The sequence below is a fragment of the Streptomyces sp. CB01635 genome (genome assembly GCF_002803065.1).
In the GTDB taxonomy this organism is placed as follows: domain Bacteria; phylum Actinomycetota; class Actinomycetes; order Streptomycetales; family Streptomycetaceae; genus Streptomyces.
This window is the reverse complement of record NZ_NNBL01000028.1, coordinates 1-56,428: the sequence shown is the minus strand read 5'-3', so window position 1 is coordinate 56,428 and position 56,428 is coordinate 1. Positions and strand designations below refer to the sequence as shown.

Sequence of the window (56,428 nt, the reverse complement as noted above, 5' to 3'; positions counted from 1 at the left end):
TCAACCGCCGTCAGGAGGCGACCAGTTGACCGGCCGCGGCGTGCGCCTCCATGCGGCGCGCGGCGAGGATCGCGGCGGCCGTGTCGGCGCGGGACGCCGCTACGACCAGGGCGCGGCCCGCGAGGGCGTGCGCGCGCTGGTGCAGGGCGGCGATATGGGGCTCGTGGCCGGCGTCGGCCACGGATGCGCGGGCCGGCGGCAGGCCTCCACGCAGCCGGGCGACCTGGTGCGCGAGGTCGTCGGCCGCGGCGTCGAGATCCGGGCCGGGGGTGAGGGCGCGCAGCTCGTCCGTGAGGGCGAGCAGGGCGGCCAGGTGCCCCGCGAGCTGGATGTCGAGCTCCTCCTCGCGGGAGCGGTGCGGAAAGTCGCCGGGGTCGGCCATGGCATGGACCGACTTGGTGCGGATCGGCTCGTACATGGGATGGCCTCCAGGCGAGTAGCTTGAAGACCATCCTAGCTTAGATTCAGTCTAAAGTTGAGTCTTGTACCCCGAGAGGAGGACAGGTGGCCCTCAGGGTTGGCTGTAGCCGTCCAGGAAGCGGCCGATGCGGGTCACGGCCTCCGTGAGCTGGCCGACCGTCGGCAGCGTGACCACCCGGAAGTGATCCGGCTCCGGCCAGTTGAACCCCGTACCGTGCACGACCATGATCTTCTCGGCGCGCAGCAGGTCGAGGACCATCTGCCGGTCGTCCTTGACCTTGAACACCTTCGGGTCGAGCCGCGGGAAGAGGTACAGCGCGCCCTTCGGCTTCACGCACGTCACGCCCGGGATCTGCGTCAGCAGCTCGTACGCGGTGTCCCGCTGCTCCTTCAGGCGGCCGCCGGGGAGCACCAGGTCGTTGATCGTCTGGCGTCCGCTGAGCGCCGCGACGACGCCGTGCTGGCCCGGCATGTTCGCGCACAGGCGCATGTTCGCCAGGATCGTGAGGCCCTCGATGTACGAGTCGGCGTGCGCGCGCGGCCCGGAGATCGCCATCCAGCCCACGCGGTAGCCGGCCACCCGGTACGCCTTCGACATGCCGTTGAAAGTGAGGGTCAGCAGGTCCGGGGCGATGGCGGCGGTCGGCGTGTGCGTCGCGCCGTCGTAGAGGATCTTGTCGTAGATCTCGTCCGAGCAGACCAGGAGGTTGTGGCGGCGGGCGATGTCGGTGAGGCCGCGCAGCATGTCGTCGCTGTAGACGGCGCCCGTCGGGTTGTTCGGGTTGATGATCACGATCGCCTTGGTGCGGTCGGTGATCTTCCGCTCCACGTCGGCGAGATCGGGCATCCAGTCGGACTGCTCGTCGCAGCGGTAGTGCACGGCGGTGCCGCCGGAGAGGGAGACCGCGGCCGTCCACAGGGGGTAGTCCGGCGCCGGGACGAGGACCTCGTCCCCGTCGTCGAGGAGCCCCTGCATCGCCATCACGATCAGCTCGGAGACGCCGTTGCCGATGAAGACGTTCTCGACGTCCGTCTCCACGCCCAGGGTCTGGTAGTGCATCATCACCGCGCGGCGGGCCGCGAGCAGGCCCTTCGCGTCCCCGTAGCCGTGCGCGTCGCCGAGGTTGCGGAGCATGTCCTCGAGGATCTCGGGCGGGCACTCGAAGCCGAAGGCGGCCGGGTTGCCGGTGTTGAGCTTGAGGATGCGGTGGCCTGCTGTCTCCAGACGCATCGCCTCCTCGAGTACCGGGCCCCGGATCTCGTAACAGACATTGGCGAGCTTCGTCGACTGGATCACCTGCATGCCCGTGAGCTTACGGGCGGCCATCGCGGGGCGCTCCGTGTTTTCGGACACGTGGGGCGGCGCGGGCGGGCGTCGTCGCGGGTGGGCGCGGGGGCCCGCGCCCACCCAGACCGTCCGGGGCGGTTACGCCGTCCTGCGGACCGACCGCCCCGCGAGGGCATCCGTGCGGCGCCCGTCCTCCATCACGAACTTCCCGTCGATCAGGACGTGCGGGATGCCCACGGGGAGCGTGCGCGGGGCCTCGAAGGTGGAGCCCGCCGCGACCGTCTCCGGGTCGAAGAGGACCAGGTCGGCGCGGTAGCCCTCGCGGACCAGGCCGCGGTCGGCCAGGCGCAGGCGGGCCGCGGGGCGGGACGTGAGGTGGGCGACCGTCTCCTCCAGCGACATGATGCCGAGCTCGCGCGCGTACCGGCCGAGGTAGTGCGGAAACGTGCCGTACGCGCGCGGGTGCGGCTTGAAGCCCTGGAGGATGCCGTCGCTGCCGCCCGTGTGCACCGGGTGCTGCATGATCGCCCGCACGTTCTCCTCGTGGCCGACGTGCTGGAGGATCGTCGAGCCCAGCTTGTCGTCGATGAGCAGCCGGCGCGCGGTCACCCACGGCGCCTCGCCGCGCATGTCGGCCGACTCCTGGACCGTCCTGCCGACGCAGGACGCGAGCCCCGGGTCGGACACACCGGAGATCTCGATCGCGTCCCACTCGATGGGCACACCGTGGCAGCCGTCCGCCCCGATGACCTCCATGTGGTGACGGATCTTCTCCGCGGTCGCGTCGTCCTGGAGCCGCTTCATGATCTCGTCGGGGCCGCCCTCGCTGGCCCAGCTCGGCAGCATCGCGACGAGCGTCGTGCTGCCCGGCGTGTACGGGTACGTGTCGAGCGAGATGTCCGCGCCGTCGGCGAGCGCCGCGTCGAGCAGGGTGATCAGCTCGGGTGCCTTGCCCTTGTTCACGCCGAAGTTCATGGTGGCGTGCGCGAGATGGAGCGGGCAGCCCGCCTCCCGGGTGAGCTCCACCATCTCCCGGTACGCGTCGAGCGCCCCGGCGCCGTACGAGCGGTGGTGCGGGCAGTAGTAGCCGTCGTACGAGGCCACGACCCGGCACAGCTCGGTGAGTTCGGCGTCCTTCGCGTACATGCCGGGCGTGTAGGTGAGGCCGGACGACATGCCGACGGCGCCCTGCTCCATGCCCTCGGCGACGAGCTGCCGCATGCGGTCGAGCTCCTCGGGCGTCGCGTCCCGGTCGTCCCAGCCGACCGCGTACATCCGTACGGTGCCCTGGGGGATCAGGTATGCGGCGTTGACCGCGATGCCGCGGTCGAGGCGGTCCAGGTACTCGCCGACCGTGCGCCAGTCGAAGTCGATGTCGGAGCCGTCACCGTTCCAGCCGGTGATCGCGCGGCGGACCTCCGCGAGCGTGCGGTCGTCCACAGGCGCGTACGAGAGGCCGTCCTGGCCGAGGACTTCGAGCGTGACGCCCTGCGCGGCCTTCGCGCTGTGGTCGGGGTCGCGCAGCAGCGCCAGGTCGCTGTGGGCGTGCATGTCGATGAAGCCGGGGGACAGGGCGAGGCCCGACGCTTCCAGCGTTCTCCGGGCCGAGGGGCGGGGGCCTCCGGCCCGCTCCTGGTGGATGCTCTCGATGCGGCCGTCCGTGATCGCCACGTCGGCACGGTATTCCGGGGTGCCGGTGCCGTCGATGACACGGACGTCCTTGATGACCAGGTCGGTCATTCCTGGCTGCCTCTCTTGGGGGGTGTTCGGGTGCGGGGTGCGCTGTGGCCGGCCGCGCAGTTCCCCGCGCCCCTGAAGGCATGCGCTGCGCGCAGCCTTCCCCGATGAGATGCCGCACGAAGTGCGCATCTCAGGGGCGCGGGGAACTGCGCGACCAGCCCCCATCGGGGCCGCAGAAAACCGCGGACCGATGCCTAGAAGAACGTCCGGACGTAGTCCACAACCGTGCCGTCCGCCTCGACGAGAGGAATCAGCTGCCACTTGTCGAAGGACGTGCAGGGGTGCGACAGGCCCATGCCGAGCCAGTCGCCCACCGCCAGGTCCTCGCCCCCCTCCGTGCGCACCCAGCCGTGCTGGTCGGACAGCCCCGTCACCGTCACACCGGTGGCCTCGCGCACCTCGCCCGTACGGGCGTCCCGCACGACCTGCGCCTCGGGCAGGTCAAGGTCGTACGCCGCGTCGCGCTTGCCCGCGTTCGTGAACGCCTGCTCCGCCGTCGGGCGCGAGACGACCTGCGCCCACAGCCGGAACGCCGGGTGCAGGGCGCCCTCCTCGGGGACCCGGTTGAACGGCGTGAGGTGCTTGTAGTGGCCGTCGTCGTGCGACACGTACGCACCCGAGCGCAGCAACTTCAGGACAGGAGCGGAGAGTTCGGGCAGTTCGGCGAACGCCTCGGCCACCGCGTCGAACCAGGCGCTGCCGCCCGCGCTGACCACGATCTCGTCCAGGTCCGCGAAGCGGTTCGCCTTGTCGAACTCGACGAGCAGCGCGGTCAGGCGGCGCAGCCAGGCGCCCACGGTCTCGGGCGACGCGTCCGGCACCTCGCCCTCGTAACCGGCGATCCCGACCAGGCGCAGCGTGTCCGCCGCGGCGACGGCGTTCGCGATGTCGAAGCACTCGGCCTCGGTCCGCACACCCGTGCGCGCGCCCTCGCCCGCGCCCAGCTCCACGACCAGGTCGACCGGCCGCGTGGCCCCGGCCTCGGCGAGGGCGGCGTCCATCAGCTCGACGGCGCGCACCGAGTCGACGTAACAGATGAAGCGGAAGCCGGGGTCGCGGTCGAGTTCGCCCGCGAGCCAGCGCAGGGCCGCCGCGTCGACGAGCTCGTTCGCGAGGAAGATCCGCTGGATGCCGAAGGCGCGCGCGATCCGCACCTGGTGCGGGACGGCGAGGGTGATGCCCCAGGCGCCGTGCTCGATCTGGCGCTGGAAGAGCTGCGGCGCCATCGACGTCTTGCCGTGCGGCGCGAAGGCCAGGCCGTGGCGAGTGGCGTATGTCTCCATGAGCGCGAGGTTGTGCTCCAGGCGCTCGGCGGAGAGGGCGAGGACCGGGGTCGTGAAGCCGCCGGTGAAGAGGTTGCGGCGCTCGGCCGCGAGCTCGCCGACGGTCAGGCCCTCCGCGTCCGGCGGCAGCCCCTTGAAGCGGTGGTCGACCCGCTCGAGATCCAGATCCCTGAGCCGGGCTACGGCGTTGACGGCGCTGTCGGCGGCCATGGAGCCTCCTCGTAAGAAGGCCGTTGCAAATAATGCAACGGTCATTGCGTATGTCGCTTACTGCTGTCTAACATCCGAGCCAACGCCGGGTCAACGGAGCTGTTGATCCCTTCCGGGCGCGAGCCCAGATCCCACGAGGAGCCCGAACCACCGTGACCGCCACCGGACCTGCCGCCCCCGCGCACCACGCACCCGTGGATGTCGTCACGCTCGGCGAGTCCATGGTCACCTTCGTGCCGTCCGTACCCGGGCGCCTCGCCGACGTACCGTCCTTCGACCGCGGTATCGGCGGAGCCGAGTCCAACGTGGCGTGCGTGCTCGCCGCCGCCGGACACACCGTCCGCTGGGTCAGCCGCGTCGGCGCCGACGGCTTCGGCGACCACCTGGTCGACACGATCGGCGCGTACGGCGTCGACACCTCCGCCGTACGCCGCGACCCCGCCCGCCCCACCGGCATCTACTTCCGCACCGCGGGCGACCGCGCCACCGACGCCCACGAGGTCGCCTACTACCGCGCCGGATCCGCCGCCTCCGCGATGAGCAGCCAGAACATGGACCTGGCCGCGATCCGCTCCGGCCGCGTCCTGCACCTGTCCGGGATCACGCCCGCGCTCTCGCCGGGCTGCCTCGACCTCACCGCGGACCTCACCGCCCGCATCGCCGCCGGCCGGCCCCTCGTCTCCTTCGACGTCAACCACCGCCCCGGCCTGTGGCCCCGCCCCGACGACGCCCGCGTCCTGCTCGACCTGGCCCGCGGCGCCGACCTCGTCTTCGTCGGCGAGGACGAGGCCGAGGACGCCTGGGGCATCACCGGCGGCCCCGACGCCATCCGCGCCGCCCTCCCCGAACCCGCGACGCTCGTCGTCAAGCGCGGCGCCGACGGCGCGGTCGCCTACGACGAACACGGCGTACGCCACACCGAGCCCGCCCCCCGCGTGGACGTCGTCGCCGCAGTCGGCGCCGGCGACGCCTTCGCCGCCGGCTACCTCTCCGGCGCCCTGCGTGGCCTGCCCGTACCGGCCCGCCTGCGCCACGGCCACCTCATGGCCGCCGCCGCCCTCACCACCCCCGGCGACCTCGCCGCGCCCCCGAGCCGCGCCCACGCCGACCGCCTCGCCGACCTCGACGGCGCCTCCTGGGGCACACTGCACCTCGGCCCCGGCTGGACCGCCGACGGGGCCGTGGAGGAGGTACGTACGCCATGAGTCAGACAGTCGACCGAGCGCTGAGCATCCTGCCGCTGCTCGCCGAGGGCCCCGCCGACCTGGGCCAGGTCGCCGACCGGCTCGGCGTCCACAAGTCCACGGCCCTGCGCCTGCTGCGCACCCTCCACGAACACGGCCTGGTCTACCGCCAGTCCGACCAGCGCTACCGCCTCGGCGCGCGCCTGTTCGCCCTCGCCCAGGAAGCCGTCGAGAACCTCGACGTCCGCGAGATCGCCCATCCCCACCTGACCGCGCTCAACGAGAAGTGCGGCCACACGGTCCACCTCGCCGTGTACGAGGAGAACGAGGTCCTCTACATCGACAAGGTGGAGAGCCGCTACCCCGTCCGCATGTACTCGCGCATCGGGAAGCCGGTGGCCATCACGGTCGCCGCCGTCGCCAAGCTCCTCCTCGCCGACCTCCCCGAAACCGAGCGCCGCGCCATCGCCGAGAAGCTCGACTACCCCACGTACACGGCCCGTTCGACCCCGAACGCCGGCGCCTTCCTCAAGGAACTCGCCGTCGTCCGCGAACAGGGCTGGGCCACCGACCTCGGCGGCCACGAGGAGTCCATCAACTGCGTCGGAGCACCCATCCGGGGTGCGGACGGCCGAGTCGTCGCCGCCATGTCGGTCTCCGCACCGAACGTGGTCGTCACGGCCGAGGAACTCCTCACCCTGCTCCCGCTGGTCCGCCGCACGGCCGACGCGATCAGCCGGGAGTACTCCGGAGCCGTACCCGTCTCCAAAGAGGCCCCCACCAAGGCCGCCGGCAAAGAAGCCCCCACAAAGGAAGTCACTTCACGATGACCGAGAAGACCGCGCTCACCCCCGCCACGCACACGACCCCGCCCGCGAAGTTCTCGCACGGCGTCAAGAAGGGCAACATCCTTCAGGTCGCGGGCCAGGTCGGCTTCCTGCCGGCCGTGGAGGGCCAGGCCCCCACCCCCGCGGGCCCGACCCTGCGCGAGCAGACCCTCCAGACCTTCGCCAACGTCAAGGCGATCCTCGAAGAGGGCGGCGCCACCTGGGACGACGTCATGATGATGCGCGTCTACCTCACCGACGTCGACCACTTCGCCGAGATGAACGCGATCTACAACGCGTACTTCGAGGAGCAGGGCCTCAAGGCCCCGGCCTCCGCCCGCACCACCGTCTACGTCGGTCTCCCCAAGGGTCTCCTCATCGAGATCGACGCGCTCGCCGTCCTGAGCTGACGCCTCCGCAACACCCGTAACCCGTACGTCGTCACGGTGCGGCGCCCACCCCCGGGGCGCCGCACCGCGATCAACCCTGCCCTGATCCTGAAAGTTTCATGGAATTACGAGGTCCCCCCTCATGCCCCTCATACCGCTCGCCGCGACCGCCCCCGCCCCCGCGCCACCCCACACCGGTGGTCTCCTGACGATCATCGGTGGCACCGCGGGCCTGCTCACCTGCGCAGCGCTCGGCATCATCCTTCTGCTCTTCCTGATCATCAAGGTCAGGCTCCAGCCCTTCCTGGCCCTCCTGACGGTCTCCATAGCCGTCGGCCTCGCGGCCGGCCTCTCCGTCACCGAGCTGTTCGGCACCGTCCAGAAGTCCGACGCCGTCTCCCTCATCGAGTCCGGCATGGGCGGCACCCTCGGCCATGTGGCGATCATCATCGGACTCGGCACCATGCTCGGCGCGGTGCTCGAAGTCTCCGGCGGCGCCGAGGTGTTGGCGTCCCGCCTCCTGAACCTCTTCGGCGAGAAGCGCGCCCCTCTCGCCATGGGCCTCACCGGCCTCATCTTCGGTATCCCGGTCTTCTTCGACGTCGGCATCTTCGTCCTCGCGCCGATCGTCTACGCGGCCGCCAAGCGCGGCGGCAAGTCGATCGTCCTCTACGCCATGCCGCTGCTCGCCGGCCTGTCGATGACCCACGCGTTCCTGCCCCCGCACCCCGGCCCCGTCGCCGCCGCCGGACTGCTCCACGTGCAGCTCGGCTGGGTCATCCTCATGGGCATCATCTGCGGCATCCCCGCTGTGCTCGCCGCCTGGGCCTGGTCCGCGTGGATCGGCAAGCGCATCTTCGTGCCCGTCCCGCAGGACATGGTCGAGGCCGCCGACGAGGCGAAGGCCGCACTCGTCGAGGAGCAGCGCAAGGCCGGCGTGAAGCCGACCGAGAAGCCGGTCCCGCTCGGCACCGTCCTGGCGATCATCGGCACCCCGCTCGTCCTGATCCTCCTGGCCACGTTCTCCTCGATCGCCCTCGACCCCTCCACGGTCCGCTCGGTCATCGAGTTCTTCGGCCACCCCTTCGTCGCCCTGACGATCGCCCTGCTCCTGGCCTACTACCTGCTGGGCATCCGCCGCGGCTGGTCCCGCAAGTCCCTGGAGACGGTGTCCACGGCTTCCCTGAAGCCGGTCGCCAACATCCTCCTGGTGGTCGGCGCGGGCGGCATCTTCGGCGCGGTCCTCAAGGGCAGCGGCGTCGCCCAGGCCCTCTCCGACACGTTCAACGACGTGGGCCTGCCCGTCATCGTCCTCGCCTACCTGATCTCCCTGGTCCTGCGCGTCGCCCAGGGCTCGGCCACGGTCGCGATCGTCACGACGGCCGGCATCGTCCTGCCCCTCATCGAGGCGGGCCACTACTCCCAGCCCTTCACCGCCCTGGTCATCATGGCCATCTCGGCGGGCTCCATCTTCGCCTCGCACGTCAACGACGGCGGCTTCTGGATGGTCGCGAAGTACTTCGGCATCTCGGAACGCGACACGCTCAAGACGTGGACGGTTCTCGAATCGGTCCTGTCCGTCGCGGGATTCGCGGTGGCGGCGGTGATCAGCCTGTTCGTCTAGAACACGGGCTGTGCACTGACGGCTGAGGCGTCGGACCGACGGAGCAACGCTCCGCGGGCCCGACGCCTCACTGCGTGAGGCTTGCGATCCCGGAACAGTCGTAACCCCCCGAGGGTTCAGGCGCGTACACCCAGTAGAGCGCCACGAACTGCACGCACAGCAGCAACAGGGCAAGAACCGCGCACACGGTGACGGGCCAGGCACGCCCACGCCGGAACCCGTGCGCCACCAGCACGGCGGCACTGCAGAGGGGCCCAGCCCAAGCCGTGACATACATCCGCGTCGAAGGCCCCAGATACCGGCAGTGCTGGAACGTGTCCCCGTCGAAGGACACATGGGCGGCCAACAGGGCGGCCGACAGGACGGTCAGCAGGACAGCGCCGGCAAGAAGGCCATGGCGACGGCGGGACGTTGTGGTGAGGCTCATCGTTTCCATCACCACCAGCCAACTATCCATGTGTTCCACGCGCTTCGCTCGGGCACTTTCGGCGCCGAACTCACCGGCACACGGGTGACGGCGCGCAGTGACGTCGACGTTCCGCAGGGCTGAGGCTCCCGTCCCACAGGCTCGTCCGCCATACTTCGCTCCGTGGAGCAGAGCATAGACACTCAGAAGGTCACGCCCGTAGACGCCGCCGGCGCCGACCCGGCCTCCGTCCCCGGCCTCATGCCCCCGCGCCAGGCCTCGGAGGAGAACGGTCTCTCGCTGGGCAAGGCGGAACCGACGGAACCGACGGAACCGGCGGAACCGTCGGACGAGCCGGACACGGAGCCGGAGTCGGAGTCTGTCTCCGAGACCGAGGACGAGCCCGCCGCGGACCTGACCGACGCCCCGACCGATCCCCCCTCCGCTGACACGGCCGGCCCGGACTTCACCGCCTCCGACCGCCGCGGCTCGATCACCGCGGACGCGACGGGCGTACGCCTCCAACTCGATGACCAGGAGGCAGAGTTCCGCTGGGACGAGATCGGCGCGGTCGAGGTGGGCACGTCCCGGCGCCGCCTCACCGTCACGGTCCACACCCCGGACAGCCGCTGGTACCCGAACGACGTGGAGGCCCCGAACAAGGCGCGCGCCCAGGAGTGGGCGGACGAGCTCGACAAGGTCCTGGACGCGTACTTCGAGGACTGATCGGCACCAGTTCCCGCAAGCCTCCTTGCCCGCTGCCCCGCTTTACGCTTTCTTGACGGTATGGCGGACACCACGGGCACCACAGGAACGGGAACCGGCACCGCTCACCTCAACTCACAGCCCCGCAAATCGAGTTGGAAGTACATCGGCCCCGGCATCGTCGTCGCCGCGACGGGCGTCGGCGCCGGCGACCTGGTCGCCACGCTGATCGCGGGCAGCAACTTCGGCTACACCCTGCTGTGGGCGGCGGTGATCGGCTGCCTGGTCAAGATCAGCCTGGCGGAGGCGGCGGGCCGCTGGCACCTGTCGACGGGCCGCACCCTGTTCGACGGCTGGGCGAGCCTGGGCCGCTGGACGACGTACTTCTTCGTCGTCTACGTCGTCGTCTGGGGCTTCGTCTACGGCGCGGCGGCGATGTCGTCGAGCGCGCTGCCGCTCCAGGCCCTGTTCCCGGACGTGTTCCCGGCCGACTGGTCGATCAAGCCGTGGGCGATCATCTGCGGCCTGATCGGCCTCGTCTTCGTCTGGTTCAACAAGTACGCGGTCTTCGAAAAGGTCATGACGGTCCTCGTGGGCGTCATGTTCGTCGTCACGGTCTACCTGGCGATCCGGGTGACCCCGCACCTCGGCGACGCGTTCGCGGGCCTGCTCCCCGTACTCCCCGACGAGAAGGACTCGATCCTCAACACGCTCGGCCTGATCGGCGGTGTCGGCGGCACCATCACCCTGGCCGCGTACGGCTATTGGGTCAACGCGAAGGGCTGGACGAACGCGCGCTGGATGAAGGTCATGCGCCTGGACAACCGGGTCGCGTACATCACGACGGGCATCTTCGTCGTGGCGATGCTGTTCGTCGGCGCTGAACTCCTCCACGCCTCGCACACGTCGATCGCGTCGGGCGACAAGGGCCTGATCGACCTGACGGCGATCCTCCAGGCCCAGTACGGCACGGCAACGGCCAAGCTCTTCCTGATCGGCTTCTTCGCGACGTCCTTCACGTCCCTGATCGGGGTGTGGCACGGGGTGAGCCTGATGTTCGCGGACTTCGTGGAGCGCTACCGCCGGACGCGTGCCCGCGCGGACCGGGTGTCGGTGACGGGCGAGGACGTGGCAACGGGCCAACGAGAGAAGGGCTGGCCATTCCGCGCCTACCTCCTCTGGCTCACGTTCCCCCCGATCGTCCTCCTCTTCCAGGGCCAGCCGTTCCGCCTGATCATCCTGTACGGGGTCCTGGGCGCGGCCTTCATGCCTTTCCTGTCCCTGACCTTGATCTGGCTCCTCAACTCGTCCCGCACGCCCCGCGAATGGCGCAACAGCTGGCTGAGCAACGGGATGCTGGCGGTGGCGGGCCTGCTGTTCATCGTCCTGTGCGCGCAACAGATCTGGGACCAGCCGTGGTCGGAGTTCTTCTGACGAGCGGTCGCTAGGCTCCCGCGTCATGCCGAACATACGTGCATCGCGGCGTGACGCCGACCGGTTGTGGGGGGTCTTCGGGGTTGCCCTCGGGGCCACGTTCGTCGTGTGGATGGTGTCCTGGCTCGTCACCGGGATCTCCGAGCAGGACGAGCGGTGCGCCCAGGGAATCGTCGGCCCGGGTGGCCGCTTCCGCCTGGAGGAGAGCAGCTTCCCGCCCAACGTGAGCTGCGTGTACGAGGACGGCACGACCCTCTCCAGCGCGGGCACGCTCGTCTGGATCTTCTGGGCGGCGGTCGTGGTCCTGACCGTGTCGGGCCTGGGCGCGCTCGCCCTGGAACTCACCGGTGTCCGCGGAGCGAAGGCGGCGTCCCGCCTGAGCAGGCTGGCGATCACCGGGGCCGCCGCACTGGCCGCCGTCTACGCCCTCGCGTTCTTCACCACGGGCTCCCCGAAGAGCGACCCCCTCCAGACCTGCTCGGCCTTCACCACGGGCATCTACGAACGGGCACAGTCGGTCCACCGCACGCCCTTCCCCGCGCAGACGACGTGCGTCTACGCGGACGGCAAGACGTACGACCTGGTCCCGGGCTGGATGGGGACACTGGAATGGATGCTGCTGGCGGCGACGGTCGCGTGTGCGGCGGGGGCGGTACGGGCGGGCCGCTCCGCGGATGCGGGCGCGGACGCCACCCCGCGAGTGACGGAGCCGGATCAGAGCAGGTGATCCGCCTTGCCGGCCTTGATGTCCAGGATCATCGCGCGGAGCGCCTCGCGGGAGTCGGTGAGATACGTTTCTTCGCCCCCGGCGACGGTGATGTAGGCGTTGCCGTCGGGGTCGGTGCCTAGGCGGAAGCAGTTGGCGCCCTCGCCACAGAAGGGGTCTTCCCAGGTGATCGTCGGCACGGTGACTTCTCCTAGACGAGGTCGTCGGCGAGCGTTCGGATGAGATCACGGGACGCCTCGGGCGGCAAGGCCACCACCTCCAGCGCGCGGAACTGAGCACGGTACTTGTGCAACTGCATCGCGGAGTCGATGAATTCCGGCCCGTGGGTGGCATCGAGTTCCACGGTGTCGAGATCGGCCACCGGCCCCTCGGCGTATACGACCGACTGCCCCGCTCCGGGGAAGCCGCCGGCCTTGAACGGCACCACCCGTACGGATACTTCGGGGCGTTCGCCCACGCTCAGGATGTGCTCCAGCTGAAGCCTGGTGACGCCGGGGCCTCCGAACTGCACACGGAGTGCTGCCTCGTGCATGGTGAGTTCGAGCCGGGGCGGATCGGCTCTGTCCAGGACTTGCTGGCGCTCCATTCGGTGAGCAACCCGTACGTCGATGTCGTGCTCGGGCAAGGGTGGAATGACGTGCTCGAAGACGGCCCGCGCGTGCTCCTAGGTCTGGATCAGCCCCGGCAGGTGAACGGTGAGGGCGATGCGGAGCTTGCGTGCCACTCCAGCTCCGCGATATCCAGGAAACTAGCGGGGAGTTGGGGCCGGTAAGCCTCCCACCACCCTTTGACCCGCTCGCCGGCCATGTCCGCGAGTCCCCGGTCCGCGCAGCCGTAGTTGGCCGCGAGTGTGCGGACGCGCTCCGGGCTGATGCCTGACCGACCGGACTCCATGTTGGGCACGTTGGTGCGGGGGACGCCGAGAAGGCCGGCGGCGAACTCGGTCGTCATCCCGGCGGCGGTCCGCATTCCCGGCCTGCGAGGCCCGGCGCCGGGCGGCGTTGCGCCTGCTGGCCTGCGTCACCCGCACTTGTGGGGGCGACTGGGGATTCGGCCCGGCACGTGAACCGGGCGGTGGTACGCGTATGTGGGCGACGCTCCCGCGTACTGGTACGGCGCCGGCGTACGGCGGGCCGGGTGTGGTCAGTCCGCGGTGAACATCTGGGCGGCGTGCCAGGAGAGGACTCCCTGTACGCCATGGGTGGTGATGGTCAGGTCCATGCGCCCGTCCCACCGGCGCTCGCCCATGCGGCTTCCCTCAAGATGATTCAGGCTGACGGTCTCGATCTTCTTGGTGGGCGTGCAGTACATGTCCCGGCGCAGAGCCTTCGCACCGACGGCGTGGACGGTGAATTTGCCCGAACCGGCGCAGGCGAAGGTCAGTGAATACGTACGGCCCTCGAGCATCGTGGCTTTCTCGGGGGACTGGTCGAGATCGCGGATACGGATGGTGGCGTGGCCGCCCTTGCGCAGGCCGAGCTGGTGAGCGCCGGAGACTCCGTTGCCGTTGCGCTGGTTGAAGGTGGCGGTCCCGCCCTCACGCGCGACGGCGGCATGGGCCTCCGCGGCCCACAGCTTGAAGGCGGCCGGCGACGCGGCTCGGGCCTCCCGAGCGCCGCTCGGCCCAAGAACACCCCACAGCCCGGCCCCGACGGCAACGGCACCCAACACGACCCCGCCGACAACCTTCTTCACAATCAACCCCCACCCTCACACGCCTGCACGGCGCGCGGGCGTAACGCGATTCTGCCGGAACACCCGAATCACCCGCCCCACCAGGCGCTACGAGGTGAGGTCAGCGAGTGAACTGCTGCGGCACAACGACCCGGAACTCCCGAAACCCCTTGCCCTGTACGACGGACGAGGCCTTCGGCCGGGGGCTGATTCTGGTGCAGGCCCCGGCAGCGGACTGGGGCCGCTACCCGGTCACGGACCGGAAGGTGGTCTGGTTGGAACTGCCCACGGCCCGCGATGGCTGACTGCTGCGAACATTGGCAGATTCGGGCAGCCCCACAGGCCTCCGACCAGGCGTTCAAGGCGCTTCCACGCGCCCAAATCTGCCAATCCCGCGGAGCAGACGGCCGTGGTCAACTCCTGTCCACCCTCTGCCTTGGTCAGCACTTCGCAGGCGAGCTTGTCGTCGTCGGAGCTTTGTTCGGACACGTCACGCCGGGGGACGGCGACGGTCATCGAGTCGTTCTTCTCCATGCCGTCGAGCAGCCCCATCTTGGGGAAGAACGGGTTCTGCCGGTCCGAGTACGAACCGGTGTACATCAACTGCCCGGAACCGGATGCCGTGCCGTACATGCCAGCCTTGCTCTCGAGGGAACGAGCGTAGGAGTCGCCACCGTTCGCCGAGTTGTCGAAGCGGTCACTGAGATCCTGCCGGAGCCGGAAGGTTCCGCCGTCGATCGTCTTGGGCAGGGTGAGCCGGATTGCTGGGCGGATGGATCGCCCGCCGCACGATTGCCTGCCTGCACGGCGTGGATGCCGCCGTACAGGACGACCGCGCCGACAAGGCAGCCGGCGACGATGGCGATCGTCCTTCCGGTGTGCTTCTTCGGCGGTGGCGGTCCCCAAGCACCGGTCCGCCATAGGGTCCTTGCGGATAACCAGCCTGCGGCGGGAACCCCTGCGGCGGCGCTCCGTGGGCGGGCCACTGCGTTCCGGGCTGCGGATACGCCGACACGGGCGGAGCACCGAATCCGGACGGGGGAGGCTGGTGAGGCGTGGTCATACGAGGCCTGTTCGGTCGGGGGTGGCGCTATCACTGTACGGAGATCGCCTGGGATGGAGGGCGAGCGGTTCAGTGGTCCTGGCCGGGGATTCCGGGAAGCGGCCCAAATCTGGAGGGGCTGCGTGGGCTTCCTTCGTCTTCATGCCACTCGCAGTGAGTTGCGTAAACGTAATGCATTCCTTCATTCAGGATGAAAACGCGCCCTCGATTGAGTGGAGGGAGGCTGGGGATCAGCGTTGTTGCCTCCTCGAATGAGGCCTCACTGATAGTTAGACGGTCCAAATCCGGTGCGATATGCATCATCTCGACGTTGGAAAATAGAACGTCGACTCTGGTGCTGAATCCCTCGACGTTGACGCTCCGCAGGAGTAGTTGTGAGTAGCTCACTGTGTAATGCCAAACGCGAAAGGGGCGCTGCCAATCAGCGACACGCGGCAATGTGGTTCAACCTCCGAGGCTGACGGGGTGGGGGACGGGGACCTCTATGCCCTTATGGTAGAAGGTAATGCTGTCCCATGGGCGATTCCCCCACTTTACGGCGTCTCCTACGATTGCCATCTCCCGTTCCGTCGTATACCAGTTATCGCCCTTTCCTCTGCTGTATGCCGCTTCGAACAATTCTGCCGCGTTGTCAGTCATCTGCTCTTTGAGTCCCCTGAACCCGTCCATGACGACATGCAGTCGCACATGTGGTTGTTCGTGCGCGACATCACGGACCCGCGAGAGTGCCCCTTCGCGCGTGTCATCAAGGAAGTGAGTGAATTTGCGCGATTCTGCAAAATTTCGCAGGTCCCCTTCTTTTCTGATTCCGAGGGCAACGTTATTCGGGCATGCGTCTGGTGCCAGGCCGAGAGGGTCAACCCATGTGTGCGGGTTCTCTACATATGTAACGTTGTTGGGGTTGGGTTCGAGGCCGAGCGGGTCGGGGCCGAGATACCGAGCAGTCTCCGGGTCGTAATGACGGAAGTAGTTGTAATGCAGCCCCGTCTCCGGGTCGAAGTACTGGCCCGGGAAGCGGAGGGGCGTGTACGTCGTGCTGTCGGATGACCAGGCCGTCGTGCCCCACAACGTGCTTCGCGTGTGCCATGCGATCTCGCCCTGTTCGTCCACGAGTTCGTTCGGCGTGCCGACCAAGTCGGTGACGATCGCGAAGAAGCGGGAGTCGATTTCCGACTGGGGGGCGTCCGCGCCCGCCGCGCTGATGCGTTCGGTCTGGGCGATGGGGCGCAGGCCCTGGTGGTCCCAGGTGAGCGTGACCGGGTTCGGCAACTCCGCAGACGTCGTCGTCTGTTCGCAGAGCGTCGTGCCGTCCCAGGTGAAGTCCACCCGTTCGACGACCGTCTCGCCGTCGGCAGCCAGGCGGAGTTTCGCCGTGCGGCGGCCCAGCGGGTCGTATGTGTAGCGCCAGCACGTGCCGTCGGGAGTGACGGTCGTGGTGAGGCGGTCCTCCGCATCCCATTCGTAGCGCCATGTGTCCGGCTTGCGGGACAGGCGGGCCTTCTGGCGGAGCGTGACGCGGCCGAGCGCGTCGTGTTCGTAGCGGACCCTGCCGGCGCGGGTGATGCGAGTGCCGGTGTAGGTGCGTGGGCCTGTCGCTTCGTGACCGGGGTGGTCGCCCGGCCACGAAGCCGCCGTCTGATTGCCGGCCTCGTCGTAGGCGTACGCCTCCGTCCAGTTCGCCGCGTGCACCGCCGTGACCCGGCCCGCCTCGTTCACGTCGAAGCGGCGGGAGCCGGCGAGCTGGTCGTCGATGCCGATCAGATTTCCGTCGGCCCGGTAGGTGTAGCTGCGGGACTGGATGCGGCGGTGGCCGGTGGTGTCGGAGGCTGTGACCGACTGGGTGGTGAGGCGGCCCAGTTCGTCGAAGGCGTTCTCGACCGTGAGGGAATCACCTATGTGGCGCGCGAGTTCGCGTCCCGCCTGGTCGTACGCGAAGTCGATGGTGCGGCCCGACATCGTCATCTGGCTGCGGTTGCCGACCGCGTCGTACGTCCATGAGCTCGTTGCGCCCGTGGGCGTCGTGCGGCCGGTGCGGCGACCCAGCTCGTCGTACGCGTACGTGAGTACGCGGCCGTTGACCGTCTCCGATCTGAGCCGGCCATGACGGTCCCGGAGAAGCGTGAGCGTCGCGTCCGGGTCGGTGGCCTGTGCGAGCTGGTCCGTCAGGTCGTACGCGTACGTCGTGACCCGGCCGGCCGCATCCTTGCGCGTTGTCCGGCCCAGTTCGTTTCGCTCGAAGGTGATTCTCTCGCCGAGGGCATTTGTGCGGGAGGTGAGGCGGCCCGCCGTGTCATGTGCGTACGTGAGGATCCGGTCGTCGAAGTCCGTCTCCGATATGAGACGTCCGGCCGGGTCGTACGTGTAACCCCACGTCAGGCCCTGAGGGTTGGTGACCTGAGTGAGGCGAAGTTCGTGGTCGTGGGCGAATTCGTACCGCACGCCGTCCGGACCCGTCCGCGCCGTGAGCAGGTCGAAGTGCGTGTACTCGTACGACGAGAGCCCACCCATCGCGTCCGTGTGCGTCGTGCAGTTGCCCTCGCCGTCGTAGGTCCACGATTCGCTCGTGCCGTCAGGAGCCGTCTGGCGGGAGAGCCTGCCCTCTCCCGTCCACTCCAGGCGGGTCGTCACGCCGAGCGGGTCGGTGATGGAGACGGGTCTGCCGAAGGCGTCCCGTTCGTACCGTGTCATCGCACCCAGTGGGTCCGTGATCGAGACGGGGAGTCCGGCTCCGTCGCAGCGGACCGTCGTGAGGTGCCCGAGCGGGTCGGTGACCGCCGTGAGACGGCCCGCTTCGTCGTAGGTGAAACGCGTCGCCTGCCCCGTAGGGCCGGTCACCGACGTGCGGTTGCCGCACTCGTCGTACGTCTGGCGGTGAACCGTACCGTCGGGACCGGTCACCTTGATCGGCAGCCCGTGATCGTCGTACTCGGCCTTGATCTCGCGGCCGTCCGGCCTGACGGCCAGGATCAGGTTCCCCGCCTCGTCGTAGCGGAACGACGTCGTATGGCCGAGCGGGTCCGTCTGCGACAGCAGGCGGTTGTACCGGTCGCGCTCATAGCGGGTGGTCGCGCCGAGCGGATCCGTCTCGGCGATCACCTGCCAGGCGTCGTTGATCAGGAACCGGCGGGTGTGGCCCTCGCCGGTCGTCGTGGTGGTCAGCCGCAGGCCCGTTTCCGGGTCCGGCCCGGCGTACGCGAGCCGCAGGCTCATATGGCCCTCGGATCCGCCCTCGGCCACGCATCGGTCCTGGTCGTCGTACTCGTACGTGTACGACCGGTCGTTCGTGTCCGTCCAGGAAGTGACCCGGCCCTCGTCGTCGTACGTGAAACGCAGGGGCAGGCCGGAGGAGTTGGTGACCTCGGTCAGGTGGCCGTTCTCGCAGTAGCCGTAGCGGATCAGTTCCTCGTCCGAACCGTCCGCCCCTGCCCCTGCCAGGTGCAGCGATGTGACCCGGCCGCCCTCGGCCGTCACCTTCAGCTGGTAGCCGCCGCTGTGGACGATCCCGAGGGGCGTTCCTTCGGCGTCGTACTCGAAGGTCAGCCAGTTGCCGTTGCGGTCGTCGATCTGTTCCAGGACAGCCAGATCGGTGCCGCGGTCGGCGAAGTGCCAGACACGTCCCGTCACTGGGTCGGTGATCGTGTATCCGTCGTCCACGCGGTCCAGCGGATGGCGCGGGCCGTGAGTGGGCAGCGTGGGCAGGCCCGGTGCCGGGTGTGGGTAGGGGAGGAGCAGACCGTCGGCGGTGACGAAGACGACGCCCTCCGAGTCGATCTCCAGGCGCTGGTCGACCGTCGATGACCATGAGGGGCCGAACCAGCGGCCCAGGTGGTAGCCGGACTCCACGCGCCGGGTGAAGACGAGCGGCAGGGTGCCCGGCAGCGCGACATCGGTCTGGGGCAGGAACATCTTCCCGGTCGCGAGATCGACGGGGTCGGTGCCCTTATGCTCCACCGACTTCAGTTCGCGGGAATGCTCCGCGGGGTCCTCATCCAGCGTACGCCGTGCCGAACGCCGCGCCCCCGCCTCAGCGGCCTCCTTCATCCCGTGCTCGACCCCGGCCCGGAGCCCGCTCTTGGCGAGCCCGAGCCCCTTGCTGCCGAACACTTCCGGCAACATGCGGCCAAAGAACTCGGAAGGGTCTTTCTTGAGGCTCTGATACGCGTCCTTCGCCGCACGGTCGGGATGTGTGGCGGTGGACGCCAGACCGGCCAGGGTCAGGTTGATGTTCTGCTTGTACGCGGCCGGGTGCGTGATGTTGTACGGGTCCTCCGGGTTGAGGCCGCGGGCGAAATTGAGCAGGCCCGCAGTCCCCTTGAACACGCCGCCCACGACGTGGGTGAGCTCCGTACCGGTGGACTGGACGCCGTCCGTGACTTCGGACTTGAGGCGATCGAGCGGAGGAGGCTCGGCCGGTGCGTGGGCCAGGGCGGCCTTGATCGCGCGCGTCGCGGTCGCACCCGCCTCGTTGCGCTGGCGACGCGCTTCTCCGAGCTTCTCCCGCGCGTGCTTGACGTCGGCCGCGCCGGGGTCCTTGAACGGCTCAGGGCGCGGGCCGGGATCCTGGTCGGCCTTCAGCGCACTGTTGTAGGCGTCGACCCGCTTGTTGTACGCCTCCACCGCTTTGTCGGAGGCGCCCTTGCCTTTCTTGTACAGGTCGATGGCATCCTGCGCCTGGCCCTGGGCCCACTTGACCGTGTCCGCGTAGCTGTCCAGAGCCTTGCCTGCCTTGTCGCAGGCGTCCGCTGCGTGCAGCCACTTGGAGGGGTGCATGGCGAACTTCTTGCGGAAGGCGTCGGCCGCCCTGCCCTTCCAATGAGAGGAGTCCAGGGTGCGCATCCCCCCGCTGACCTTGTCGAAGGCCTTGTGGAAGTCCTTCAGATGGCTCGCACTCGCGCGGATGTCTCCGGGGTCGCCGTGGACGAGCTCGTCGGCCTGCTGGGCCTCGCCTAGCTGCTGTTCGTCGACCGCGGCGCCCAGATCGGAGGCGACGGAGTCGCCGAGATCCTCGACCTTGTCGGCGGCCCAGTCGGCGCCCACGTACTCGAGGCCGTCCCCGAGCTTGTGGGCACCCCACTCGACACCTTCACCGAGGGCCTTCTTGCCGTTGTCCCAGCCGTCTTCCAGGGCGCCCAGGCCCTTGTCGGCCCAGTCACCGATTCCCATCAGCCGGCGCCCCCGCCCTGCTTGGCGGCTGCTTCGGCGCGTTCCTCCGCGGAGGGCCCGAACTTGCTGTCGAGCCAGGCCTCGTACTCCTCAGGACTCATCCCGCTGGCCTGCTGAGGGCTCCACCCGGTCACGTTCGAGGTGGCCGCGTCGCGGGCAGCGTCCTTCCAGCCCTGCCTGATGATCGCGTCGGCCTCGTCGGAGGACTTCTTGCTGTAGTCGGGGTCGGCAAGCGCGTTGTGCTTGACCAGGTCGCCGTAGCTCATCTTCGAGACGTCTTCCTCGCTGGCGTACGGGTTGCCGATCACGGAGTTCACGCCGACCTTCAGCGCACCGTCGACGTACTGGTCCGTCTCGTGGAGCGTTCCGGCCGCGAGACCGACGCCCTCGGCGAAGTCGTTGCCCTCGTTGACGAGGGTGCGCACGCCCCACTCCCAGCGCTCGCAGAAGGACTCGAAGGCCGAGGTGAGATCGCTGTGTCCCAGCTTCATGCCGGACAGCGAGATCCCGTCGAATCCGCGCCCGGCACCCGCGGTGCCGATCGCGCCGGTCTCCTTCAGCTCGGCCAGCACGAGCGTTATGCCCTCGACGATCTTGCCAAGACCGCCGGCCTGGAGATCCTTCGCGTCCTCACTCATTGCTCGTTGCCCTCCCCGTACGCTCCCGCGTCCACCGCCACCGCGTCCGGTACGACCCCGGAGATAGGCGGCAGCAGCAGCTCATCGCCGGGGCTCGCGACGTCCACGGCCATTCCGCAGGGCACGCGGAGAGCCGGCGCCACGGCGTCCAGCAGCCGCGCGCCCAGAACCCGCTCGTACGCCCACTCCTGGTCGGCGGCACCCCTCGCAGCCGCGAACCGTGCCAAGGCCGCCTCGTCCGAGAAGGTGTAGAGCCAACGGACGCCGCCGAAGTCTCCGGCGAGAGGCAATCCGTCGTCGCTGAGTGGCAGCAGGACGGCTGTGCGCCGGAACTCGCCCAGGAGTGCGGTGAATTCGCGCCGAATGCCGACGGCGGTCGTGGCCTGCGTAGTGGTGGCGGAATTCGTCGGAGATTCAACCAATTCTGCGTAATCCTGAAGCCGTGACCTGGGTATGCCCCCGGTCGGCCCGCCGCCCCCGCCTTCAGTCATGACGGGCATCATCACATCCGTGTGTTGACGCATGCAATGTCGGGTCAATGTTCCGAAAGGCGCGGGGTCGTGCTGGGCACCCATCCGGCAGCACACCCCCGCCGCACCCGCGACACGCAGCAGCGCCGCCGGGGGAGCGGCGGCGCTGCGGATTGGAGGGGGGAAGGGGAGGGCTTACAGGCCGTGTACGTGCGGTCCCACCGACGAAGACCAGCCGTTGCCCGTCGACGCGTCCCAGTTCGTCGACCACGTCATCGCGCCGCGCAGGCCGGGGTACGTCTTCGACGGTTTGAACGAGCCGCAGTTCGTGCCCTTCGTCAGGCAGTCCAGGGCCGCGTTGGCCACGGACGGGGACACGTAGCCGCTGCCCGCCGCGCTGGTGGAGGCAGGGACTCCCAGGCCTACCTGGGACGGGGCCAGGCCACCCTCCAGCTGGATGCAGGCGAGCGCGGTCAGGAAGTCGACCGAGCCCTGGCTGTATACCTTGCCGTCGCAGCCGAGCATCGAACCGCTGTTGTAGTACTGCATGTTGACGACCGTCAGGATGTCTTTCACGGCGAGTGCGGTCTTGAAGTACTCGGCCGACGTCGACTGCATGTCTATCGTCTGCGGGGCCATCGTCAGGACGAAGTCAGAACCCGCCTTTGACGCAAGGGACTTCAGGGCCTGCGACATGTACGTCGAATTCAGGCCGTTCTCGAGGTCGATGTCGACGCCGTTGAATCCGTATTCCTGCATCAGTGAGTAGACCGAGTTCGCGAAGTTCGTCGCGGAATTCGAGTCGTTGATGGAGACGGTGCCGTTCTGGCCGCCGATCGATATGACGACCGACTTGCCGGCGGCCTGCTTCGCCTTGATGTCCGCCTTGAACGCGTCCTCCGTGTAGCCGCCGAGGCCCGCCGAGTCGAGCGTGAAGTCGACCGCGCCAGGCGTCGTCGTCGCGTCGGCGAACGCCACCGCGATGATGTCGTAGTCGCCCGGTACGTCGCTGATCTTCTGGACCGCCGCGCCGTTGTTGAAGTTCTGCCAGTAGCCGGTGACGGCGTGGGCCGGGGGCGCCGCGTCCGCCCCGGCGGGGTCCGCGGTGGCCGTCGCCGTGCCGGTGAGGGCCAGGGCCAGAGTGGTCAGTGCCGCCGCCAGGAATGAACGCTTCCGTGCCGGTTTTGTCGTCGCGCGTGCCATTGCTGCCTCCGGTTCAGATGTGGGGGGAGGGGCAGTTGCCGGTTCTACAAACTGGTCCAGACCATTTGGGTTGTCAAGACCTCTGGAATTTCTGGTTCCTGGCCCAGCCGAGTCGGCCGCCTGGGCAACCTCCCGGTGAACACCGGGAAGTTGGGTGTTGAGCGGGCAATGCGCGGATATGGTGCTGAGACAGGAGTGCACAGAGACCGGGGGGTGTACGAGCGTGCCGACCGCGATAGCCGTGACCAGCCCTGACCTGGTCCTCGCCGCGGCCGACCGGCATACGCCGTCCGCCGCCGTGCTCCACTCCGCCGAGGACGGGGGCGGCAGGGCGGAGCCGTACGACCTCGATCGCGCGATCGTCGAGATGCACACCCTGATCGAGCATCACGGCTATGTGATCGCCCTGTGTCCGGCTTCCGTGCCGGACCTGGTCGTCCACCGGCTGCACGCTGTGCGTTCCGTGCTGGAAAGTGACCGGATCGCCATCCTGCGGCCGGAGCTCCCGCCGCTCGGGCTCGCCGTACTCGCGCTCCAGCTGCGTCAGTTGACCATGTGCGACTTCAGCCCGGGGGTGCTCGGCTCCGCCGCGCGGCTCCTCGCCCACTACATCTACGCCGGTGCTGTGCTCGGCTCGGTCGCCCGCCTCGACCGCGTCCCCGTCAGTCTCACCTCGCACGCCAAGTCGTGGGTGCCGGGCGCCCAGTTCGCCGTACTCGCCACCCCGCAGCCCGAACTCGTACGGCTCACCGGACCCGAGCCGTCCCGGCTGAGCGGACCCGCCTTCGGCACCCGTATGTACTACGCCGCCGGGCAGCAGCCCACCGACTGGATCACCGGCACCCTCGCGCCCGCCTGGCAGGTGCAGGGCGCCGTCGAGACGCGGCTGCCCGCCGAGTCGGGGCGCTGGTGGGCCACCGGGAAGCCCGGAAACCCGGGAAAGCTCGCCGAGTTCGCGGCTGCCATCCCCGACATCTCCGTGCTCTACCAGCTCGTCTCGTCCGTCCGGCGCGAGGCGTGCCACTGGTGCGGCCTCGAACTCATCGGCGACCGCTGCGGCTTCTGCGCCGCGCCGCTCGCCGATCCGCCCGCCCCGGCCGCGAAGCCACCCGGCGGGCGCGGCCGCGGCAGTGCCCTCGCACCCGCCACCGGCCTCGCCGCCGCAACCGCCCTGGCCCCCGTCACCGGCCGGGCCCGCGCCGCCCTGCCACCCGCCGCCCGCCCTTGATCGCCAACGAGATCCACCACGCGCTCCCCATCGAGATCCCCGACGAGATCCCCACGAGGTAGTCCGGTCCATGAACTCACGTCAGCGTCGCGGCGTCATCCTGCTGGTCATCTCGGCCCTGTGCGCCGTCGGCGCCTTCGCCGGGGTGCTCTCGGTGATCCGTGACGTGAACTCGAAGGTGGGCCCGGAAGTCGCGGCGTACCGGCTGAAGGACGATGTCGCGCCGTACAAGGAGCTGACCGCCGACCGGTTCGAGAAGGTCGAGATGCCGGAGCGGTGGCTGTCGAAGACCGCGGTGACCAGTCTCAGCCAGATCCGCGGCAAGATCGCCGTCACGACGCTGAAGAAGGGGTCCCTGCTCCAGACCGACATGATCGTCGCCCGGCCCCAGCTCAGGGACGGACAGCAGGAGATCGCCATCATGATCGACGCCGAGACCGGGGTCGCCGGGAAGATCACACCCGGGTCGAAGGTCAACATCTACGCCACCTTCAAGGCCGCCAACGAGAAGGCCAAGGACCAGTCCAAGGTCATCGTCGAGAACGCGGAGGTCATGGACGTCGGCAAGCTCACGCCCATCGACGAACAGGGCGGCGACAACGGCCGGCGCCGGCAGGGCGAGGCCGTGCCGATCACCTTCGCCCTCGACCCCGCCGACGCGCAGCGCGTCGCGTACGCGGAGTCGTTCGCGACCCACGTCCGGCTCGCCCTCGTCGCCGCCGGCAGCGACGCGGCCGTCCCGCCGGGCGACCGCTCGTACACCCTCGACGAGGACAAGTAGCCCGGCAAAGCCGGCCAAGAGACCGCCGAGATCACCGAGATCACCGAGATCACCGAGACCACCGAGACCACCGAGATCACCGAGATCACCGAGAGAGGAGGCGAGCCGCACCGTGAGCATCCGTATTCTCCCCGCGGTGGGAGACCTGGACGCCGCCCGGTCCCTGGTCACGCTGCTCGGGCAGCTGCCCGACGCCGAGCCCGCGCCGCCCGTCGCCGACTCCACCGCCCTCCTCGACACCCTCGCCCGGCTCGCCGCCGAGTCGCTCGACGAACTGCCCGAGGTCGTCCTCGTCCACGAGCGGATCGGCCCCGTGCCCGCCCTCGAACTGATCCGGGACCTCGTCCTGCGCTTCCCGGCCGTCGGCGTCGTCCTCGCCACCGCCGACACCAGCCCCGCCCTGCTCACCGCCGCGATGGACTCGGGCGCGCGCGGCATCGTCGGGTTCCCTCTCGGGTACGACGCGCTCGCCGAGCGCGTACAGGCCGCCGCGTCCTGGTCCAGCGGCATGCGCAGGCACCTCGGCACCGGCGGCGAGCTGGCGATCACGGCCGGTACGTCCGGCGGCCGCGTCATCACCGTCGCCGGCGCGAAGGGCGGCGTCGGCACCACCGTCACCGCCGTCCAACTCGCCCTGGCCGCCCAGGCGTCGGGCCGCTCGGTCGCGCTCCTCGACCTCGACCTCCAGTCCGGTGACGTCGCCTCCTACCTCGACGTCCAGTTCCGCCGCTCCGTCGCCGACCTCGCCGCCATCCGCGACATCACCCCGCGCGTCCTCCAGGACGCCGTCTTCACCCACGAGACCGGCCTCGGCCTGCTGCTCGCGCCGTCCGACGGCGAGCGCGGCGAAGAGGTCACCGACCGCGTGGCACGCCAGGTCGTCCAGGCGCTGCGCAGCCGCTACGACCTCGTGGTCATCGACTGCGGTACGCAGATGGGGTCCGCGAACGCGGCGGCCGTCGAACTCGCCGACCAGGCGGTCCTGTTGGTCACCCCCGACGTCGTCGCCGTACGCGCCGCGAAGCGCATGATCCGTATGTGGGACCGCCTCCAGATCCGCAAGGCCGAGGAGACCGTCACCGTCATCAACCGTCACGCGCGCGGATCCGAGATCACCGCGTCGCTCGTGGAGCGCGTGACGGGCACCCGGGTCGCGCGTGCCAGCGTGCCCGCCGGGTTCAAGGAGCTCCAGGGCGCGGTCGACGCGGGCCGTATGCAGGACCTCGACAGCCGGTCGACGGTGAAGCAGGCGCTGTGGGGGCTCGCGGGCGAGCTCGGCCTGGTCGACGCCGCCGCACAGGAACCCGGCCGCCGCGCCCGCCGCCGCGGCGGCGACAAGGGCGCGGTCACCCTGGAGTTCGCGGGCATGTTCCCGCTGCTGCTCGTGGTGATGGGTCTGCTGTGGCAGTGCGTCCTGTACGGGTACACGTACTCGCTCGCCGGGAACGCGGCGGACGAGGCGGCCAGGGCCGCGACCTCCGCGGAGGCCGGGAGCGGCGACACGGCGGGCGCGTGCCAGACCGCGGGCGAGAGGAATCTGCCCGGAGCGTGGCAGGGCGCCGCCATCACCTGCGGACCCGACGGGTCGGTGATGAAGGCGACCGTGCGGCTCGAGGTGCCGGTGTTCTTCCCCGGGATCGACGCCGGGTGGACCGTCAAGGGCGAGGCGGGCGCCGCGAGGGAGGACGACCAGGGGGTCATGCCGTGAGGCGCCGGCTCCCGGGCGCAAAGGGCCGTCTCCGGCACGGGCACGGGCGGCGGGCTCGGGCGGGAACCGACGGCGCCCGGCACCCGCGGACGGGCATCGACGGCGCCCGGCACCCGCGGACGGGCATCGACGGCGCCCGGCGCCCGCGGACGGGAAACGGCCCTCGCCGCAGCCTGCGCTCCGACGACCGAGGCGTCTCCATCCTCGAGTTCGCCGGGTTCCTGCCCTTCCTCCTCCTCATCGGCATGGCCGCCATCCAGCTCGGCCTCGTCGGTTACTGCGCGAACCAGGCCGGTTCCGGTGCCAGGGCCGCCGCCCGTGTGCAGTCGCAGGGCGGCGACGGCACCGGCGCCGGGCAGGCCGCGATGAGCGGCTGGCTCGACGCGGACATCGACGCCGGAGGGGGAGGCGGCGACACGACCACCGCCACCGTCACCGTGCACGTCCCGGTCCTGGTCCCGTTCCTGGACGACCGGTGGGACGTACGGCGCACCGCCACCATGCCGAACGACCGTGACCCGGAAGGGGGTTGAGCCGGAACATGAGCCTGCGATCAAGGGTGACGGTCCGCGAGGAGCCCGGCCCTTCCCGCGACGACGGCCTCGTCGCCGTCTACCGCGCGAAGCTCCTGGAGGAGATCGACCTCGCCGAGATGTCGTCGCTCGCGGCGGCCGACCGGCGGATCCGTCTCGAACGCGTCCTCGGCCACATCATCAGCCGCGAGGGCCCGGTCCTCTCCTCCTCCGAACGCAGCCAGCTGGTCCGCCGCGTCGTCGACGAGGCGCTCGGCCTCGGCGTACTGGAACCTCTCCTCGCCGACGCGTCCATCACCGAGATCATGGTCAACGGCCCGGACGCGATCTTCGTGGAGCGCGCCGGGCGCGTGGAGCAGCTCCCGCTGCGCTTCGCCTCGCAGGAACAGCTCATGCAGACCATCGAGCGCATCGTCTCCACGGTGAACCGGCGCGTCGACGAGTCGAACCCGATGGTCGACGCCCGCCTGCCCACCGGCGAGCGCGTCAACGTGATCATCCCGCCGCTGTCCCTCACCGGCGCCACCCTCACGATCCGCCGCTTCCCCCGCGCCTACACCCTGCCCGAGCTGATCGGCCTGGGCTCGCTGGACGAGCAGATGCTGATGCTGCTGTCCGCGTTCGTCCGCGCCCGCTTCAACGTCATCGTGAGCGGCGGTACGGGCTCCGGGAAGACCACCCTCCTCAACGCGCTCTCCGGCCTCATCCCGCCCCACGAGCGCATCATCACCATCGAGGACTCGGCGGAACTCCAGCTCCAGCAGGACCATGTGATCCGCCTCGAATCGCGGCCCCCGAACGTCGAGGGCAAGGGCCAGATCACCATCCGCGACCTCGTCCGCAACTCCCTGCGCATGCGCCCCGACCGCATCATCGTCGGCGAGGTCCGAGGCGGCGAGACCCTCGACATGCTCCAGGCCATGTCGACCGGCCACGACGGCTCGCTCGCCACCGTCCACGCGAACGCCGCCGAGGACGCCCTCATGCGCCTGCAGACCCTCGGGTCCATGTCCGAGGTGCAGATCCCGTTCGAGGCGCTCAAGGACCAGATCAACTCGGCCGTCGACGTCCTCGTCCAGCTCACCCGGCACGCCGACGGCTCGCGCAAGGTCACCGAGATCGCCCTGCTGGTCTCGCACGGCCGCGAACAGTTCAGGATCTCGACGGTCTCCCGCTTCGTGCCGCACCCGCTCGGCCACGACCACCGCGTGCGCGGCACTTTCGAGCATCTGCCGCTGCCGCGCCGCGTGGCCGAGCGCTTGTACGTCGCGAACGAGCCGATCCCACCGGCGTTCGGCGTGCTGGACGGCATCGACGGACGCAATACGAGGGAGGCCATCGGATGAGGACCGAGCGACCCGCCGTCGAGGGCGGCGGATCATGAGCGACCCCGCCCTCATCGCCCTCGGCGCCACCATCCTGACCTGCGCACTCGCCGTCGCCGGCCTCCACGCGTACGCGTCAGGGCGCGCCCAGCGCCAGGCCCTCGTCGACCGGCTCGACGGCCTGTCGGGCGCCGGCCCGCACGGCGGTGCCGGTCGCGTACGCCGCTTCGCCACCGTCGACCGCAGGCTGCGCCGCACCCGGCTCGGCCGCGCCATCCATCTGCGCCTGTCCGCGACGGGGCTCGACCTGACCGCGGGGGAGTTCTTCACGTACGTACTCGCCGTGGTCGTCGCCCTCTGGCTGATCGCGTCGGCCGCCCTCGCGCCCTTCTTCGGGCCGATCGCCGGGCTCGTCGGCGTATGGAGCGCGGTGATCTTCCTCAACTGGCAGCGGCAGAAACGCATCGAGGCGTTCATCAACCAACTCCCGGACGTGGCCCGCCTCCTGGCCAACGCCACCGCCGCCGGACTCGCCCTGCGCACGTCCCTCGCGATGGCCGCGGAGGAGCTGGAGGCGCCCGCGGGCGAGGAGCTGTCCATGGTCGCCGACCAGCTCGCGCTCGGCCGCACCATCGACGACACCCTCGGTGAGCTCGCGGAACGCCTCCCGTCCCGCGAACTCGTCGTCCTGGTCACGACCCTCGTCCTCGCCAACAAGGCGGGCGGCTCGGTCGTGTCGTCCCTGCGGAACCTCACCCAGACCCTGGAGGACCGCAAGGAGACCCGGCGCGAGATCCGCACGATGCTCTCCGAGGTCAACGCGACCGCGTTCACCGTGCCGCTCCTCGGCCTCGGCTCGCTGCTCCTGATCAACTCGTCGAACGAGGGCGCGCTGGCCAGGGTGACCGGATCGCCGGTCGGCCAGGCGCTGATCCTCGTCTCGCTCGGCCTGTACGGGATCGGGTTCTTCGTGATCCGCCGGCTCGGGAAGATCGAGGTCTGACATGGGCGTCCGTCATCCGGCGCACGGCGAGCGAGGTAGGTCATGAGTACGGGTCTGATCGGGCTGCTGCTGGCCCTCGCGATGGGCCTCGCCGTCCTCGGGATCTTCCTGGGCATCCGCATGTACCGCGCCGAGGCCAAGCTCCCCGGCGATCTGGCCATCGCCCTCGAAGTCGGGGCCACACGCGTGTCCGCCGCCGGGTCCGCGGTCGACCGCCTGGGCATGCGCTTCGCCCCCCTCGTCCTGCGGGCCATGGGCCCCCGGCGCGTCACCTCGAAGCGCCGCAAGATCGACATGGCGGGGAACCCGGGCGGCCTCACCATCGACCGCTACGCCGCGCGTCGCGCGGTCTACGGCATCTTCGGCGTCGTCCTCGGCCTGGTCTTCCTCACCAACGGCCAGACCCTGTTCGCCGCCCTCACCCTCGCGTTCGGCCTCCTCGCCGCGGACGGCCTGATCTGGCAGGCCACACGCGAGCGCAAAGAGGTCATCGACCGCACGCTCCCCGACTTCCTCGACGTACTCGCCGTCGTCGTCAGCGCGGGCCTCGGCTTCCGGCAGGCGCTCGACCGGGTCGCCGAGAAGTACGAGGGGCCGTGGGCCGACGAGTTGCGCATTACGCTCCGGCAAATGGACATGGGCGTCAGCCGGCGCCAGGCGTTCGACGAGCTGCGCCGGCGCAACGCGTCCGAACAGGTCGCCCAGTTCGTCTCCGCGCTCCAGCAGGGCGAGGAACTCGGCTCGCCCATCGCCGAGACACTCATCCAGATCGCCACGGACATGCGGCGCACCGACGCCCAGAACTCCCGCCGCCGGGCCGCGAAGACGATCCCGAAGGCCACGATGGTCACCCTCGTCTTCATGCTCCCGGCCACGATGATCCTCATCGCGACGGGCATGTTCCTCGGCTCCGGGTCCAACTTCGGTTCGATTCTGGGACGTTGAAAGCCGAACGCCGAGGCCTCAGAACTGCTCGACGGTTTCGCCTTCAGGTACCTGATAGCAGCCGGAGATGGTGGTGATGCCCAGGCTTGGAGTTTCACGCTTGCCGTACGGGGTGATCCGGACACTGACTTTTTCGAGTCGTTGTCGGCGACGAGGTTGAGGTTCTTGTTCGGACTGTTGTCGTGGTAGAGATCCTTGCTCACCCATCCGCCGGTGTTCAGGTCGGCGCCCCCTCGCCCTTGTTTGAAGCAGCGATGGTGAACGGCTGCTGTGTGGCGCATCGACTGGCTACAGTGACCGGAGCGTTTAGTTGGCACTTGCGAATGGTGTACCGGTCTCCGGGGGGAGGTGACGACGTCGATGGGCGGCCTGACGATCGAGTGGACGAAGAGCGCGATGCGGGGAGTCCGCGTATCGCTCACTGCCGGGATCGGGCTTCTCGCACTCAGCGCCTGCGCCGGTCCGATGGCGCCGCAGCAACGCCAGGCGGAGAGCATGCCCACCCCGGGCAAGGTGCCCAAGGGGCCGCGGTTCGCGACGGCGGGCGATCTCGTAGCCGCGATGGAAAAGGCCGGCCTCGACTGCGAGACCGTGCGCAGCCGGGACTACGACGGCAGCTCCACGACGGACTGCGTCGCGACGGTCGACGGGGTGAAGGTCGAGAACGAGATCTCGGTCTTCGACCCCGACGTCGTGTCCAAGACGGAGATCGGTACGTCGATCGAGTCCCGGCGCACGGGCGCGTACGCGCAGACACTGGTCGCGGCCGGGAACTGGTACATCCGCGTCATGGACCCGCCGTCCGCCCCGGCGGTCGCGAAGGCGCTGCACGCGGTGGTCCTGGACGCGAAGGGTAAGGGAGCGGAGACCCCCAAGTACCCACTCCCACGCATCCCTTCCACTCCCACCTACAAGAAGGTGGACACCCTGGCGGACGACGTGGCCGCCTCCGTGGGCTGCTTCCAACGGGAGACGACGAGCACCGGGAGCATCAAGTGCGAGACCGGGAAGCCGGGTTCGGGCTCCACCGACTGCGCCGTCCTGACCCTGCACCCCACCCACGCCCGCCGCGATGCCGCCCTGCGCGAGGCGATCAAGTACCGCGGCGTCCCCGCCGAGCTGGTCACCGCGGGCAACTGGACCGTCAACCTCTGCGACACCACCCTCGGCGGGAAGGTCGCCCGCGATCTGGGTGGGGTCGTGGTGGCGTACGACGGGCGGTGAGGGGCATGACAGGAAGCGACCAACTTCCGGTCAAGCGTGCGCCGTTAATGTGCGAAACACGGCACAGAGGGTTGCAGTTCCCGTACGTTGCGTATGGTGCCCGGGAGGTTCAGGGCGGCGAAGTCGTGCGGGAACGAAGGGGAAACCGTGCTGAAGGAACGCGTACTCGGGGTGTGGGTGAAGTGGACCGTGACGGTGGGGGACCGCGTCCGCGGGAGAGAACGGGATTCCGGGGCGGGGTTCGTGGAGTATGCGGGGTTGATGATTTTGATTGCCGGGATCTTTACGTTGATCGACCAGTTGGGACTGGACGGGTTGATCTCCGGGGCGATCGGCGACGCGGTCGACCGGGTAATCGGCGGCGGCTGACCATCGCGCGGCTCTCCGGTGATCGCGGTCAGACCCTGCCCATCTATATCTGGCTTACGGCGATCCTGCTCTTCGCCGCCTTCGCGTTCTTCGCATTCGCCCAGGCAGCCTCCGCGCGCAATGGCGCCCAATCGGCTGCGGATGCCGCTGCTTTGGCGGCCGCCCAGGACTCGAGGGGCGAATTGATGACCGGACTGGGGAAGGCCATCGGCGCGGGGGACGACTGGCTGGACTGGCTCGCGGGTGACAAGTTCACCGGGGACGGGGCCCGCGGCGCGGCGGACAACCTGGCTGCCGGCAACGATGCCCGCGTCGTCGGATTCGGACCGTCCGAGGTGAACGGCTATCCGGGCTATTGGGCGAAAGTGCAGTCCAATGGCACGGTCGGCGATTCCGTCATTCCCGGCACGGAGTCGAAGCACGCAACGGCCGAGGCTACTGCTGTCATCGAACCGCGCTGCGACGTGGCTCCGTCCGCCGATCCGGCTAAGGTCGTGGAATTCGACTGCGACGGTGGTGATTCCTTCGATTTTGACCCGGATGACTTCGAGACACGTGATCTGCCCGATCCCTCCGTTCTCTTCTCCGTACACCTGGCCGACTGACACATCACGAGAGGGAAGCCGCGGCAATGAATCTTCGGCGCACCATGACGACCCGCCGGGCACTGGCTGCGGTGGCGATCACTTCAGGGCTGGTCCTTACGGTGGCCGGTTGCGGCGGCAGTGATGACAACGGTGGTCCCAAGGCCGAATCCTCGTCGTCCGCGCCCGCGGGAGAGGGGAGTGACGACAAGCAGGACGCGTCGCCGGCCCCGTCCACGGACAAGGTCCTGGCGGAGAGTAAGGACGGCGACGTCTCTGTCGCGATCAATTCCGCGACACGTGACCAAGGCGGGTTTGTGACTGTCTCGGGAACCGTGCGCAACGACGGATCCAGCTCATGGCTCGGAGCCGATTGGCAGAGCGACGAACGCGAACTCGCGGCCAATGGAGGTTCGTTGTCCGGCGCGAGCCTCGTGGACGAGCAGGGCAAGAAGAAGTACCTCGTCCTGCGGGACACCAACGGCCGCTGCCTCTGCACGAAATTCAGCCGGCTCAGGTCCGGGGAGAGCGCCACGTGGTTCGCCCAGTTCCCCGCGCCTCCGGAAGGCACTACAAAGGTGAGCTTCCAAGTCGGCGCCATGCCCCCCGCCCCCGTAGAAATCTCCGAGGGCGAGTAACCCCATGCCCCTCACCCGTCGCCTCGCCGCCCTCACCACCGTCGCCCTGATCGCCCTCAGCGCAAGCTTCAGCGGCAGCGCCTACGCCGATGATCCGGAGCCGTCAGGCGCTCCGCCGGGGAGTACCACCACCTCGCCGCCCCCGGACGTCGACGCCAACAGCCCCGGGCTGAAGCTCGCCGACGGCGCCACCCTCGCGCCGGCCAAGGTGCTCGACATCAAGTCCGTCGTCGAGGACCTGTCCGGCGACGAGCGGCGCGAGGACACCAACCAGGACGTGAAGTTCGCACTCCAGGCGGAGGTGCTGTTCCAGAAGGACAGTTCCAAGCTCAATCCGGACGCCAAGTCCCGGATCCAGGCCATCGCAGACGAGATCAAGGCGCAGCACGCCACGAACGTCCGCGTCTTCGGTTTCACGGACGACCTCGGGTCGTACGCGCACGGGCTGACGCTCTCGAAGAAGCGCGCGGAGGCCGTGCACGACGAGCTGGCGGCAGCTCTCGGTTCACAGGATCAGGACGTCACGTTCGCGGTGCGGGGCTACAGCGAGGACTACCCGATCGCCGACAACAACAGCGAAGAGGGCCGCAAGAAGAACCGCCGCGTGGAGGTGACGTTCCCGAAGGGGGCGGCCACGGACTCGGCCGACTCGACCGGCACGGAACAGTGATCCCCCGACGTCGCGCGCTCCGCTAGCCGAGCCGGACCGGCAGTGTGTCCACCCCGTACACGATCGACAGCTTGCGGAACTCCAGGTCGCGGGGCTCGACGGCGAGCTTCAACTCCGGGAAGCGGCGGACCAGTTGCGGGAAGGCCGCGCGGAGTTCCATCTTGCCGAGTTCGGCGCCGATGCAGCGGTGGATGCCGTAGCCGAACGCGAGGTGGGAGCCGGTGACCTGGCGGGACGGGTCGAAGCGGTCCATGTCCTCGCCGAGGCGCGCGTCGCGGTCCGCCGCGCTGAGGGAGACGAGGACTATGTCGCCGCCGGATATCGGGACCCCGCCGATCTCGACGTCCTCGCGTGCGAAGCGCGGGAACGCGGTCTGGACGACGGTCAGATGGCGCAGCAGCTCGTCGACGAAGGGCGCGGCGACGGCCTCCGGGTCCTCCGCGTCGCGCAGCGCGGCGAAGTGCTCGGGGTTCTGGAGCAGGATGAGGGTGCCGAGCGCCAGCATGCTCGCGGTGGTCTCCAGGCCGCCGGTGAGGACGCCGTCGGCGAGGCCCGTGAGCTCCTCGTCCGTGATGGAGTCGCCGTATTCGCGTACGAGCATGCCGAGGAGGCCGTCACCGGGGTTGCGGCGCTGCTCGGCGACGATCCCGCGCAGGTAGTCGAGTGACTGCGACACGGCGCTGAACGACGCGCCCGCGCCGCCGAACACGTCGAAGCGGGCCACGGAGAACTGCTGGAAGTCGTCCCGGTCCTCATAGGGGACGCCGAGCAGTTCGCAGATCACCAGCGCGGGCACCGGCATCGCGAAGTGCTCGACGAGGTCCACGGCGCCGTCGCCGTCCGCCGCCTTCGCGAGGTCGGCGAGGCGCTCCTCCACGATGGCGTGGATACGGGGCGTGAGCCGGGAGAGCCGGCGCATCGTGAACTCCGGCGTCAGCATCTTCCGCAGCCGGGTGTGGTCCGGCGGGTCGGTGAAGCCGAGCCCGCCCGGGTTCTGGTCGTCGGTGACGCCGGTGTTGCCGACCAGGTTCCGGAAGTCGTTGCTGAACGCGGACCCGTGGCCCAGTACGGCCTTCGCCTCGTCGTAGCCGGTGACCAGCCAGACCGTCATGCCGGGGATGGGCAGCCTGCTGACCGGCTCCCGGTCACGCAGCTCGCCGATCTCGGCCACCGGGTCGAGGCCGTCGCGGCGCAGCGGAAGGAGCGCGGCGTCGGGCAGCTTCGAGAGGACGGAGAGGTCGAGGCCGCCCTTCTTCCGGAGCCGGGCGAAGTAGAGGCGGGTGAGCCAGGCCGCTATCGAGGATCGTGCGGAACGGGCCGCTGTTGAGGATCGTGCGGAACGGGCCGCTATTGCCGAGCGTGCGGAACGAGCCGCTTCCGCTGGGCGTGCGGAACGGGCCGCTATCGCTGAACGGGCGGAACGAACGGAGCGAATGGAACGATCGGACATGTGCTCGCATTTCGGCGCGGGACGGACGGTGCCGTTACCTGTGTCGGGCAGCGGTGCCCGGAGCGGATCCGCCCAGGGTACGTGGAGAACCCCCGTAGGCCGAGGCAGGGGCGGGCGGTTACCGTCCCCCTCCCTACTACAGCGGATCGGTCTGGGAACCGTGCGGGAGTTCGGTGAGAGACAGGTGAGGAAGGCGAGACCGGAGCGATCACGCCCGCGACGTCCCCTGGTGGTCACCGGCCGCGCCGTCGATCAGTTCCCGCAGGATGTCGATGTGGCCCGCGTGCCGCGCCGTCTCCTCCAGCATGTGGATGAGCACCCACCGCATCGACACCTTCTTGCCGTCCCACGACGTGCCGGTCTCCTCGAGCCCGACCTCGGCGATCACGGCGTCGGACGCGGCCCGCGCCCGGCCGTAGAAAGCGGTGATGCGCTCCGTGGACTCCTCGGGGCCCACCCGCAGGTCCTCGTCCGTCTCCGGGTCGAACCACAGTGGCTCCACCGGCCGCCCGAACGTCTCGCAGAACCAGCCGTACTCGACCGACGCCAGATGCTTGACCAGGCCGAGGAGGCTGTTCCCCGAAGGCGCCATCGGCCGCCGCACCTGCTCCTCGTCGAGGCCCTGCAGCTTCCAGAGCACGACGTCGCGGTGCCGGTCGAGCGCTGCCAGCAGACTTTCCTTCTCGCCCCCGGTGTAGGGCACGTGGATTCCCATGCCGGGGAACGTAGCAGCGCCCGCCGACAACGCCCCCTCCCGTGAAGGATGGACGGCCCGGGCGGCACAAAACCACGTGCCGTCGCGGAAACGCCGCTGCGAACATGGCCCCATGAGTACACCCCCCACCCCCGCCGGCCGCCCCTTCGACGAGCTCGTCACGGAGGCGGCCGCCGCCCCCGTGGAGGGCTGGGACTTCTCCTGGTTCGAGGGCCGGGCCACCGAGGAGCGGCCCTCCTGGGGTTACGCGCGTGCCATGGGTGAGCGCATGGGCCGCGCGTCGGCCGGGCTCGACCTCCAGACCGGCGGAGGCGAGGTCCTCGCCTCCGCCCCGAAGCTGCCCCCGCTGATCGCCGCCAGCGAGGGCTGGCCGCCCAACGTCGCCAAGGCCTCGGCGCTGCTTGCCCCGCGTGGCGTCGTGGTCGTCGCCTCGCGGGAAGAGGCGCCGCTGCCGTTCGCCGACGGCACGTTCGATCTGGTGACCAGCCGCCACCCCGTGAAGGCACCGTTCGCCGAGATCGCCCGGGTGCTGATGCCCGGCGGTACGTACTTCGCGCAGCACGTCGGCCCGAGCAGCGTCTTCGAGGTCGTCGAGTACTTCCTCGGCCCGCAGCCGGAGGAGGTCAGGAACGGCCGCGACCCGGAGGGCGAGCGCGCCGAGGCCGAAGCGGCCGGCCTCGAAGTCGTCGACCTGCGCGCCGAGCGCCTGCGCATCGAGTTCTTCGACATCGGTGCCGTCGTGCACTTCCTGCGCAAGGTGATCTGGATGGTTCCGGGCTTCACCGTCGAGGCGTACCGGCCGCTCCTCCTTGAGCTGCATGAACGGCTCGAGAAGGAAGGGCCGTTCGTCGCCCACAGCACCCGCCACCTCATCGAGGCCCGCAAGCCGATCACCGGGTGATTCACGGCAATTGGCCCCCAAGCGGGAGGAGTTCGCCGGGTCTCTCGCGGAGGCTCACCCTCCAACCGATTCCGCATCGTTATCGACAAGGGCTCGCTACACGTGTCACCGTCACGTAGGTTCAGACCAAGGCAATTCGCGTGAGCAAAGCTGCGCGGCGGCACCGTGCAGTGGAGGGGGCTGCGCGGTGCCGCGTGCCTCCCCTCCTCGTCTACGACCACCGGGCCCTCGCGCGATACGCGATATGTGGCAAGCGGTACGTGGCAAGCGGTACGCGGTGCGCCGTCACCGCCCCAGCACCGTCACCCGCACCCCCCGCCGCACTCCCCACCGGGCCATAGCCCCCGCCTCCGACTCCAGGACACGCCGGGCGCGCAACCGGGGGAGTCCGATTCGGCCCGGCCGCATCGTCCGCACGGCGAGCACCGTGCCACGCCGGTCCAAATACGCCACATCTATGACGAAGCGCATCCCCAGGGTGTGCACGCTCGACGACGACGTCAGCAGGAGCGCGCCGTTCACCCCGTCCCGGCCGAGCAGCCCGCGTCGCCGCGCCCGCCCCGACTCCGCGATTTCCAGCGGCAGTTCGGCCTCGAGTCCCGGCACGGTGAAGGTCGCCATGGGTGCGCAGCCAACCTCCGGGCGGCTCGGGCGTCAAGCGCGCGTTCGTCGCACGACTAACCCTTCAGGGGGACGCCGCGCGCGGGCCGCAAGCCGGGAAAACCGTTGCGAAACCCCGCCTGAAGCGGCCGGAAACATACCTCCAGCCGTCGTCGGGCGACTTCGGAGAGTAGTTGTGGCACGCCGATGCACCCACCATCACTTACGAAGGGTTATGGTGGAAACCCCCCCTCGGGCCGGTCCGTCTCCCCCCCACGGACCGGCCCGTTTTTTTGTCTCCGGCCGGCCGCGCGCGTGCGCCCCCCGGGTCACGGCGCCGGATTAGAGTCCGCGGCATGCCGAACGACCATCCGCACCAGGCGCCGCCCACCGCTCACGACCCGTACGGCGGCCCGGGTCGGCACGGCGCTCCCGTCCCCTACATCCCCGGCCCCTACAACGCGTCCGGGCCGTACGGGGAGAACCCTCAGTTCGCCCCCGCGCCGCCCCTGAGCATGCCGTCCTCGCTCCGCGCCGCCCGGACGACCACGTTTGTGATGGTCGGCCTCGCCCTCCTCGCCTCCGTCGCCGTAGGCGTGACGGAGGGGGCGCGGGGCGCCGGCGCCGCGTTCGGCGGGAACATCCTCGGCGTCGCGCTGCTGGTCCTCGCCTGCTTCTACGGGAGGGCGGGACGTGGGCTGCGCGTCACGTCGATCGTCATCGCGAGCGTGCAGATCCTGCTCGGCCTGAGCGGAACGCTGCGCGGCAACATCGGTGGGCCCATCGCGCTGATCGGAGCGGTCGTCATGGTCGTCCTGCTCAGCCAGGCGAGCACGGGCGCATGGTTCCGCAGGCCGCGTACCCCCGGCGCCTAGGGCCTCTCGTTCGGATCGGGCAGCCGGATCCGAACGAAAGACCCTAGGGAGTGTCCTGGCGCGAGGGCCGTGGCCCTCGCGCGGAACGGACGGAACAGGAGGGGTCAGCTCCGCCCGGCCCAGATGTTCGTGCCCGGGGTCGACACCGCGAACGAGTCGATTTCGGACAGCTCTTCTTCGGTGAGCTTCGGGCCCGCCAGAGCCGCCACGTTCTCCTCCAGCTGCCGGACGCTGGAGGCGCCGATCAGGGCCGACGTCATCCGCTCGTCCCGCAGCACCCAGTTGAGCGCGAGCTGCGCGAGGGACTGGCCGCGGCGCTGGGCGATGTCGTTCAGCCCGTTCAGCCGGCGGATCACCTCGGAGTCGCCCGCGAGGCCCGGGTCGAGGGACTTGCCCTGCGTGGCGCGCGACCCCTCCGGGATGCCCTTCAGGTACTTGTCCGTGAGCAGGCCCTGCGCGAGCGGCACGAAGGAGATGCAGCCCATGCCGGCCGTCTCCAGCGTGTCCAGCAGGCCGTCGTCCTCGGTCCAGCGGTTGATCATCGAGTACGAGGGCTGGTGGATGAGCGCCGGGACGCCCATCTCCTTCAGCAGGCGCGCCGCCTCGGCGGTCTGCTCGCTGTTGTACGAGGACACACCCACGTACAGCGCCTTGCCCTGCTGCACGGCGGACGCGAGCGCGCCCATCGTCTCCTCGAGCGGGGTGTCCGGGTCGAAGCGGTGCGAGTAGAAGATGTCGACGTAGTCGAGGCCCATCCGGGACAGGGACGCGTCGAGGGACGACAGCAGGTACTTGCGGCTGCCCCACTCCCCGTACGGGCCCGGGTGCATGAGATAGCCCGCCTTGGTCGAAATGACCAGCTCGTCCCGATACGGGGCGAAGTCCTGGGCGAACATCTTGCCGAAGTTCAGCTCGGCGGAGCCGGGGGGCGGCCCGTAGTTGTTCGCCAGGTCGAAGTGGGTGACACCGATGTCAAAAGCGCGGCGGAGGATCTCCCGCTGCGAGTCCAGTGTGCGGTCGTCACCGAAGTTGTGCCACAGGCCGAGCGAGATCGCGGGCAGCTTGAGGCCACTGCGGCCGGTGCGCCGGTACTCCATCGAGTCGTAGCGGTCCGCGGCGGCGCGGTACGAAGACATGTCGTTCATGGGTACGAAGCTACGTCAGAGCACCGACAGCCCACAGCACCGGAGCACAGACAGCCCCACAGTGAGGACGGCGCCCAGCAGCGGTAGGCTTCGCCCTCGGGGACTGCCGTCTGCACGGAGGGGCTGAAAGACAGTGAACCTGCGCGACCTGGTGTACGGACTTTACGCACGCCGGGTGGAAGGCCGTCTCGACCACGATCAGGTGCCCAAACACATCGGGGTCATCCTCGACGGGAACAGGCGCTGGGCGAAGGCCTCCGGTGGCACTGCGGCGCAGGGCCACCAGGCCGGTGCGTACAAGATCGAGGAGTTCCTCGGCTGGTGTGCCGAGACGGACGTCGAGGTCGTCACCCTCTGGATGCTGTCGACGGACAACTTCGACCGTCCCGAGGAGGAGCTGAGGCCGCTCCTCGGCATCATCGAGGAGACCGTCCGCAGCCTCGCCGTCGACGGCCGCTGGCGCGTCCACCACGTCGGCACCCTCGACCTTCTCCCGGCCCGCACCCAGACCGTCCTCAAGGAGGCCGAGCAGGCCACCGCGGACAACGCGGGGATACTCGTGAACGTCGCGGTCGGCTACGGCGGCCGCCAGGAGATCGCCGACGCGGTGCGCTCCCTGCTGCTCGACCACGCGGACAAGGGCACCAGCCTCGAGGAGATCGCCGAGAGCGTCGACATCGACCAGATCTCGAAGCACCTCTACACCAGCGGGCAGCCCGACCCGGACCTCGTCATCCGCACGAGCGGCGAGCAGCGCCTGTCCGGATTCATGCTCTGGCAGTCGGCCCACTCCGAGTACTACTTCTGCGAAGTTTTCTGGCCCGCCTTCCGCAAGGTGGACTTCCTGCGCGCCCTGCGCGACTACGCCGCCCGCCACCGGCGTTACGGCGGCTGACCCCGGGGACGTACGTCACCAGGAGTTAACGCGCGCGCCGTCATATGCCGTGGCATGGCCGCGCGTGTTCGAGGGAATAAGCCTTCCAGGTCGATGTCCGATTCACGGACGTCGAGTCTCAGCGGACGGCACGGGGCTGTCCGCCCGGGAGGCCCTTTGCGCCAGGACGACCACGCGGGGAGCACATGCTCCGCTGGAGAAGCTGGGGGCCGGTCCACGGCCCACGCATCGCGGCCGTCGACCGGCGGGTACGACCCGCCCCGCCCGGCCCGGGATCCCTCTGTCGCTCCCCGACCTCATCCGAGGGGGTACGTCCTTCCGTGGTGACCAGCAACAAGCGCCAGCCCGACCGGCGCACTTATGTTCTCGACACCAGCGTCCTGCTGGCCGACCCGAACGCCCTGACCAGGTTCGACGAGCACGAAGTGGTGCTCCCGATCGTCGTGGTCACGGAACTGGAGGCCAAGCGGCACCATCCGGAGCTCGGATACTTCGCCCGGCAGGCCCTGCGCCTGCTCGACGACTTCCGTATCCGCCACGGACGCCTGGACGCCCCGATCCCCATCGGTGATCTGGGCGGGACCCTGCGCGTCGAGCTCAACCACTCGGATCCGGGCGTTCTCCCGGCGGGTTACCGCCTGGGGGACAACGACTCCCGCATCCTCGCCGTCGCCCGCAACCTCCAGGCCGAGGGGTACGACGTCACCGTCGTCTCCAAGGACCTGCCGCTGCGCATCAAGGCGTCGTCGGTCGGCCTGCTCGCCGAGGAGTACCGCGCCGAGCTCGCCATCACGGACTCCGGCTGGACCGGGATGTCCGAGCTGCGGCTCTCCGGTGAACAGGTGGACCTCCTCTTCGAGGAGGAGAGCCTGTACGTACCGGAGGCGGCGGAGCTGCCCGTCCACACCGGCCTCACCATCCAGTCCGAGCGCGGCAAGGCGCTCGGCAGGATCACGGCCGAGGGCAACGTCCGTCTGGTGCGCGGCGACCGCGAGGCGTTCGGCATCAAGGGACGCAGCGCCGAGCAGCGCATCGCGCTCGATCTGCTCCTCGACCCGGACATCGGGATCCTGTCGATGGGAGGCCGGGCCGGCACCGGCAAGTCGGCGCTCGCGCTGTGCGCGGGCCTGGAAGCGGTACTCGAACGGCGCCAGCACCAGAAGGTGATGGTCTTCCGTCCGCTGTACGCGGTGGGCGGCCAGGAGCTCGGCTATCTGCCCGGCACCGAGGCCGAGAAGATGGGCCCGTGGGCGCAGGCGGTCTTCGACACGCTCGGGTCGGTCGCCGGCAAGGCCGTCATCGAGGAGGTCACCGCGCGCGGCATGCTGGAGGTCCTGCCGCTCACCCACATCCGCGGCCGCTCCCTGCACGACGCGTTCGTGATCGTGGACGAGGCCCAATCCCTCGAACGGAACGTCCTTTTGACCGTTCTGTCGAGGATCGGGGCGAATTCGCGGGTTGTGCTCACGCACGACGTGGCGCAGCGCGACAACCTCCGGGTCGGCCGGTACGACGGAGTGGTCGCCGTCGTCGAAAAGCTGAAGGGACACCCGCTGTTCGCGCACGTCACGCTCACGCGGTCGGAGCGTTCGCAGATCGCGGCCCTGGTCACCGAGATGCTGGAGGACGGTCCCCTGTGAGGAGAGAGCGAGCGAAGCGCCCCATCTTGTAGGGGTTACGCGGTAGTTGGCGCCGCCCGGCGAAGCGCAGGAGCTTAGCCGGGCGGCGTTGTGCCGTGCGCTTGTTTCCGCGAAACCGCTGGGGCAAACGAGGTGTGAGCTTTCCCACTTGGATGAGAATTGCCTTGAGGCAACCGCGTCCGGCAGAGTCTCAGTCCTGTCAGGCCCCGCATACGACACTTGTGCATCCACAGCATTACGAGCACCACGGACACCAGAACTTCACAGAGGCCGTCGTATGCCGCCCGTGCACCACGCGGCTCTCCCTTAGCGGGAGTTGCCCACCGGGCCCGTGTCTCCCGTGACCCCGCAGTTGGGAGGCCAGCGCCAGGGGCACGATTGCGTCCGCGAGGGTCACCTACAGCGGGCGATGCTGGAAGGAAACCGTGTGAGCCGGATTTCGGTCCGGGGATTCGCAGTGGCTTCGGCCACCGCGGTCACCACAGTCGGCGCAGTCGTGGGTGTTGCCTCGGGCAGCACCGCTCAGCCCTCCAACAACGAGGCTGAGGCCACGGCGAGCGACGCGACCCTCCTCGCCGACATACCCGCGGGCCAGCAGGCCCAGGTGCAGACCGCCACTCTGACGCAGCAGGCGGAGACGCAGGCCATCGCCGCGGACAACGCCGCTCAGAAGTCGGCGGAGGAAGCAGCCCGTAAGAAGGCCGCCGAGGACGCCGTCGCCAAGCAGCAGGCGGCCGCCGACGCCAAGGAGAAGGCGGAGAAGGAAGCCAAGGAGCGTGAGGAGGCCAAGAAGGTCGCCAGCCGCTCGGCCACCCGCGACGCCTCCAGCTTCGCCACGCAGGCCTCGTACTCGACGTCGCAGATCCAGGCGATGGCGCGTCAGATGGTCCCCGCCGGGCAGTTCCAGTGCTTCAGCAACATCGTGGACCACGAGTCCAGCTGGAACTACCGGGCGACCAACGCCTCCTCCGGCGCCTACGGTCTCTTCCAGGCGCTTCCCGCGTCCAAGTACTCCACCGCGGGCGCCGACTGGCAGACCAACCCGGCCACCCAGATCAAGTGGGGCCTCAACTACATGGACAGCCGCTACGGCAGCCCGTGTGAGGCCTGGAGCTTCTGGCAGGCCAACCACTGGTACTAGAAGCCGGTACAGCTTCATGACGGGCCCGTGGCCCGTCAACCTTCCTGAGCCCCTTGCCGTCCTACGGTGAGGGGCTCAGGGCATGTACGGTCGGAGCCGACGACTCCCGGGGGAGTGGTGAGAGAGCACGGGGGAAGAGGACGGATCATGTCGCGAGTTCCAGGATGGCTCGGCCGGCTCGGCAGTGAGCTCAGCCGGATGGGGGAGCGGTTGGACGAGCGCCGCGCCGAGGCCGAGCGCGACGACCGCGGGGACGACCCCGTTCCGGATGCCGCCACCGGGTCCGCCCCTCAACCCGCCCGCGATGCCGCGCATGCGGCCGCCGAAGTGCCCCAAGTGCCCGTCACCCGGCCGGAGAACGGCGGCGGCGACCACGTACCCCCGCCGCCCGCGTACGCGCCCGCGATAGCGGCCAGGCCCGACCCCGTCGCGGCCGTGCCGTGGGGGATGCGCGTCGCGGCCGAGGCCGGCTGGCGGCTGCTCGTCCTGGCGGGCACCCTCTGGGTCCTGATGAGGGTCATCAGCGCGGTGCAGCTGGTGGTCTACGCGTTCGTCGCCGCGATGCTCATCACCGCGCTCCTCCAGCCGACCGTGGCCCGTCTGAGGAGGCACGGCGTGCCGCGGGGCCTGGCCACCGCACTCACCGCGATCCTCGGCTTCGTCATCATGGGACTTGTCGGCTGGTTCGTCGTCTGGCAGGTCCAGGAGAACATCGACAACCTCTCGGACCAGATCCAGGACGGCATCGACGAGCTGCGCAACTGGCTCCTCAACAGCCCGTTCCATGTGACCGAGAGCCAGATCAACGAAATCGCCAAGTCCCTGCGCGACGCGGTCGGCGCCAACACCGACCAGATCACGTCCGCGGGCCTCGAAGGCGTCACCGTCATCGTCGAGGCGCTCACCGGCATCCTGCTCACGATGTTCTCGACGCTGTTCCTGCTCTACGACGGCCGGCGCATCTGGGAGTGGACCACCAGGCTCGTCCCGGCGCAGGCCCGTCCCGGTATCGCCGGTGCGGGGCCACGGGCCTGGCGCACGCTCACCGCGTATGTGCGCGGCACGGTGATAGTCGCGCTCATCGACGCGATCTTCATCGGGCTCGGCATCTTCTTCCTCGGGGTCCCGATGGCGGTGCCGCTCGCCGTCTTCATCTTCCTGTTCGCGTTCATCCCGCTGGTGGGCGCGGTGATTTCGGGAGCGCTCGCGGTGGTGGTGGCCCTGGTGACCCAGGGCGTCTTCACGGCCGTCATGACGCTCGCGGTGGTACTGGCCGTGCAGCAGATCGAGGGCCACATCCTCCAGCCGTTCATCCTGGGCCGGGCCGTGCGGGTGCATCCGCTCGCGGTGGTGCTGTCCGTCGCGGCCGGAGGCCTGGTGAACGGGATCGGCGGGGCCGTGGTGGCGGTGCCGCTCGTGGCCGTGACGAACACGGTCGTCGGCTATCTGCGCTCGTACTCGCGTGAGGCGGCGCTGCGTCAGTCGCCCCCGCCGCACGGGGCGACCGCCGTCGACGTGGCACCGGTCGATCCGACGGCCGGGAAGACCTAGAAGCCGGGATACGCGAGAACGCCGGACACACGGGAACGCCGGATACGTGAGAACGCCGGATACGTGAGAACGCCGGGCGGGCTGAATTTCCTTCAGCCCGCCCGGCGTTCGCGTATGCGCTTACCGAGGTGATCCGTCCGTCAGGACAGGACGTCCTCGGAGTCCAGCGTGACGCCCACGGCCTGGATGACCGCGGCGATCTTGAACGCTTCCTGGATCGTCTCGCGGTCGACGCCCGCCTTGCGCAGCACCTGCTCGTGCGAGTCGAGGCACTGGCCGCAGCCGTTGATCGCGGAGACCGCGAGGGACCACAGCTCGAAGTCGACCTTCTCGACGCCCGGGTTGCCGATGACGTTCATCCGCAGGCCGGCGCGCAGCGTCCCGTACTCCGGGTCGGAGAGCAGGTGGCGCGTGCGGTAGAAGACGTTGTTCATCGCCATGACGGCGGCGGCCGACTTGGCGGCGGTGTACGCCTCCGGCGACAGGTTCGCCTTCGCCTCGGGCTCCAGCTCGCGCAGGACGCGCGGGGAGCGGGACGCGATCGCGCAGGCGAGCACGGTGCCCCACAGCTGCTGCTGCGGCAGGTCCGAGTTGCCGATGACCGAGCCGAGGTTCAGGCGCAGGTCCTTGGCGTAGTCCGGGACGGCGGACTTCAGTTCGTCGAGAGCCATGTCAGATCACTCGCCCGACAGGAGCGCGACCGGGTCGAGGGTGTTCTCGCCCTTGGTCCAGTTGCACGGGCACAGCTCGTCGGTCTGCAGGGCGTCGAGCACCCGCAGGACCTCCTTGGGGTTACGGCCCACGGAACCGGCGGTCACCATCGTGAACTGGATCTCGTTGTTCTGGTCGACGATGAAGACGGCGCGCTGCGCGAAGCCGTCCTCGCCCTCGATGCCGAGGTCGCGCATGAGCTCGTGCTTCGAGTCGGCGAGCATCGGGAAGGGCAGGTCGGTCAGGTCCGGGTGGTCCTTGCGCCAGGCGTGGTGCACGAACTCGGAGTCGCCGGAGAAGCCGAGGATCTGGGCGTCACGGTCGGCGAACTCGTCGTTCAGCTTGCCGAACGCGGCGATCTCGGTCGGGCACACGAAGGTGAAGTCCTTGGGCCACGCGAAGACGATCTTCCACTTGCCTTCGTAGGTCTTGTGGTCGATCTGCTCGAACTCCTTGCCCTTCTCCAGGGAGACACAGGCAGTCAGGTCGAACTGGGGGAACTTGTCACCGACAGTGAGCACGCACTACTCCTTGCAGCATGGAGGGGCCCTTTTTGAGGGCTTTCCAAAGGGGTTGGACTGGACTCGATCGTGGCACAGGGTGCATTGATTATGGAAATAGCTAGACTCGGTTGTGTTGATCGGACCCGGCTATCAGTAGCCGTAGGTAAGGGGAGTGACCGTGGCCAGCACCAAGCGGCGACAGCCGAGCCTCGCGCAGCTGCGGGCCTTCGCCGCCGTCGCCGAGCATCTGCACTTCCGGGACGCCGCCGCCGCGATCGGCATGAGCCAGCCCGCGCTCTCCGGTGCCGTGTCCGCCCTGGAGGAGTCCCTCGGCGTGACCCTGCTCGAACGCACTACCCGCAAGGTGCTGCTCTCGCCCGAGGGTGAGCGGCTCGCGGTGCGCGCGAAGGCCGTGCTCGACGAGGTGGGCGCGCTGATGGAGGAGGCCGAGGCGGTGCGGGCGCCGTTCACGGGAGCGCTCCGCCTCGGCGTCATCCCCACCGTCGCGCCCTACCTCCTGCCGGCCGTCCTGCGCCTCGTCCACGAGAAGTACCCGGACCTGGACCTCCAGGTCCACGAGGAGCAGACGTCGTCCCTGCTCGAAGGGCTCGCGGCGGGGAGGCTCGATCTGCTGCTTCTCGCCGTGCCGCTCGGGATGCCCGGCGTCACCGAACTGCCCCTGTTCGACGAGGACTTCGTGCTCGTCACGCCGCTCGACCACTGGCTCGGGGGCCGCGAGGGCATCCCGCGCGAGGCCCTGCGCGAGCTGCGGTTGCTGCTGCTCGACGAGGGGCACTGCCTGCGTGACCAGGCGCTCGACATCTGCCGCGAGGCCGGCCGCGCGGACGCCCCGGTGACCACGACGGCGGCCGGCCTGTCCACGCTGGTCCAGCTGGTCGCGGGCGGGCTCGGCGTGACGCTGCTGCCGCGCACCGCGCTCGCCGTGGAGGCCAGCCGCAGCAGCCAGTTGCTCACCGGGTTCTTCGAGGACCCGGCGCCGACCCGCCGCATCGCCCTCGCCATGCGGACGGGCGCCGCGCGCGGTGCGGAGTACGAGGAGCTGGCCGCGGCCCTGCGCGAGGCGGTGCGGCCGCTGCCGGTACGGGTGCTGTGACCCCGACTCTTGGGGGCAGGCCCCGTACCGGCAGGGTGTGTTACTCGGTGCGCAGGCCGTCCGGCCGCATCATGCGCCACAGCGGCGGCAGGCTGAGCAGCGTCACCACCGCGACGAGTCCGGCGCCGCCCGCCGTCAGGGGTGCGAACGCCCACCAGTCGGTCACCTGCTTGTCGATCATGCGGGTCATCACGTAGCCCAGGCCGAGCCCGCCCACGATCGCCAGGCCGAGGCCGAGGGCGACCGGGATCGCCGTCTGCCACAGGACCGACCAGGCCATCGACCGGCGTCGCGTGCCGAACGCGGTCAGGGCCGCCAACAGCCGCTTGCGCTCCCGCAGTTGCTCCAGCGTGGAGACCAGCATGGACGCCGCGATCAGGGCCATCGTCGCGGCCGCGCCGATCTGCAGCCCCCTCGCGATGCTCGCGTACTGCTTGTCGCGGTTGACCGCCTTGATCGACATCACGTCGAGCATCGGATCGATATGGGCCGCGGTGTTGCGCACGTACTCCTCGGCGTCCGGCACCTTCGGGTCGATCTGCACCATGGCGGTGGTCGTGGCCTCGGTCAGCTGCGCGATGTCGATCGCGCCGGGGGTGGCGAGGATGCCGTCGACCTTGTCGTCGGTCGGGCTGGGCCGCGCCTGGACCGTGCGGGCGTCCGCGGGCAGCGTCCACAGGATCTGGCTCGACTTCTTGCCGTCGCCGGGCCCCACGTCGACGGGCTTGCCGGGGCGCGCCGACTCGTCGACCCAGTCGTTCATCTTCCGGTCGCCGGTGTGCGAGACGAACGTGTCGCCGTCGTGGCAGTCGCCGACGCGGGCCAGTTCGCGCAGGGTCGCGCAGGTGCCGATGCTGATCGTCGTCGTTGGCTGGATCTCGCCCTCCGGGACCGGGCCGGGGCGCGTGGCGTAGGTCGACACGGTGCCGATGACGCTCTTGACGCCCTTCGTGTCACGGAAGTCGTCGATCATCCGCTGCGCGAGCCTGCCGTCGCCGGCCTGGGAGATGACGGTCAGCTGGGCGCGGTGCGGGTCCTGGCCCGTGACCCGGTTGAAGTCGTCGTGCATCGACGCGAACATCATCTGCAGAGCGACCGCGCCGGCCACCGCGATGGTGATACCGCTGACCGCGCGGGCCGCGTTGCCGCTGCTCAACTGGAGTCGCCGCGTGGCCAGTTGCCACGGCACCGGGCCGCCGCGCAGCCGGGACACGACCGATTCGAGCAGCCAGGGAAGCAGCGTGCTCAGCCCGACCAGGGCCAGGGTCGCGCCGGTCGCGATGGCATACGCGTTGATGTCCTGGTCGGTACTGCTGACCCGGCCCATGGCCAGGAGGATCCCGATGCCCGCGACGGGCAGGAGCAGCCGCCACCACAGGCGACGCCTGCGCGGCACGCCGCCGCGCACGACACCGAGCGGCTCGATGGCCACCGAGCGCAGCGAGAAGACGGTGACGAGGACCGCCGAGAGCGGCACGGCCACGACGATCAGCGCGGCGAGCACCGGCACCGGCTGCAGGTCGGACGGGAACGCGCTGACCCTGTCGAGGTCGACCACGCCGATCAGTTGCCGTACGGCGAGGAAGAACACGGCGCCGACGGCCAGGCCGAGCAGGGCGCCGAACAGCGACTCGCCCGCCGCGATCCGCCGCACCGCCCTGGCGTCCGCGCCGACCAGGCGCAGCGCGGCCAGGCGCCGGTCGCGTCGGTCGCCGCCGAACCGCACCGCCGTACCGATGAAGACGGCCACGGGCGTGAGCAGCACGACGCAGATCAGTACGACGAGCACCATCAGGAGCGCGTTCAGCGGCTCCGACAGGTCGGAGCCGAACCTCGCCGCCCGGTAGCCGCCGTCGCGGGTCGTGAGGGTGTCGGATCCCGCGTAGTAGAAGAGCTCCTGCGGGGAGACCAGGCCGGCGTCGGCGATCGTTCCGGTGACGCGGTAGTCGCGGAAGCGCTCCTTGAGGAGCCGCGCGCCGGGGTCGTCGAGGAGGTCGCGCAGCGCGGGCGAGACGACCATCTCGTCGTTGCCGGGCAGCTCGCCGAGGCCGGGCGGCAGGACGGGCCTGCTGCCCTCGGCGCGTACGAACCTGCCCTCCAGCGAGCGGTCGCGGAACGTCGTGAACGTGTCCCGCATCAGCAGGGTCGTGTCGGACCGCTTGATCTTGCCCGCGAGCGTCATCCGGTCCGCGGCCTCGCGCGCCGACGAGCGGTCGCTGCGATGGTCGGTCAGGTACGGCACGGACGCGGCGCCGAGCAGCAGCGCGACGCCGAGGCCCACACCGACAGCGGTGAGGATCGTGCGGATCCAGCCCTCGCGCCCGCCGGCGGCCGCGAAGCGCATGCCCATGCCCAGGTCGCGGATCCAGGCGCGCACGCCGGTGGGGGCGGAGTCCGACGCCGTGGCCGCAGGCGCGGGCTGCGGCTTGGTGCGCGTCGCGCTCATGCGATGCGCTCCATGTCGCGGGACTTCCCGTCACGGACGATGATCTCGCGGTCCGAGTAGGCGGCGACGCGGGCTTCGTGGGTGACGAGGACGACGGCGGCGTTCGTGGACCGGGCGGCATCGGTGAGCAGCTCCATGACGCGCTCGCCGTTGAGGGAGTCGAGGGCGCCGGTGGGCTCGTCGGCGAACAGGACGCGGGGGCTGGTGGCCAGGGCGCGGGCGACGGCGACGCGCTGGCCCTGGCCGCCGGAGACCTCGCCGGGGCGCTTGCCGGTGAGGTCGTCGACCTCCAGGCGCTCCATCCACGTACGGGCGGTGGCCTCGGCGGCCTTGCGCCTGGCGCCGTTGAGGCGCAGGGGCAGAGCGACGTTTTCCAGGCAGGTGAGTTCGGGGACGAGCTGGCCGAACTGGAAGACGAAGCCGAAGTCGCTGCGGCGCAGGGCGCTGCGTGCGGCGTCGGACATGGTGGCGAGGTTCTGTCCCGCGTAGGTGATGGCGCCTTCGTCGGGCGGGACGATGCCGGCGAGGCAGTGCAGGAGAGTCGACTTGCCGGAGCCGGAGGGGCCCATGACGGCGACGACCTCGCCGGGGTGGACGGAGAACTCGGCGCCGTTGAGCGCCTTGGTGGCGCCGTAGGTCTTGTGGAGACCGTCGGCGGTCAGGAGGGAGCCGGCGGGGGTCATGGCTTGCGCACCTCCGCGGCGAGCTTGTCCAGGCGTGCGGCGGTGAGTTCGAGCCACCGCAGGTCCGCTTCGAGGTGGAAGAGGGCGTGGTCGCAGATCAGCTGGTCGGCGAGGTCGCCCTTGCGCTTGCGGTCGGTGAGGATGCGCATCATGCGCAGGTGCTCCGCGCGCTGGGCGTCCAGGACCGTGACGGCGTCGCGCTCGGTGAGCAGCGCCAGGACGACCTTGGTGTAGAGGACGGACTGGAGGTAGGGCTCGGGCGCCTCGGGGGTGGCGAGCCAGCGCTGGACATCGGTGATGCCGGCGTCGGTGATGGCGTAGCGCTTGCGTTCCGGGCCGCCGCCGGCCTCGATCCCGTCGACCTCGACCAGGCCGTTCTTCAGGAGCCGGGACATGGTCGAGTAGACCTGTCCGTAGTGCAGCGGCTTGTCGTGCCCGAAGGTGGCGTCGAAAGTGCGCTTGAGGTCGTAGCCGTGTCGTGGCCCGGACTCGAGAAGTCCCAGAAGGGTGTGACCGATGGACATGGGCGCCACTATACACAGCGTGTATACGTAGTGTGTATAGCCGGTCGGGGGTGGGGTTCCGGGAGGACTTCGGGGTGAAGCGTGAACGGCCCGGGGCGCATGCCCCGGACCGTTCACTGCGCCTCGTCGCCCTGCGATCCCTTGGGCGGCCGCCCCCGCCGCGGCAGCGGTCCCGCAGAGCCGGGCAGCCGCCCGGCCTCCGCGAGAGCCCGCCGCAGCAGGAACTCGATCTGCGCGTTCGCCGAGCGCAGGTCGTCCCCGGCCCACCGCGCGAGCGCGTCGTACACGAGCGGGTCGAGCCGCAGCAGTACCTGCTTGCGCTGTGGCCGCGACCGGCGTGCGGGCCCCTCGGGAGGACCCTCGCGCTCCTCTTCCGAGGGGCTCACTGGTAGAGCGTTCCCGTGTTCAGGACCGGCTGGGCCGCGCGGTCGCCGCACAGGACCACGAGCAGATTGCTGACCATGGCCGCCTTGCGCTCCTCGTCGAGCGCCACGAAGTCCTGCTCCGTGATCCGGGCGAGCGCGTCCTCGACCATGCCGACCGCGCCGTCCACGATGAGCCGCCGCGCGGCGACCACGGCGCCCGCCTGCTGGCGCTGGAGCATGGCCGAGGCGATCTCGGGGGCGTACGCGAGGTGCGTGAACCGGGACTCGATGATCTGCACGCCCGCGGTCTCCACGCGCGCGTGGAGCTCGACGGCGAGCTTCTCGGTGATCTCCTCGGCGTTGCCGCGCAGCGAGAGGCCGGCCTCGTCGTGCGCGTCGTAGGGGTACTCGATGGCGATGTGCCGCACGGCGGCCTCGGTCTGCGTGGCGACGAACTCCAGGAAGTTGTCGACCTCGAAGGTGGCCTGCGCGGTGTCCTCGACGCGCCACACGACGACGGCGGCCAGCTCGATCGGGTTGCCGTAGGCGTCGTTGACCTTGAGGACGGCCGTCTCGTGGTTGCGTACGCGGGTCGAGACCTTGGTGCGGGACGTCAGCGGGTTCACCCAGCGCAGGCCGTCCTCGCGGATCGTGCCCCGGTAGCGGCCGAAGAGCTGGACGACGCGGGCCTCGCCCGGCGCCACCATGTTCAGCCCGCACATCGCGAAGAACGCGGCTATCGCGACCACGACGCCGAGGACGATCAGCCCCGCCTTCGCGCCCGCCGACGACAGCGAAGCGCCGGTCGCGATGAGGGCGACTCCCGCGAAGAGGCCGAGCAGGCCGAGCAGCAGGGCGAGCCCGCCGCCGATGCTGTGAGCGACGACCTCCTTGACGCGGGGCTTGGGCATCTCGGGTGCGTCGGCTGTGGCGTCCGTGCCTGTGGTGTCCGTCTCGGACATAAGGGTCCCCGTTCCTGTGAGCTGGCGGTTCTCGCGAACCAGGTCTAGCAAAGTGATATCACTTTATCGCGTGCGGCAACCATCTGCACCTCTCGGTCGTCGGTTCCCATGGGACAGGTGCTGATTGTCACGTCCGGAAATGCCCGGATCGGCATCCTTTTGCCCTTAGGTGCGGTGTTAGCTTCATGAGCTGATTCAGCACCGATGAGTGTGAAGTGCGCACTGTGCGCGCGGACGTGTCAGCGACTAGAAGCGGAGTAACGGGAGCCATGGGTCGAGCGGACGAGAGACGAGCACGGCAGCGCGGCGGCGCGCGCCGGGCGGCGCGCGGGGGCTCGTCCACCCGGCGGACGGGTATACGCCGCTTCTTCACCTGGAAGAAGATCCTCGGCACACTCTTCGGCCTGTGCCTCCTCTGCATGGGCGCGTTCATCGTGCTGTACATGGTGATCGACGTCCCCGAGGGCAACCCGGACGCGATGCGGCAGAGCAACGTCTACAAGTACAGCGACGGCAAGACCATGGCCCGTGTCGGCCAGGTCAACCGCGAGATCGTCGATCTCTCCGAGGTGCCCACGGATGTGCAGCACACCTTCGTCGCCGCTGAGAACAAGACGTTCTACAAGGACAAGGGCATCGACCTGAAGGGCACCGCCCGCGGTGTGATCAACACGGTCACCGGCAAGGGCAAGCAGGGTGGTTCGACGATCACCCAGCAGTACGTGAAGAACTACTACCTCACGCAGGACCAGACCGTCACGCGCAAGCTGAAGGAACTGGTCATCTCGCTGAAGGTGGACCGCAAGAAGTCCAAGGAAGACATCCTCGCGGGCTACATCAACACCAGCTTCTACGGCCGCAGTTCGTGGGGCATCCAGGCCGCCGCCCAGGCCTACTACAACGTCGACGCCAAGGATCTGTCCGTGGCGCAGGGCGCGTACCTCGCGGCGCTCCTCCAGGCCCCGAACCAGTACGACTGGGGCATCGCCTCGGACACCGGCAAGAAGCTGGCCGTGGACCGCTGGAACTACGTCCTGGACAACATGGTCGACATGCACTGGCTCAGCGCCAGCGACCGCCAGGGCATGACGTTCCCCAAGCCGAAGGCGCCGAAGGCCGCCGCCGGGCTCGAGGGCCAGGAGGGCTACCTCTACACCGCCGCCAAGGCCGAGGTGATGAAGGACCTGAACCTCACCGAGGCGCAGTTCGACGCGGGCGGCTACACGGTCACCCTCAACATCGACCGCAAGAAGCAGAAGCAGCTGGAGAAGTCGGTCAGGCAGCAGTTGACCGACAACCTGAACCCGAAGAGCAAGAAGGCCGACTCCCGGGTGCAGGCCGGTGCCGCCTCGGTCGACCCGAAGACCGGTAAGGTCCTCGCGCTGTACGGCGGTGAAGGGCTCAGCAAGCACTACGTCAACAACGCGACCCGCCCCGACTACCAGCCGGCCTCCACCTTCAAGCCGCTGATCCTCGCGGCCGCCCTGGAGAACAACGCCACGACGCAGATCGGGCAGTCGATCAAGGCGAGCACGATCTACGACGGCACCAACAAGCGGCCGGTCGTCAGCGACGGACAGAAGGTCGGCTTCGCCCCGCCGAACGAGGACGACCACAGCTACGGCCCGGTCACCGTGCAGACCGCCATGAACAAGTCCATCAACTCCGTCTTCGCGCAGATGGGCGTCGACGTCGGCATGGACCAGGTCATGGCGACGGCCAAGAAGCTCGGCATGGACGACGCCGACCTCAAGCCGTACCCGGCGCAGACCCTGGGCACCATGGGCGCGAGCCCGATGGAGATGGCCGGTGTCTACGCGACGCTCGACAACCACGGCAAGCAGGTCACTCCGCAGATCGTGAAGTCCGTGTCCAAGCAGGGCCAGGACGTCCCGCTGCCGGACGCGATCGGCAACCAGGTGATCAGCCGCGGCGCCGCGGACTCGGTCACCTCCGTCCTGACCGGCGTGGTCGACGACGGTACGGCGAAGACCTCGGTGCGTGACAACCCGGCCCGCGACGGCCAGAAGGTGGCGGGCAAGACCGGTACCTCCGACGACAACAAGTCGGCCTGGTTCACCGGCTACACGCCGGATCTGGTCACCTCGGTGGGCCTGTTCGGCGAGGGCGCGCTGAAGACCTCGGAGGCGGGCGCGCACGTCTCGATGAAGGGCGCCGGCGGTCTGCCCCGCGTCGACGGCGGCAGCTTCCCGGCGCGCATCTGGGCCCAGTACACCTTCAACTCGACCAGCCCCACGGCCGAGTTCGACCTCGACACGGACATGGGCGCGGCCGTCGAGGTGCCGTCCACCCCGCAGGACACCCCGAGTGCCCCCGAGTCCACCCCGGAGAACACCCCGAGCACCCCGGAGTCCACTCCGCCGACGACGCCGAGCACCCCGGAGTCGAGCCCGGAGACCACCCCGCCGACCGACGAGCCGTCAGGCGGCGTCACGCCCCCGACGGACCCCTCGTCGCCGACCTTCGGAATCCCGGAGAACCCGGACGACTCGGGCAGCAACAGACCACGCGGCCTCACCGGCTGACAGTGACGCACGCGAGTGGGCCCGGAACCGTACGGTTCCGGGCCCACTCGCGTATCCAGGCTCAGGCAGTGCCGTTCCCGTGCGCCAGCTCGAACCACACGACCTTGCCGGTGCTCAGCCGCGTCGCACCCCAGCGCCGCGCGAGCCTGTTGACCAGGTACAGGCCGCGCCCGCCCTCGTCGGTGGCGCGGGCCTGGCGCAGCCGCGGCAGCTGTGGCACGTCGTCGCCGACCTCGCAGCGCAGCACGTCGGTCCGCAGCAGGCGCAGCGTGACGGGCCGGGACGCGTACCGCACGGCGTTCGTCACGACCTCGCTGACGAGGAGCTCCACCGAGTCCGTCAGCTCCTCCAGGCCCCACCGGGCGAGCGCGCTGCGCGCCAGGCGGCGGGCCCGGCCCGGCGCCGCGTCCTCGGGGTCGAGGAGCCAGTAGGCGACGTCGCTCGGCGCGATCCCGTCGAACCGGGCCGCGAGCAGCGCGATGTCGTCGTCCCGGTCGCCCGGGCCGAGCATGTCGAGGACCTCGTCGCACAGCGCCTCAAGGGGCGGCGGATGGTCCGGTCCGGTCAGCTGGGCCGTCGCGGCGAGCCGCTCCCGCAGCTGCTCTATCCCGGTCCACACGTCCCGCAGCCGCGACTCGACCAGACCGTCCGTGTAGAGGAGGAGTGTCGCGCCCGCCGGGGCGTCCAGCTCGACCGCCTCGAAGTCGACCCCGCCGACACCGATCGGCGCGCCCGGCGGGACGCGCAGCACCTCGGCGCGGCCGCCCAGATGCAGCAGGACCGGCGGCGGGTGGCCCGCGTTGGCGATGGTGATGCGGTGCGAGACCGGGTCGTAGACGGCGTACAGGCAGGTCGCCATGCGGTCGCTGCCGAGGCGCTGGGCCTGCTCGTCCAAGTGGTGCAGGACCTCCTGCGGCGGCAGGTCGAGACCGGCGAGGGTCTGCGCGGTCGTACGGAGCTGGCCCATGATCGCGGCGGACGTCATGGAGTGGCCCATGACGTCACCCACGACCAGGGCGACGCGGCTGCCGGGCAGCGGAATCGCGTCGTACCAGTCGCCGCCCACGCGCGCGGTCTCCGCGGCCGGCAGATACCGGGACGCGAGGCGCACGCCTGTCGGCCGCGGCAGCGTCTCGGGCAGCATCGTGCGCTGGAGCTCGTCGGCGATGTACGCCTCGCGGCCGTACAGGACGGCCTTGTCGATGCCGAGCGCGCTGTGCGTGGCGAGCTGCCCCGCGACCAGCAGGTCGTCGTTCTCGAACGCGTGGCGTTCGGGGCGGCGCAGGAAGACGGCCGCACCGATGACCCGGCGGCGCCCGCGCAGCGGCGCGAGGATCGCCCGCTGCCCGGTGGGCAGGCCGAGGTCCGGGTCGTCGCCGAGCAGCTCCGGCAGCGCGGCCAGGGCGGCGGGCGAGTCCGCGAACACGGGCCGTACGCCCCGCAGTACCTCGGCCAGCGCGCCGCCGGTCCGCACCTCGCACAGCTCGGCGGTGACGGGGTCGCCCTGGGCGGCGCCGGCCGCCATCGTCAGGAGTCCGCCGCCGTCGGTGTCCGGATCCTCGGCGCCCTCCTCGATGAGGCGCAGCCGGTCCGTCCTGCGCAGCCGCAGCACGACGGGCCCGGAGGGCCGCTCGTCGCCGACCGGCAGCGGGTCCCGCAGATAGACCAGGATCACGTCGGAGAACGTGGGTACGGACGCGCGGCACAGGCCCATGACGATCTCGTCCAGGTCTATCCCGCGGGCGATCCGCCGGGTCGCGGCGCCCACGAAGCGCAGCCGGTCCCCGTCCCGCCGCATCGGGACGGGTGTCCCCGGCGGGCGCGGCTGTCCGCTCCGCCGGTCGGGCACGGGCCTCGGCCGGTGGGGATCGTCCGGTCCGGCGTCCGACAGGGCGTGTTCGGGCGCGCTGTCGGCGTCCCCGGAAGCGGAACCGGGCTTGCGCCGCCCGGGCACGCCACCGCCACCGCTCTCACGACGTGGCGGCTGCTCGGGTACGGGTGCGGCTCCGGAGTGCTCGGGCGCGGCACCGCGCGGTACGGAGGCGCCCGACGCGGGCCCTCGGCGCGCGGGATCGGCGTCGTCGGCGGACGAGGTCGCTCCGGGGCGCCCCTGTTGTGCGGGGAGCGCGTCGGAGGCGCGCCTCAGGGCCCCGCGGGGGTCCGCGGGGGCGGCGGGGCGGGCGGCCGGCCGGCGGCCCTCGTGGG

At 69.8% G+C, this 56,428-nt stretch carries 53 protein-coding genes and 1 pseudogene; 28 read left to right on the top strand and 26 right to left on the bottom strand.

Annotated elements, in window-relative coordinates; genetic code table 11:
- Positions 1–10: 10 nt before the first annotated feature.
- From CG723_RS38600 to CG723_RS38585, 4 genes are all read right to left on the bottom strand, one after another.
- Positions 11–418, bottom strand: a complete 408-nt coding sequence (locus CG723_RS38600; protein WP_100598218.1) for an SCO4983 family protein — start codon at positions 416–418, stop codon at positions 11–13.
- Between the two features lie 93 nt (positions 419–511).
- A complete protein-coding gene (locus CG723_RS38595; protein WP_100598258.1) occupies positions 512–1,723 on the bottom strand; it encodes a pyridoxal phosphate-dependent aminotransferase in 1,212 nt (403 codons plus the stop codon).
- A 123-nt stretch (positions 1,724–1,846) separates the two neighbouring features.
- Positions 1,847–3,448, bottom strand: a complete 1,602-nt coding sequence (locus tag CG723_RS38590) for an N-acyl-D-amino-acid deacylase family protein (RefSeq protein ID WP_100598217.1) — start codon at positions 3,446–3,448, stop codon at positions 1,847–1,849.
- A gap of 194 nt (positions 3,449–3,642) precedes the next feature.
- Positions 3,643–4,941, bottom strand: coding sequence for an amino acid deaminase (locus tag CG723_RS38585; protein ID WP_100598216.1), 1,299 nt, complete (start codon positions 4,939–4,941; stop codon positions 3,643–3,645).
- Between the two features lie 152 nt (positions 4,942–5,093).
- On the opposite strand from CG723_RS38585, the gene CG723_RS38580 reads away from it, so the two are divergent.
- The 4 genes from CG723_RS38580 (at position 5,094) to CG723_RS38565 (ending at position 8,965) form a co-directional block, all read left to right on the top strand.
- The gene (locus tag CG723_RS38580; protein ID WP_267893759.1) at positions 5,094–6,146 is read left to right on the top strand and encodes a sugar kinase; all 1,053 of its coding nucleotides are present in this window, start codon (positions 5,094–5,096) and stop codon (positions 6,144–6,146) included.
- Complete coding sequence (locus tag CG723_RS38575) at positions 6,143–6,955, top strand: IclR family transcriptional regulator (RefSeq protein ID WP_100598215.1); 813 nt, start codon at positions 6,143–6,145, stop codon at positions 6,953–6,955. Before CG723_RS38580 ends, CG723_RS38575 begins: the two co-directional genes overlap by 4 nt.
- A complete protein-coding gene (locus tag CG723_RS38570) occupies positions 6,952–7,362 on the top strand; it encodes a RidA family protein (RefSeq protein WP_100598214.1) in 411 nt (136 codons plus the stop codon). Before CG723_RS38575 ends, CG723_RS38570 begins: the two co-directional genes overlap by 4 nt.
- Before the next feature lie 121 nt (positions 7,363–7,483).
- Positions 7,484–8,965 carry a GntP family permease gene (locus tag CG723_RS38565; protein ID WP_100598213.1) on the top strand — a complete coding sequence of 494 codons (1,482 nt, stop codon included), beginning with the start codon at positions 7,484–7,486 and terminating at the stop codon, positions 8,963–8,965.
- A 67-nt stretch (positions 8,966–9,032) separates the two neighbouring features.
- On the opposite strand, the gene CG723_RS38560 is transcribed toward CG723_RS38565, so the two are convergent.
- Positions 9,033–9,392, bottom strand: a complete 360-nt coding sequence (locus CG723_RS38560; RefSeq protein WP_159032630.1) for a hypothetical protein — start codon at positions 9,390–9,392, stop codon at positions 9,033–9,035.
- A gap of 162 nt (positions 9,393–9,554) precedes the next feature.
- Here CG723_RS38560 and CG723_RS38555 point away from each other — a divergent pair, with 162 nt between their 5' ends.
- Genes CG723_RS38555 through CG723_RS38545 form a run of 3 tightly spaced genes read left to right on the top strand, consistent with a single transcriptional unit; the run spans position 9,555 to position 12,237 of the window.
- Positions 9,555–10,097 (top strand): hypothetical protein, encoded by a 543-nt coding sequence (locus tag CG723_RS38555; protein WP_234374728.1) that lies wholly within the window; start codon positions 9,555–9,557, stop codon positions 10,095–10,097.
- A gap of 60 nt (positions 10,098–10,157) precedes the next feature.
- Positions 10,158–11,510, top strand: coding sequence for an Nramp family divalent metal transporter (locus tag CG723_RS38550; RefSeq protein ID WP_100598210.1), 1,353 nt, complete (start codon positions 10,158–10,160; stop codon positions 11,508–11,510).
- A 25-nt stretch (positions 11,511–11,535) separates the two neighbouring features.
- Positions 11,536–12,237 (top strand): hypothetical protein, encoded by a 702-nt coding sequence (locus CG723_RS38545; RefSeq protein WP_100598209.1) that lies wholly within the window; start codon positions 11,536–11,538, stop codon positions 12,235–12,237.
- On the opposite strand, the gene CG723_RS38540 is transcribed toward CG723_RS38545, so the two are convergent.
- From CG723_RS38540 to CG723_RS49045, 3 genes are read right to left on the bottom strand one after another with little or no spacing between them, the layout of a single operon-like run.
- Positions 12,225–12,416 (bottom strand): hypothetical protein, encoded by a 192-nt coding sequence (locus CG723_RS38540; protein WP_100598208.1) that lies wholly within the window; start codon positions 12,414–12,416, stop codon positions 12,225–12,227. The two genes, CG723_RS38545 and CG723_RS38540, sit on opposite strands and share 13 nt — an antisense overlap.
- An 11-nt stretch (positions 12,417–12,427) precedes the next feature.
- Positions 12,428–12,862 (bottom strand): DUF5753 domain-containing protein, encoded by a 435-nt coding sequence (locus CG723_RS49050; protein WP_324906745.1) that lies wholly within the window; start codon positions 12,860–12,862, stop codon positions 12,428–12,430.
- A gap of 50 nt (positions 12,863–12,912) precedes the next feature.
- On the bottom strand, positions 12,913–13,188 hold the full coding sequence (locus CG723_RS49045) for a helix-turn-helix domain-containing protein (RefSeq protein ID WP_324906743.1): 276 nt from the start codon (positions 13,186–13,188) through the stop codon (positions 12,913–12,915).
- A gap of 23 nt (positions 13,189–13,211) precedes the next feature.
- Between CG723_RS49045 and CG723_RS48220 the strand changes: the two are divergent.
- Positions 13,212–13,394, top strand: a pseudogene (locus tag CG723_RS48220) (ATP-binding protein); the annotation flags it as partial.
- Here CG723_RS48220 and CG723_RS38525 read toward each other — a convergent pair.
- From CG723_RS38525 to CG723_RS38500, 6 genes are all read right to left on the bottom strand, one after another.
- Positions 13,381–13,932, bottom strand: coding sequence for a hypothetical protein (locus CG723_RS38525; protein ID WP_100598207.1), 552 nt, complete (start codon positions 13,930–13,932; stop codon positions 13,381–13,383). The pseudogene CG723_RS48220 and the gene CG723_RS38525 sit on opposite strands and share 14 nt — an antisense overlap.
- Before the next feature lie 231 nt (positions 13,933–14,163).
- Positions 14,164–14,817 (bottom strand): hypothetical protein, encoded by a 654-nt coding sequence (locus CG723_RS46570; RefSeq protein ID WP_159032629.1) that lies wholly within the window; start codon positions 14,815–14,817, stop codon positions 14,164–14,166.
- A gap of 601 nt (positions 14,818–15,418) precedes the next feature.
- On the bottom strand, positions 15,419–20,137 hold the full coding sequence (locus CG723_RS38515; protein WP_100598205.1) for a putative T7SS-secreted protein: 4,719 nt from the start codon (positions 20,135–20,137) through the stop codon (positions 15,419–15,421).
- Complete coding sequence (locus CG723_RS38510) at positions 20,137–20,775, bottom strand: hypothetical protein (protein ID WP_100598204.1); 639 nt, start codon at positions 20,773–20,775, stop codon at positions 20,137–20,139. The genes CG723_RS38515 and CG723_RS38510 overlap by 1 nt, the downstream gene beginning before the upstream one ends.
- The gene (locus CG723_RS38505; RefSeq protein WP_324906736.1) at positions 20,772–21,197 is read right to left on the bottom strand and encodes a hypothetical protein; all 426 of its coding nucleotides are present in this window, start codon (positions 21,195–21,197) and stop codon (positions 20,772–20,774) included. Before CG723_RS38505 ends, CG723_RS38510 begins: the two co-directional genes overlap by 4 nt.
- 243 nt (positions 21,198–21,440) lie before the next feature.
- Positions 21,441–22,448 carry a chitinase gene (locus tag CG723_RS38500; protein ID WP_100598203.1) on the bottom strand — a complete coding sequence of 336 codons (1,008 nt, stop codon included), beginning with the start codon at positions 22,446–22,448 and terminating at the stop codon, positions 21,441–21,443.
- Between the two features lie 178 nt (positions 22,449–22,626).
- On the opposite strand from CG723_RS38500, the gene CG723_RS38495 reads away from it, so the two are divergent.
- The 12 genes from CG723_RS38495 (at position 22,627) to CG723_RS38435 (ending at position 33,456) form a co-directional block, all read left to right on the top strand.
- Positions 22,627–23,676, top strand: coding sequence for a hypothetical protein (locus CG723_RS38495; protein WP_234374727.1), 1,050 nt, complete (start codon positions 22,627–22,629; stop codon positions 23,674–23,676).
- A gap of 70 nt (positions 23,677–23,746) precedes the next feature.
- Positions 23,747–24,457, top strand: a complete 711-nt coding sequence (gene cpaB, locus CG723_RS38490; RefSeq protein WP_100598201.1) for a Flp pilus assembly protein CpaB — start codon at positions 23,747–23,749, stop codon at positions 24,455–24,457.
- Between the two features lie 112 nt (positions 24,458–24,569).
- Entirely contained in the window at positions 24,570–26,165 is a 1,596-nt protein-coding gene (locus CG723_RS38485) for an AAA family ATPase (RefSeq protein WP_100598200.1), read from the top strand.
- Positions 26,162–26,698, top strand: a complete 537-nt coding sequence (locus tag CG723_RS38480) for a TadE/TadG family type IV pilus assembly protein (protein WP_442802627.1) — start codon at positions 26,162–26,164, stop codon at positions 26,696–26,698. Before CG723_RS38485 ends, CG723_RS38480 begins: the two co-directional genes overlap by 4 nt.
- Before the next feature lie 8 nt (positions 26,699–26,706).
- On the top strand, positions 26,707–28,044 hold the full coding sequence (locus CG723_RS38475; protein ID WP_100598199.1) for a CpaF family protein: 1,338 nt from the start codon (positions 26,707–26,709) through the stop codon (positions 28,042–28,044).
- 34 nt (positions 28,045–28,078) lie between these two features.
- A complete protein-coding gene (locus tag CG723_RS38470; protein ID WP_100598198.1) occupies positions 28,079–29,026 on the top strand; it encodes a type II secretion system F family protein in 948 nt (315 codons plus the stop codon).
- A 42-nt stretch (positions 29,027–29,068) separates the two neighbouring features.
- A complete protein-coding gene (locus CG723_RS38465) occupies positions 29,069–29,971 on the top strand; it encodes a DUF5936 domain-containing protein (RefSeq protein ID WP_100598197.1) in 903 nt (300 codons plus the stop codon).
- A gap of 360 nt (positions 29,972–30,331) precedes the next feature.
- Positions 30,332–31,195, top strand: a complete 864-nt coding sequence (locus CG723_RS38455; protein ID WP_100598196.1) for a hypothetical protein — start codon at positions 30,332–30,334, stop codon at positions 31,193–31,195.
- A 171-nt stretch (positions 31,196–31,366) separates the two neighbouring features.
- On the top strand, positions 31,367–31,564 hold the full coding sequence (locus CG723_RS38450) for a hypothetical protein (RefSeq protein WP_227300544.1): 198 nt from the start codon (positions 31,367–31,369) through the stop codon (positions 31,562–31,564).
- The gene (locus CG723_RS38445; RefSeq protein WP_234374732.1) at positions 31,561–32,169 is read left to right on the top strand and encodes a pilus assembly protein TadG-related protein; all 609 of its coding nucleotides are present in this window, start codon (positions 31,561–31,563) and stop codon (positions 32,167–32,169) included. The genes CG723_RS38450 and CG723_RS38445 overlap by 4 nt, the downstream gene beginning before the upstream one ends.
- Before the next feature lie 26 nt (positions 32,170–32,195).
- Positions 32,196–32,786, top strand: a complete 591-nt coding sequence (locus tag CG723_RS38440; RefSeq protein WP_100598195.1) for a hypothetical protein — start codon at positions 32,196–32,198, stop codon at positions 32,784–32,786.
- A 4-nt stretch (positions 32,787–32,790) separates the two neighbouring features.
- A complete protein-coding gene (locus CG723_RS38435) occupies positions 32,791–33,456 on the top strand; it encodes an OmpA family protein (protein ID WP_100598194.1) in 666 nt (221 codons plus the stop codon).
- Between the two features lie 22 nt (positions 33,457–33,478).
- Here the strand turns inward: CG723_RS38435 and CG723_RS38430 are convergent, their stop codons facing one another.
- Positions 33,479–34,906, bottom strand: a complete 1,428-nt coding sequence (locus CG723_RS38430) for a cytochrome P450 (protein WP_100598193.1) — start codon at positions 34,904–34,906, stop codon at positions 33,479–33,481.
- A gap of 208 nt (positions 34,907–35,114) precedes the next feature.
- Positions 35,115–35,621 carry a DinB family protein gene (locus CG723_RS38425; protein ID WP_100598192.1) on the bottom strand — a complete coding sequence of 169 codons (507 nt, stop codon included), beginning with the start codon at positions 35,619–35,621 and terminating at the stop codon, positions 35,115–35,117.
- Positions 35,622–35,733: 112 nt separating this feature from the next.
- Between CG723_RS38425 and CG723_RS38420 the strand changes: the two genes are divergently transcribed.
- Positions 35,734–36,522: a class I SAM-dependent methyltransferase gene (locus tag CG723_RS38420; RefSeq protein ID WP_100598191.1), complete on the top strand. Its 789-nt coding sequence runs from the start codon at positions 35,734–35,736 to the stop codon at positions 36,520–36,522.
- Between the two features lie 285 nt (positions 36,523–36,807).
- Here the strand turns inward: CG723_RS38420 and CG723_RS38415 are convergent, their stop codons facing one another.
- Positions 36,808–37,143, bottom strand: coding sequence for a DUF192 domain-containing protein (locus CG723_RS38415; protein ID WP_100598190.1), 336 nt, complete (start codon positions 37,141–37,143; stop codon positions 36,808–36,810).
- 335 nt (positions 37,144–37,478) lie between these two features.
- Between CG723_RS38415 and CG723_RS38410 the strand changes: the two genes are divergently transcribed.
- Positions 37,479–37,997, top strand: a complete 519-nt coding sequence (locus CG723_RS38410; RefSeq protein ID WP_100598189.1) for a hypothetical protein — start codon at positions 37,479–37,481, stop codon at positions 37,995–37,997.
- A gap of 104 nt (positions 37,998–38,101) precedes the next feature.
- On the opposite strand, the gene mgrA is transcribed toward CG723_RS38410, so the two are convergent.
- Positions 38,102–39,142 carry an L-glyceraldehyde 3-phosphate reductase gene (mgrA, locus tag CG723_RS38405; RefSeq protein ID WP_100598188.1) on the bottom strand — a complete coding sequence of 347 codons (1,041 nt, stop codon included), beginning with the start codon at positions 39,140–39,142 and terminating at the stop codon, positions 38,102–38,104.
- 133 nt (positions 39,143–39,275) lie between these two features.
- On the opposite strand from mgrA, the gene CG723_RS38400 reads away from it, so the two are divergent.
- The 4 genes from CG723_RS38400 to CG723_RS38385 all read left to right on the top strand — a co-directional run bounded on the left by CG723_RS38400 (position 39,276) and on the right by CG723_RS38385 (position 44,369).
- Positions 39,276–40,037, top strand: coding sequence for an isoprenyl transferase (locus CG723_RS38400; protein WP_100598187.1), 762 nt, complete (start codon positions 39,276–39,278; stop codon positions 40,035–40,037).
- A 320-nt stretch (positions 40,038–40,357) separates the two neighbouring features.
- Positions 40,358–41,677, top strand: a complete 1,320-nt coding sequence (locus CG723_RS38395) for a PhoH family protein (protein WP_100598186.1) — start codon at positions 40,358–40,360, stop codon at positions 41,675–41,677.
- A 409-nt stretch (positions 41,678–42,086) separates the two neighbouring features.
- Positions 42,087–42,818 carry a lytic transglycosylase domain-containing protein gene (locus tag CG723_RS38390; RefSeq protein WP_100598185.1) on the top strand — a complete coding sequence of 244 codons (732 nt, stop codon included), beginning with the start codon at positions 42,087–42,089 and terminating at the stop codon, positions 42,816–42,818.
- A 147-nt stretch (positions 42,819–42,965) separates the two neighbouring features.
- On the top strand, positions 42,966–44,369 hold the full coding sequence (locus tag CG723_RS38385; protein WP_100598184.1) for an AI-2E family transporter: 1,404 nt from the start codon (positions 42,966–42,968) through the stop codon (positions 44,367–44,369).
- Positions 44,370–44,509: 140 nt separating this feature from the next.
- Here CG723_RS38385 and CG723_RS38380 read toward each other — a convergent pair whose 3' ends face one another.
- Positions 44,510–45,040 carry an alkyl hydroperoxide reductase gene (locus tag CG723_RS38380; protein ID WP_100598183.1) on the bottom strand — a complete coding sequence of 177 codons (531 nt, stop codon included), beginning with the start codon at positions 45,038–45,040 and terminating at the stop codon, positions 44,510–44,512.
- Positions 45,041–45,046: 6 nt separating this feature from the next.
- Positions 45,047–45,601 (bottom strand): peroxiredoxin, encoded by a 555-nt coding sequence (locus tag CG723_RS38375; protein WP_100598182.1) that lies wholly within the window; start codon positions 45,599–45,601, stop codon positions 45,047–45,049.
- A gap of 160 nt (positions 45,602–45,761) precedes the next feature.
- Here CG723_RS38375 and CG723_RS38370 point away from each other — a divergent pair, with 160 nt between their 5' ends.
- A complete protein-coding gene (locus CG723_RS38370) occupies positions 45,762–46,697 on the top strand; it encodes a LysR substrate-binding domain-containing protein (protein WP_383096343.1) in 936 nt (311 codons plus the stop codon).
- A 40-nt stretch (positions 46,698–46,737) separates the two neighbouring features.
- On the opposite strand, the gene CG723_RS38365 is transcribed toward CG723_RS38370, so the two are convergent.
- The 5 genes from CG723_RS38365 to CG723_RS38345 all read right to left on the bottom strand — a co-directional run bounded on the left by CG723_RS38365 (position 46,738) and on the right by CG723_RS38345 (position 51,677).
- A complete protein-coding gene (locus tag CG723_RS38365; protein ID WP_100598180.1) occupies positions 46,738–49,143 on the bottom strand; it encodes an FtsX-like permease family protein in 2,406 nt (801 codons plus the stop codon).
- Complete coding sequence (locus CG723_RS38360; RefSeq protein WP_100598179.1) at positions 49,140–49,826, bottom strand: ABC transporter ATP-binding protein; 687 nt, start codon at positions 49,824–49,826, stop codon at positions 49,140–49,142. Before CG723_RS38360 ends, CG723_RS38365 begins: the two co-directional genes overlap by 4 nt.
- Positions 49,823–50,350 carry a PadR family transcriptional regulator gene (locus CG723_RS38355; protein ID WP_100598178.1) on the bottom strand — a complete coding sequence of 176 codons (528 nt, stop codon included), beginning with the start codon at positions 50,348–50,350 and terminating at the stop codon, positions 49,823–49,825. The genes CG723_RS38360 and CG723_RS38355 overlap by 4 nt, the downstream gene beginning before the upstream one ends.
- A 113-nt stretch (positions 50,351–50,463) precedes the next feature.
- A complete protein-coding gene (locus tag CG723_RS38350; RefSeq protein WP_100598177.1) occupies positions 50,464–50,736 on the bottom strand; it encodes a hypothetical protein in 273 nt (90 codons plus the stop codon).
- Complete coding sequence (locus tag CG723_RS38345) at positions 50,733–51,677, bottom strand: SPFH domain-containing protein (protein WP_100598176.1); 945 nt, start codon at positions 51,675–51,677, stop codon at positions 50,733–50,735. Before CG723_RS38345 ends, CG723_RS38350 begins: the two co-directional genes overlap by 4 nt.
- A gap of 269 nt (positions 51,678–51,946) precedes the next feature.
- On the opposite strand from CG723_RS38345, the gene CG723_RS38340 reads away from it, so the two are divergent.
- Positions 51,947–54,223, top strand: a complete 2,277-nt coding sequence (locus CG723_RS38340) for a transglycosylase domain-containing protein (RefSeq protein WP_100598175.1) — start codon at positions 51,947–51,949, stop codon at positions 54,221–54,223.
- Positions 54,224–54,284: 61 nt separating this feature from the next.
- On the opposite strand, the gene CG723_RS38335 is transcribed toward CG723_RS38340, so the two are convergent.
- Positions 54,285–56,177 carry an ATP-binding SpoIIE family protein phosphatase gene (locus tag CG723_RS38335; RefSeq protein WP_442802628.1) on the bottom strand — a complete coding sequence of 631 codons (1,893 nt, stop codon included), beginning with the start codon at positions 56,175–56,177 and terminating at the stop codon, positions 54,285–54,287.
- Positions 56,178–56,428 lie beyond the last annotated feature (251 nt).

Coding starts and splice junctions, on each gene's coding strand:
- CG723_RS38600 (WP_100598218.1), bottom strand. CDS start 418: ATGTACGAGCCGATCCGCACCAAGTCGGTCCATGCCATGGCCGACCCC.
- CG723_RS38595 (WP_100598258.1), bottom strand. CDS start 1,723: ATGCAGGTGATCCAGTCGACGAAGCTCGCCAATGTCTGTTACGAGATC.
- CG723_RS38590 (WP_100598217.1), bottom strand. CDS start 3,448: ATGACCGACCTGGTCATCAAGGACGTCCGTGTCATCGACGGCACCGGC.
- CG723_RS38585 (WP_100598216.1), bottom strand. CDS start 4,941: ATGGCCGCCGACAGCGCCGTCAACGCCGTAGCCCGGCTCAGGGATCTG.
- CG723_RS38575 (WP_100598215.1), top strand. CDS start 6,143: ATGAGTCAGACAGTCGACCGAGCGCTGAGCATCCTGCCGCTGCTCGCC.
- CG723_RS38570 (WP_100598214.1), top strand. CDS start 6,952: ATGACCGAGAAGACCGCGCTCACCCCCGCCACGCACACGACCCCGCCC.
- CG723_RS38565 (WP_100598213.1), top strand. CDS start 7,484: ATGCCCCTCATACCGCTCGCCGCGACCGCCCCCGCCCCCGCGCCACCC.
- CG723_RS38560 (WP_159032630.1), bottom strand. CDS start 9,392: ATGAGCCTCACCACAACGTCCCGCCGTCGCCATGGCCTTCTTGCCGGC.
- CG723_RS38550 (WP_100598210.1), top strand. CDS start 10,158: ATGGCGGACACCACGGGCACCACAGGAACGGGAACCGGCACCGCTCAC.
- CG723_RS38545 (WP_100598209.1), top strand. CDS start 11,536: ATGCCGAACATACGTGCATCGCGGCGTGACGCCGACCGGTTGTGGGGG.
- CG723_RS49045 (WP_324906743.1), bottom strand. CDS start 13,188: ATGACGACCGAGTTCGCCGCCGGCCTTCTCGGCGTCCCCCGCACCAAC.
- CG723_RS38515 (WP_100598205.1), bottom strand. CDS start 20,137: ATGGGAATCGGTGACTGGGCCGACAAGGGCCTGGGCGCCCTGGAAGAC.
- CG723_RS38510 (WP_100598204.1), bottom strand. CDS start 20,775: ATGAGTGAGGACGCGAAGGATCTCCAGGCCGGCGGTCTTGGCAAGATC.
- CG723_RS38500 (WP_100598203.1), bottom strand. CDS start 22,448: ATGGCACGCGCGACGACAAAACCGGCACGGAAGCGTTCATTCCTGGCG.
- CG723_RS38495 (WP_234374727.1), top strand. CDS start 22,627: ATGGTGCTGAGACAGGAGTGCACAGAGACCGGGGGGTGTACGAGCGTG.
- cpaB (WP_100598201.1), top strand. CDS start 23,747: ATGAACTCACGTCAGCGTCGCGGCGTCATCCTGCTGGTCATCTCGGCC.
- CG723_RS38475 (WP_100598199.1), top strand. CDS start 26,707: ATGAGCCTGCGATCAAGGGTGACGGTCCGCGAGGAGCCCGGCCCTTCC.
- CG723_RS38470 (WP_100598198.1), top strand. CDS start 28,079: ATGAGCGACCCCGCCCTCATCGCCCTCGGCGCCACCATCCTGACCTGC.
- CG723_RS38465 (WP_100598197.1), top strand. CDS start 29,069: ATGAGTACGGGTCTGATCGGGCTGCTGCTGGCCCTCGCGATGGGCCTC.
- CG723_RS38455 (WP_100598196.1), top strand. CDS start 30,332: ATGGGCGGCCTGACGATCGAGTGGACGAAGAGCGCGATGCGGGGAGTC.
- CG723_RS38440 (WP_100598195.1), top strand. CDS start 32,196: ATGAATCTTCGGCGCACCATGACGACCCGCCGGGCACTGGCTGCGGTG.
- CG723_RS38435 (WP_100598194.1), top strand. CDS start 32,791: ATGCCCCTCACCCGTCGCCTCGCCGCCCTCACCACCGTCGCCCTGATC.
- CG723_RS38430 (WP_100598193.1), bottom strand. CDS start 34,906: ATGTCCGATCGTTCCATTCGCTCCGTTCGTTCCGCCCGTTCAGCGATA.
- CG723_RS38425 (WP_100598192.1), bottom strand. CDS start 35,621: ATGGGAATCCACGTGCCCTACACCGGGGGCGAGAAGGAAAGTCTGCTG.
- CG723_RS38420 (WP_100598191.1), top strand. CDS start 35,734: ATGAGTACACCCCCCACCCCCGCCGGCCGCCCCTTCGACGAGCTCGTC.
- CG723_RS38415 (WP_100598190.1), bottom strand. CDS start 37,143: ATGGCGACCTTCACCGTGCCGGGACTCGAGGCCGAACTGCCGCTGGAA.
- CG723_RS38410 (WP_100598189.1), top strand. CDS start 37,479: ATGCCGAACGACCATCCGCACCAGGCGCCGCCCACCGCTCACGACCCG.
- mgrA (WP_100598188.1), bottom strand. CDS start 39,142: ATGAACGACATGTCTTCGTACCGCGCCGCCGCGGACCGCTACGACTCG.
- CG723_RS38390 (WP_100598185.1), top strand. CDS start 42,087: ATGCTGGAAGGAAACCGTGTGAGCCGGATTTCGGTCCGGGGATTCGCA.
- CG723_RS38385 (WP_100598184.1), top strand. CDS start 42,966: ATGTCGCGAGTTCCAGGATGGCTCGGCCGGCTCGGCAGTGAGCTCAGC.
- CG723_RS38380 (WP_100598183.1), bottom strand. CDS start 45,040: ATGGCTCTCGACGAACTGAAGTCCGCCGTCCCGGACTACGCCAAGGAC.
- CG723_RS38365 (WP_100598180.1), bottom strand. CDS start 49,143: ATGAGCGCGACGCGCACCAAGCCGCAGCCCGCGCCTGCGGCCACGGCG.
- CG723_RS38360 (WP_100598179.1), bottom strand. CDS start 49,826: ATGACCCCCGCCGGCTCCCTCCTGACCGCCGACGGTCTCCACAAGACC.
- CG723_RS38355 (WP_100598178.1), bottom strand. CDS start 50,350: ATGTCCATCGGTCACACCCTTCTGGGACTTCTCGAGTCCGGGCCACGA.
- CG723_RS38345 (WP_100598176.1), bottom strand. CDS start 51,677: ATGTCCGAGACGGACACCACAGGCACGGACGCCACAGCCGACGCACCC.
- CG723_RS38340 (WP_100598175.1), top strand. CDS start 51,947: ATGGGTCGAGCGGACGAGAGACGAGCACGGCAGCGCGGCGGCGCGCGC.